This window comes from Mycolicibacterium sp. MU0053, assembly GCF_963378095.1.
GTDB classification, from domain to species: Bacteria; Actinomycetota; Actinomycetes; order Mycobacteriales; family Mycobacteriaceae; genus Mycobacterium; species Mycobacterium burgundiense.
In genome coordinates, this window is the sequence record NZ_OY726397.1 from 3700555 (window position 1) to 3756710 (window position 56156).

The 56156-nt window shown below is 70.0% G+C and carries 55 protein-coding genes (2 of these 55 only partly in view); 24 read left to right on the forward strand and 31 right to left on the reverse strand.

All coding sequences use genetic code 11. The annotated features are described in order from the left end of the window. Window positions 1-384 carry the beginning of a potassium channel family protein gene (locus tag RCP80_RS17480; RefSeq protein ID WP_308478875.1) on the reverse strand. The gene continues 699 nt to the left of window position 1, outside the view, so the window shows 384 of its 1083 coding nt (coding positions 1-384); its start codon is at window positions 382-384; its stop codon lies off the left edge, out of view. Between the two features lie 63 nt (window positions 385-447). On the opposite strand from RCP80_RS17480, the gene RCP80_RS17485 reads away from it, so the two are divergent. Next, window positions 448-825: a DoxX family protein gene (locus RCP80_RS17485; protein WP_308478876.1), complete on the forward strand. Its 378-nt coding sequence runs from the start codon at window positions 448-450 to the stop codon at window positions 823-825. Here the strand turns inward: RCP80_RS17485 and RCP80_RS17490 are convergent. After that, window positions 803-4153 carry an ATP-dependent helicase gene (locus RCP80_RS17490; protein ID WP_373693541.1) on the reverse strand — a complete coding sequence of 1117 codons (3351 nt, stop codon included), beginning with the start codon at window positions 4151-4153 and terminating at the stop codon, window positions 803-805. The two genes, RCP80_RS17485 and RCP80_RS17490, sit on opposite strands and share 23 nt — an antisense overlap. Beyond that, window positions 4090-7251 carry an ATP-dependent helicase gene (locus RCP80_RS17495; RefSeq protein ID WP_308478878.1) on the reverse strand — a complete coding sequence of 1054 codons (3162 nt, stop codon included), beginning with the start codon at window positions 7249-7251 and terminating at the stop codon, window positions 4090-4092. The genes RCP80_RS17490 and RCP80_RS17495 overlap by 64 nt, the downstream gene beginning before the upstream one ends. A gap of 66 nt (window positions 7252-7317) precedes the next feature. On the opposite strand from RCP80_RS17495, the gene RCP80_RS17500 reads away from it, so the two are divergent. Together RCP80_RS17500 and RCP80_RS17505 are read left to right on the forward strand one after the other, a co-directional pair. Next, complete coding sequence (locus RCP80_RS17500) at window positions 7318-8091, forward strand: alpha/beta fold hydrolase (protein ID WP_308478879.1); 774 nt, start codon at window positions 7318-7320, stop codon at window positions 8089-8091. Between the two features lie 2 nt (window positions 8092-8093). Then, window positions 8094-8399, forward strand: coding sequence for an MGMT family protein (locus RCP80_RS17505; protein WP_308478880.1), 306 nt, complete (start codon window positions 8094-8096; stop codon window positions 8397-8399). On the opposite strand, the gene RCP80_RS17510 is transcribed toward RCP80_RS17505, so the two are convergent. The 3 genes from RCP80_RS17510 to RCP80_RS17520 form a co-directional block, all read right to left on the reverse strand. Next, complete coding sequence (locus RCP80_RS17510) at window positions 8396-9250, reverse strand: TIGR02569 family protein (protein WP_308478881.1); 855 nt, start codon at window positions 9248-9250, stop codon at window positions 8396-8398. The two genes, RCP80_RS17505 and RCP80_RS17510, sit on opposite strands and share 4 nt — an antisense overlap. 68 nt (window positions 9251-9318) lie before the next feature. Next, window positions 9319-10494 carry an adenylyltransferase/sulfurtransferase MoeZ gene (moeZ, locus tag RCP80_RS17515; RefSeq protein WP_373693369.1) on the reverse strand — a complete coding sequence of 392 codons (1176 nt, stop codon included), beginning with the start codon at window positions 10492-10494 and terminating at the stop codon, window positions 9319-9321. Between the two features lie 95 nt (window positions 10495-10589). Beyond that, a complete protein-coding gene (locus tag RCP80_RS17520; protein WP_308478882.1) occupies window positions 10590-11642 on the reverse strand; it encodes a DUF3152 domain-containing protein in 1053 nt (350 codons plus the stop codon). Between the two features lie 195 nt (window positions 11643-11837). Here RCP80_RS17520 and RCP80_RS17525 point away from each other — a divergent pair, with 195 nt between their 5' ends. Beyond that, entirely contained in the window at window positions 11838-12521 is a 684-nt protein-coding gene (locus RCP80_RS17525; RefSeq protein WP_308478883.1) for an HTH-type transcriptional activator FasR, read from the forward strand. Here RCP80_RS17525 and RCP80_RS17530 read toward each other — a convergent pair. Beyond that, window positions 12518-12784 (reverse strand): DUF3107 domain-containing protein, encoded by a 267-nt coding sequence (locus RCP80_RS17530; RefSeq protein WP_308478884.1) that lies wholly within the window; start codon window positions 12782-12784, stop codon window positions 12518-12520. The two genes, RCP80_RS17525 and RCP80_RS17530, sit on opposite strands and share 4 nt — an antisense overlap. 256 nt (window positions 12785-13040) lie before the next feature. Between RCP80_RS17530 and RCP80_RS17535 the strand changes: the two genes are divergently transcribed. Next, window positions 13041-13856 (forward strand): hypothetical protein, encoded by an 816-nt coding sequence (locus RCP80_RS17535; RefSeq protein ID WP_308478885.1) that lies wholly within the window; start codon window positions 13041-13043, stop codon window positions 13854-13856. A 62-nt stretch (window positions 13857-13918) separates the two neighbouring features. Here the strand turns inward: RCP80_RS17535 and RCP80_RS17540 are convergent, their stop codons facing one another. Continuing rightward, window positions 13919-14611, reverse strand: coding sequence for a ferritin-like fold-containing protein (locus RCP80_RS17540; RefSeq protein ID WP_308478886.1), 693 nt, complete (start codon window positions 14609-14611; stop codon window positions 13919-13921). A gap of 289 nt (window positions 14612-14900) precedes the next feature. On the opposite strand from RCP80_RS17540, the gene RCP80_RS17545 reads away from it, so the two are divergent. Further along, window positions 14901-16475, forward strand: a complete 1575-nt coding sequence (locus tag RCP80_RS17545) for a DEAD/DEAH box helicase (protein ID WP_308478887.1) — start codon at window positions 14901-14903, stop codon at window positions 16473-16475. Window positions 16476-16487: 12 nt separating this feature from the next. After that, on the forward strand, window positions 16488-17738 hold the full coding sequence (locus RCP80_RS17550) for an Rv3212 family protein (RefSeq protein ID WP_308478888.1): 1251 nt from the start codon (window positions 16488-16490) through the stop codon (window positions 17736-17738). Here RCP80_RS17550 and RCP80_RS17555 read toward each other — a convergent pair. Continuing rightward, complete coding sequence (locus tag RCP80_RS17555) at window positions 17735-18550, reverse strand: ParA family protein (RefSeq protein WP_308478890.1); 816 nt, start codon at window positions 18548-18550, stop codon at window positions 17735-17737. The two genes, RCP80_RS17550 and RCP80_RS17555, sit on opposite strands and share 4 nt — an antisense overlap. A gap of 74 nt (window positions 18551-18624) precedes the next feature. Here RCP80_RS17555 and RCP80_RS17560 point away from each other — a divergent pair, with 74 nt between their 5' ends. Genes RCP80_RS17560 through RCP80_RS17570 form a run of 3 tightly spaced genes read left to right on the forward strand, consistent with a single transcriptional unit; the run spans window position 18625 to window position 20815 of the window. Further along, window positions 18625-19233 carry an acid phosphatase gene (locus RCP80_RS17560; RefSeq protein ID WP_308478891.1) on the forward strand — a complete coding sequence of 203 codons (609 nt, stop codon included), beginning with the start codon at window positions 18625-18627 and terminating at the stop codon, window positions 19231-19233. Continuing rightward, window positions 19230-20339, forward strand: coding sequence for an isochorismate synthase (locus tag RCP80_RS17565; protein WP_308478892.1), 1110 nt, complete (start codon window positions 19230-19232; stop codon window positions 20337-20339). Before RCP80_RS17560 ends, RCP80_RS17565 begins: the two co-directional genes overlap by 4 nt. Further along, window positions 20336-20815: a GNAT family N-acetyltransferase gene (locus tag RCP80_RS17570; RefSeq protein ID WP_308478893.1), complete on the forward strand. Its 480-nt coding sequence runs from the start codon at window positions 20336-20338 to the stop codon at window positions 20813-20815. Before RCP80_RS17565 ends, RCP80_RS17570 begins: the two co-directional genes overlap by 4 nt. Window positions 20816-20825: 10 nt before the next feature. Here the strand turns inward: RCP80_RS17570 and RCP80_RS17575 are convergent, their stop codons facing one another. From RCP80_RS17575 to RCP80_RS17600, 6 genes are read right to left on the reverse strand one after another with little or no spacing between them, the layout of a single operon-like run. Beyond that, complete coding sequence (locus RCP80_RS17575; RefSeq protein ID WP_308478894.1) at window positions 20826-21212, reverse strand: hypothetical protein; 387 nt, start codon at window positions 21210-21212, stop codon at window positions 20826-20828. Beyond that, entirely contained in the window at window positions 21209-21652 is a 444-nt protein-coding gene (gene aroQ, locus RCP80_RS17580) for a type II 3-dehydroquinate dehydratase (RefSeq protein ID WP_308478895.1), read from the reverse strand. Before aroQ ends, RCP80_RS17575 begins: the two co-directional genes overlap by 4 nt. A gap of 24 nt (window positions 21653-21676) precedes the next feature. Continuing rightward, window positions 21677-21961, reverse strand: coding sequence for a muconolactone Delta-isomerase (catC, locus tag RCP80_RS17585; RefSeq protein WP_308478896.1), 285 nt, complete (start codon window positions 21959-21961; stop codon window positions 21677-21679). Window position 21962: 1 nt separating this feature from the next. After that, entirely contained in the window at window positions 21963-22829 is an 867-nt protein-coding gene (gene catA / locus RCP80_RS17590) for a catechol 1,2-dioxygenase (protein WP_308478897.1), read from the reverse strand. Window positions 22830-22866: 37 nt separating this feature from the next. Further along, a complete protein-coding gene (locus tag RCP80_RS17595; protein WP_308478898.1) occupies window positions 22867-23970 on the reverse strand; it encodes a mandelate racemase/muconate lactonizing enzyme family protein in 1104 nt (367 codons plus the stop codon). Further along, a complete protein-coding gene (locus tag RCP80_RS17600) occupies window positions 23967-24857 on the reverse strand; it encodes a LysR substrate-binding domain-containing protein (RefSeq protein ID WP_308478899.1) in 891 nt (296 codons plus the stop codon). Before RCP80_RS17600 ends, RCP80_RS17595 begins: the two co-directional genes overlap by 4 nt. Window positions 24858-25087: 230 nt before the next feature. Here RCP80_RS17600 and benA point away from each other — a divergent pair, with 230 nt between their 5' ends. Genes benA through RCP80_RS17625 form a run of 5 tightly spaced genes read left to right on the forward strand, consistent with a single transcriptional unit; the run spans window position 25088 to window position 32925 of the window. Then, a complete protein-coding gene (benA, locus tag RCP80_RS17605; protein WP_308478900.1) occupies window positions 25088-26518 on the forward strand; it encodes a benzoate 1,2-dioxygenase large subunit in 1431 nt (476 codons plus the stop codon). A 3-nt stretch (window positions 26519-26521) separates the two neighbouring features. Further along, entirely contained in the window at window positions 26522-27049 is a 528-nt protein-coding gene (gene benB / locus RCP80_RS17610) for a benzoate 1,2-dioxygenase small subunit (RefSeq protein ID WP_308478901.1), read from the forward strand. Between the two features lie 11 nt (window positions 27050-27060). Then, window positions 27061-29751, forward strand: coding sequence for a benzoate 1,2-dioxygenase electron transfer component BenC (benC, locus tag RCP80_RS17615; RefSeq protein ID WP_308478902.1), 2691 nt, complete (start codon window positions 27061-27063; stop codon window positions 29749-29751). A 17-nt stretch (window positions 29752-29768) separates the two neighbouring features. Beyond that, a complete protein-coding gene (locus tag RCP80_RS17620; protein ID WP_308478903.1) occupies window positions 29769-32411 on the forward strand; it encodes a helix-turn-helix transcriptional regulator in 2643 nt (880 codons plus the stop codon). Continuing rightward, on the forward strand, window positions 32404-32925 hold the full coding sequence (locus tag RCP80_RS17625; RefSeq protein ID WP_308478904.1) for a M15 family metallopeptidase: 522 nt from the start codon (window positions 32404-32406) through the stop codon (window positions 32923-32925). Before RCP80_RS17620 ends, RCP80_RS17625 begins: the two co-directional genes overlap by 8 nt. On the opposite strand, the gene RCP80_RS17630 is transcribed toward RCP80_RS17625, so the two are convergent. The 4 genes from RCP80_RS17630 to RCP80_RS17645 are packed head-to-tail and all read right to left on the reverse strand — an operon-like array spanning window position 32905 to window position 36321. Next, a complete protein-coding gene (locus RCP80_RS17630; protein ID WP_308478905.1) occupies window positions 32905-33561 on the reverse strand; it encodes a 3-oxoacid CoA-transferase subunit B in 657 nt (218 codons plus the stop codon). The genes RCP80_RS17625 and RCP80_RS17630 overlap by 21 nt on opposite strands. Next, complete coding sequence (locus RCP80_RS17635; protein ID WP_308478906.1) at window positions 33558-34337, reverse strand: CoA transferase subunit A; 780 nt, start codon at window positions 34335-34337, stop codon at window positions 33558-33560. The genes RCP80_RS17630 and RCP80_RS17635 overlap by 4 nt, the downstream gene beginning before the upstream one ends. Beyond that, entirely contained in the window at window positions 34334-35104 is a 771-nt protein-coding gene (gene pcaD, locus RCP80_RS17640; protein ID WP_308478907.1) for a 3-oxoadipate enol-lactonase, read from the reverse strand. The genes RCP80_RS17635 and pcaD overlap by 4 nt, the downstream gene beginning before the upstream one ends. 5 nt (window positions 35105-35109) lie before the next feature. Then, entirely contained in the window at window positions 35110-36321 is a 1212-nt protein-coding gene (locus RCP80_RS17645; protein WP_308478908.1) for an acetyl-CoA C-acetyltransferase, read from the reverse strand. Between the two features lie 77 nt (window positions 36322-36398). On the opposite strand from RCP80_RS17645, the gene RCP80_RS17650 reads away from it, so the two are divergent. From RCP80_RS17650 to whiB1, 3 genes are all read left to right on the forward strand, one after another. Next, on the forward strand, window positions 36399-37280 hold the full coding sequence (locus RCP80_RS17650; protein ID WP_308478909.1) for a LysR substrate-binding domain-containing protein: 882 nt from the start codon (window positions 36399-36401) through the stop codon (window positions 37278-37280). A gap of 138 nt (window positions 37281-37418) precedes the next feature. Then, the gene (locus tag RCP80_RS17655; protein ID WP_308478910.1) at window positions 37419-38402 is read left to right on the forward strand and encodes a diacylglycerol/lipid kinase family protein; all 984 of its coding nucleotides are present in this window, start codon (window positions 37419-37421) and stop codon (window positions 38400-38402) included. A 232-nt stretch (window positions 38403-38634) separates the two neighbouring features. Then, window positions 38635-38889: a transcriptional regulator WhiB1 gene (whiB1, locus tag RCP80_RS17660; protein WP_068245183.1), complete on the forward strand. Its 255-nt coding sequence runs from the start codon at window positions 38635-38637 to the stop codon at window positions 38887-38889. Between the two features lie 60 nt (window positions 38890-38949). Here the strand turns inward: whiB1 and RCP80_RS17665 are convergent, their stop codons facing one another. Then, complete coding sequence (locus tag RCP80_RS17665) at window positions 38950-40446, reverse strand: two-component system sensor histidine kinase PdtaS (protein ID WP_308478911.1); 1497 nt, start codon at window positions 40444-40446, stop codon at window positions 38950-38952. 5 nt (window positions 40447-40451) lie between these two features. Continuing rightward, entirely contained in the window at window positions 40452-40667 is a 216-nt protein-coding gene (locus RCP80_RS17670) for a biotin/lipoyl-binding carrier protein (protein ID WP_308482904.1), read from the reverse strand. Window positions 40668-40882: 215 nt separating this feature from the next. Here RCP80_RS17670 and RCP80_RS26010 point away from each other — a divergent pair, with 215 nt between their 5' ends. Further along, on the forward strand, window positions 40883-40957 hold the full coding sequence (locus tag RCP80_RS26010) for a 50S ribosomal protein bL37 (RefSeq protein WP_373693542.1): 75 nt from the start codon (window positions 40883-40885) through the stop codon (window positions 40955-40957). Window positions 40958-41022: 65 nt separating this feature from the next. On the opposite strand, the gene rsrA is transcribed toward RCP80_RS26010, so the two are convergent. Then, window positions 41023-41322, reverse strand: coding sequence for a mycothiol system anti-sigma-R factor (rsrA, locus tag RCP80_RS17675; RefSeq protein WP_308478912.1), 300 nt, complete (start codon window positions 41320-41322; stop codon window positions 41023-41025). Then, window positions 41319-41960 carry a sigma-70 family RNA polymerase sigma factor gene (locus tag RCP80_RS17680; RefSeq protein WP_308478913.1) on the reverse strand — a complete coding sequence of 214 codons (642 nt, stop codon included), beginning with the start codon at window positions 41958-41960 and terminating at the stop codon, window positions 41319-41321. The genes rsrA and RCP80_RS17680 overlap by 4 nt, the downstream gene beginning before the upstream one ends. Window positions 41961-42221: 261 nt before the next feature. Here RCP80_RS17680 and RCP80_RS17685 point away from each other — a divergent pair, with 261 nt between their 5' ends. After that, a complete protein-coding gene (locus tag RCP80_RS17685; protein WP_308478914.1) occupies window positions 42222-42713 on the forward strand; it encodes an aminoacyl-tRNA deacylase in 492 nt (163 codons plus the stop codon). 9 nt (window positions 42714-42722) lie between these two features. Further along, window positions 42723-43586, forward strand: coding sequence for an SDR family oxidoreductase (locus RCP80_RS17690; RefSeq protein WP_308478915.1), 864 nt, complete (start codon window positions 42723-42725; stop codon window positions 43584-43586). A 19-nt stretch (window positions 43587-43605) separates the two neighbouring features. Here RCP80_RS17690 and RCP80_RS17695 read toward each other — a convergent pair whose 3' ends face one another. Then, window positions 43606-45114 carry a DUF7782 domain-containing protein gene (locus RCP80_RS17695; protein WP_308478916.1) on the reverse strand — a complete coding sequence of 503 codons (1509 nt, stop codon included), beginning with the start codon at window positions 45112-45114 and terminating at the stop codon, window positions 43606-43608. Beyond that, window positions 45111-45881: an SOS response-associated peptidase gene (locus RCP80_RS17700; RefSeq protein WP_308478918.1), complete on the reverse strand. Its 771-nt coding sequence runs from the start codon at window positions 45879-45881 to the stop codon at window positions 45111-45113. Before RCP80_RS17700 ends, RCP80_RS17695 begins: the two co-directional genes overlap by 4 nt. A gap of 47 nt (window positions 45882-45928) precedes the next feature. Between RCP80_RS17700 and aroA the strand changes: the two genes are divergently transcribed. Together aroA and rsgA are read left to right on the forward strand one after the other, a co-directional pair. After that, complete coding sequence (gene aroA / locus RCP80_RS17705) at window positions 45929-47215, forward strand: 3-phosphoshikimate 1-carboxyvinyltransferase (protein WP_308482905.1); 1287 nt, start codon at window positions 45929-45931, stop codon at window positions 47213-47215. 8 nt (window positions 47216-47223) lie between these two features. Further along, window positions 47224-48219: a ribosome small subunit-dependent GTPase A gene (rsgA, locus tag RCP80_RS17710; RefSeq protein ID WP_308478919.1), complete on the forward strand. Its 996-nt coding sequence runs from the start codon at window positions 47224-47226 to the stop codon at window positions 48217-48219. 3 nt (window positions 48220-48222) lie between these two features. Here rsgA and RCP80_RS17715 read toward each other — a convergent pair whose 3' ends face one another. The 5 genes from RCP80_RS17715 to RCP80_RS17735 form a co-directional block, all read right to left on the reverse strand. Continuing rightward, window positions 48223-49506: a fatty acid desaturase family protein gene (locus RCP80_RS17715; protein WP_308478920.1), complete on the reverse strand. Its 1284-nt coding sequence runs from the start codon at window positions 49504-49506 to the stop codon at window positions 48223-48225. A gap of 69 nt (window positions 49507-49575) precedes the next feature. After that, complete coding sequence (locus RCP80_RS17720) at window positions 49576-50712, reverse strand: ferredoxin reductase (protein WP_308478921.1); 1137 nt, start codon at window positions 50710-50712, stop codon at window positions 49576-49578. A gap of 119 nt (window positions 50713-50831) precedes the next feature. Continuing rightward, window positions 50832-51350: a DUF6912 family protein gene (locus tag RCP80_RS17725; RefSeq protein ID WP_308478922.1), complete on the reverse strand. Its 519-nt coding sequence runs from the start codon at window positions 51348-51350 to the stop codon at window positions 50832-50834. 16 nt (window positions 51351-51366) lie between these two features. Further along, window positions 51367-52194, reverse strand: coding sequence for a polyphosphate kinase 2 (gene ppk2 / locus RCP80_RS17730; protein ID WP_308478923.1), 828 nt, complete (start codon window positions 52192-52194; stop codon window positions 51367-51369). A gap of 40 nt (window positions 52195-52234) precedes the next feature. Beyond that, the gene (locus RCP80_RS17735) at window positions 52235-53647 is read right to left on the reverse strand and encodes a WS/DGAT/MGAT family O-acyltransferase (RefSeq protein ID WP_308478924.1); all 1413 of its coding nucleotides are present in this window, start codon (window positions 53645-53647) and stop codon (window positions 52235-52237) included. 180 nt (window positions 53648-53827) lie between these two features. Between RCP80_RS17735 and RCP80_RS17740 the strand changes: the two genes are divergently transcribed. Further along, window positions 53828-54319, forward strand: coding sequence for an Rv3235 family protein (locus tag RCP80_RS17740; RefSeq protein ID WP_308478925.1), 492 nt, complete (start codon window positions 53828-53830; stop codon window positions 54317-54319). A gap of 4 nt (window positions 54320-54323) precedes the next feature. On the opposite strand, the gene secA is transcribed toward RCP80_RS17740, so the two are convergent. Further along, window positions 54324-56156, reverse strand: partial view of a preprotein translocase subunit SecA gene (gene secA / locus RCP80_RS17745; RefSeq protein ID WP_308478926.1) — the 3' portion only. 1011 nt of this gene lie beyond the right edge of the window; 1833 of the gene's 2844 nt are visible here — the last part of the coding sequence; the start codon falls outside the window, past its right edge; its stop codon occupies window positions 54324-54326.

A 56156-nucleotide genomic window follows, 5' to 3' on the forward strand; every position in this document is an offset into this window, starting at 1 on the left:
CTCGACGGTGGTGCCGATGAGCACGATCAGGAAGGCCACCCGCAGGGGCGTGACCACCAGGACGTTGATCAGCCGCGCCGACGGCGTGTAGGGCGTGATGTCGCCGTATCCGGTGGTCGACAGCGACACCGTCGCGTAATAGAGGCAGTCCAGGAACGACAGGTCGTCGCCCTGCACATCGCGGTAGCCGCCGCGGTCGATGTAGACGATGAGCACGGCGGCGAACAGCGCCCCCAGCGCGTAGAAGACGCGGCGGGCGATCTTGCGGCCCGGGCTGACGAATCGTTCCGGGATGTGCAGGTAGTCGACGAGCGCGGCGTCGGGCTTGGCGGTCAGCGCTTCGTCGAGGCGGCCCAGCCGCCTGCGCAGTCTGCTTTTAGCCACGGTGTCCGGTCATCGACGCGGTTGCCGTCGTCGGCCCTGCGAGTCGCACGCCATCATGTAACCATGACCCCGACTGATCCCGCGCAACGCTCGGCCTACCGGATGGCCGCCCTGCTGGGCGGAATCGGTGTTCTGCACTTCGTGGCTCCCAAACCGTTCGACTCGATCATCCCTGCCGAGCTGCCCGGCAGCCCCCGCGCCTACACCTACGCCTCGGGAGTCGCGGAACTGGTGACCGCGGGCATGCTGGCGGCACCGGCCACCCGGCGCCTCGGCGCGACCGCGGCGGTGGCGCTGTTCATCGGCGTCTTCCCCGGCAACCTGAACATGGTCCGGTTGTGGTGGGCCAAGGGTTGGCCGATGCGCCTGGGCGCGCTGGCCCGGCTCCCGCTGCAGGTCCCGATGATCACCGAGGCGCTCAAGATCCGTCGGCTGTCCTAGCCGACTCCTCGAGCACCAGCAGTTCGGCGAGTTCCTCGGCGCTCGGCAGCTGCGCCGGTTCGACCGTCCGTCCGCCGCGCACGTAGTGGAACGCTCCCCGCACCGCGGCCGCCGGGCAGCCCCGCAGGCCGGCCCAGGCGATGCGGTAGACGGCCAGCTGGATCGCGGCGGCGCGTTCGGCCGCCGTGTCGGCCGGCGGCTCACCGGTTTTCCAGTCCACCACGGTGAAGCCGCCGTCGTCGTCGGCGAAGACCGCGTCGATGCGGCCCCGGATCACCCGGCCGCCGATCATCATCTCGAACGGCACTTCGATGTCCACCGGGGTGCGCGCGGCCCAGCGCGAAGCCATGAACGAGGCCTGCAGATCCGACAGCGCCTCGGCGTCGGCGCTGCGCTGGTTTCCGTCGACGGCCCCGGGCAGGTCGTCGAGGTCGAAAAGCCGGTCCGCGCCGTAGAACCGCTGCACCCAGTCGTGAAACGCCGTGCCCAGCAGGGCCTGCGGGTCGGGCCGCACCGGTGTGCGGCGCGCCAACCGCGCCGCCGTCCCGGCCGGGTCCTTGCCGAGTTCGACCAGCGCGCTGACCGACAGTTGCGCGGGCAGCGCCGCCGGCGCCGCGGCGGGCGGGGCGAGGCGTTCGGCCAGCAGCGCGTCGACGTCGGCCGCCCAGCCGAACGGATCGGCGTCGGCGTCGGCGTCGGCGCGCATCGCCGCGGCGACCAGTGCCGCCCCACGCTGCAGGCGCTGGTGGGTGCCGGGCGCGGGCGCCGCGGGCCAGGACGCTTCGATCACGTCGTCCCGCAGGGGGTTCTGCTCACCCGGGGCGGGCTCGTCGGCCCATTGTTCCACCACACCGCAGGGCCGGCCGTCGGCCGCGGCGGCCTCGATGATGTCCCGGAGTTCGACCAGGAAATCCGACGGACCGCGCGGCTTGGTTTCGGTGGCGCCCCAGTGATGCCCCGACAACAGCAGGGTGTCCTCCGAACGGGTGATGGCGACGTAGAGCAGCCGGCGTTCCTCGTCGATGCGTCGCTGCTCGAGTTGGGCGCGGTGGGCGTTGATGGTGTCCGACAACTGCTTTCGATCGGTCACCGTCGAGGTGTCCAGCAGCGGCACCCCGTGCGCCCCCAGATCGGCGCGGTCGCCGCGCAGCAGCGGCGGCAGATCCGCCGCATCGGTGAGCCACGTCCGGGTGTTGGCCGTGGACGGAAACACCCGGGCGGATAGGTGCGGGACCGCCACGATCTGCCATTCCAGCCCCTTGGCCGCGTGCACGGTGAGGATCTGCACGCGGTCCTGCGCGACGCTGACCTCGGCCGGCGCCAGGCCGTTCTCCACCGTCTCGGCGACCTCCAGGTATCCGAGTAGGCCGTGGATATCGTTGTTGCCCAGCATGGTTCGAGCCGCATAACTGTCCACCACGTCGGCGAAGGCATCGAGTTGTTCCGCGCCGGTCGACCCGTCGCGCGGCGCGGCGCGCGCGGTCGCCTCGGTGTCGGCGCCCAGGACTCGGCGCACCTCGGCCACCAGGTCCGGCACCGGGCGGTCGAGTTGGCCGCGCAGCATCGTCAGCTCCTCGGCCAGCGCGCAGATGCGGGTGTAGCCCGCCGTCGAATACGCCGCCGCCGGACCCGGATCGCAGATGGCGTCCGCCAGGCAGGCGGTGTCCGCATCCGGGGACAACTGCGCGACGATCTGCTCGGGGTCGGAGCTCATCGCCGCGCCCTCGTCGAGTTCGCGGGCCCGTCGCCACAACGCCGTGAGGTCCCCGGCGCCGAGGCGCCACCGCGGCCCGGTCAGCACCCGCATGGCCGCCGCACCGGCCGTGGGGTCGGCGATCAGCCGCAGCATCGCGACCACGTCGGCCACCTCGTCGATGGCCAGCAACCCCGCCAGGCCCACCACTTCCACCGGCAGTCCGCGCGCCCGCAACGCCTCGGCCATCGGCGCGGCGTCGGCGTTGCGGCGCACCAGCACCGCGGCCGTCGGCGGCTGATCCGAGGTCTCGGCGGCCGCCCGGAAGTATTCGACCATCGCGTCGGCGACCCAGTCACGTTCCAGTGCCACGTCGGTGAGCAGCGCGCATTTCACGGTGCCCGATTCGGCTCCCGGTCGCGCCCGCAGTTCGCGCACCGCGACCGAGCGCCGTCGCGCCTCCGCCGAGACCGCATTGGCCACCTGCAGCGTGCTCGGCGGATTCCGCCAGCTGGTGCGCAATTCCAGGGTCGGGGCCGGCGTGCCGTCCGCGCGCGGGAAGTCGGTGGTGAACAGCGGCAGGTTGGTGGCCGAGGCGCCGCGCCAGCCGTAGATGGACTGAATGGGGTCGCCGACCGCGGTCAACGCCAGCCCGTCGTCTGCGCCACCGCCGAACAGCGCCGACAGCGCGATGCGCTGGGTGTGGCCGGTGTCCTGATACTCGTCGAGCAGCACCACCCGAAACTGTTGGCGCAGTTGCTCCCCCACCGTGGGGCACTCGGTCGCCAACCGGGCCGCGGCCGCCATCTGCATGCCGAAGTCCATCGCCTTCTCGACCCGCAGCCGCTCGTGCAAGGCGTCGATGAGCGGGACGAACTCGCTGCGTTCGGTCTGGGTCGCCAGCATGCGGAGCAGCCACTGGTTGGGGCCCCGATCGCGTTGGTTCGGACCGGCCGGCAACGTGTGCACGAGCCGTTCCAGCTCGAGGTGGGTATCGCGCAGCTGCTCGGTGCTGACCAGGTGTTCGGCCAACTGATTGGACAGCCGCAGCACCATGCGGGTGACGTCGGCCGGGTTCTTCTCGGTGATCAGTTCGTCCGGGTAGCGGTTGACCACATCGAATGCCAGCTGCCACAACTCGGTTTCGCTGAGCAACCGGGTGTCCGGCTCGACCGGCAGCAGCAGGCCGTGCTCCCGCAGCAGCGTCCCGGCGAACGCATGGTAGGTGCTGACCGTGACGGCGGCCGGCTCGCCCGCCGCGGCACCGGTCTCCGCCGGCGCCAGGCCGACCCCGGCCAGCCGCGCCAGCCGGGAACGGACCCGGCGCAGCAGCTGGCCGGCGGCCTTGCGGGTGAATGTCAGGCCGAGCACTTGTCCGGGGGTCGCGAAACCGTTGGCCACCAACCACACCACCCGGGCCGCCATCGTCTCGGTCTTGCCGGCGCCGGCGCCGGCCACGACCACCAGCGGTCCCGGCGGCGCGGCGATGACCGCGGCCTGCTCGTCGGTCGGTGGATGCAGGCCCAGCGCCGCCGACAGGTCGGCGGGGCTGTACTTCGGTGCCGGTTGGGTCACGAACCCTCCTGGGGTCGGTGGTGGGCCGGGCAGCTGGGACGCACCGGGCAGTGCGTGCAGCCGCTGTTGACGCGGGCGCGGAACTCGGGGCCGGCGGTTTCGGCGGCGGCCCGGTGCATCTCCGCGCGCCATTCTTGCCGGAACTCCCGCGTCATTGGATCCTGGTCGCGCTGGGTGGCCCCGGATGCACCCGGTTTGCCGAGGTAGACGAGCTTGCCGCCGCCCGGCTCGGAGCCCTGCGGAAGCAGACCCTGGGCGACCGCGAGCTGATAGGCCGCCAACTGCGCGTGTCGCTGCGCGTCCTCCTTGCTGACCGGACTCTTGCCGGTCTTGAGGTCCACGATCACCAGGCGGTCCTCGGCGTCGCGCTCGAGCCGGTCGATGCGCCCGCGCACCCGCACGGCCGGCAGCGTCGGATCCGGCGCCGGCAGCACCCCGTCGACCTCGACCTCGGTGCCCACCTCGGTCAACTCCGGTCGCGATTCCTCCCGCCAGCGCGCGAAGGTCTCGACCATCGCGCGGTGGCGCTGCAGCTCATTGTGGGCGTACCACCGCGATTCGAACGGCAACCCGTCCCAGACCTGCTCGAGGCGAGTCAGCATCGCGGCCTCGTCCGCGCCGGGCTGCGCGATCAACGCGTGCACCACCGTGCCGAGCGCCGACCGCAGTTCGCGGGCGTTCGAGCCGCCGTGGCGCTCCATCAGCCAGCGCAGCGGACAGTCCTGCACGAGCTGCAGCGTCGACGGGGACATCGAGACAGTGGGGGCGTCCGCACCGGGCCCGGGGTGCTGCCACAGCGGTGCGGTGGTGCTGACCGGAATCATGGCCTGCCACTCGGCGGGATGCGCACCGGGCACCCCGGCGTTGGCGAGCCGGGCCAATTGTGCTGCCGCGCACGAACGTTCAGCATCGTCGACCACGCCGTCGGGCGCGCAGACCACCGCGCGCAGCCGGCCCACCACCGAGGACGCGGACAGTACCGGGGGGGCGACCACCGGCGGCAGCACCTGATCCGTGCCGTCGTCGCCGGTGGCCAGGCGTGCGATGTCGTAGAAGAACGGTGACGGCACCCGCAGACCGTCGTCGGAATCGGTGGCCGACCCGTCGACCGCGGTGACGGTCAGCCGCCGCCGTGCCCGGCCCACCGCGGTGATCAACAGCCGTCGTTCCTCGGCGATCAGCGGCGACCGGTCGCAGGCATCGGCCCCGATGCCGGCCAGCACATCGAGCAGGCGCTGGGTATCGAGCACCCCGCCGCGCGGAACCGTGTTGGGCCACAACCCTTCCTGTAGTCCCGCGATGACCACGGTGTCCCAGTCCCGGTCCAGCGCCTGGTGCGGACTCAGGATCGGCACCGCCTCGACGGGCGTCGCGGGCTCGACGGCCGGGGTGGGCAGCTGCAGTGCCCAGACGTGTTCGGCCAGGCCCGACACCGTGGCGCCGGCGGTGCGGGACACGTACTGGTCGGCGACGTCGAACAACGCGAGCACCGCGTCGAGGTCCGCGTGGGCGCGACGGGCGCTCTCCCCGCCCCGCTCGGCCGCGTGGCCCAGTCGGCGTTGCAGGCCGCTGCGCTGCCAGGCCTGCCAGAGCACCGAACGCGGATCGGCCTGGGCGGCCACGCCGGCCGCCGCGGCGTCGAGTACGGCCTTCACCCGGCGCAGCGGCCGAGCGTGCGCGGGCGCCAATGCGTCCGGAACGCCGTCGCGCAGGGTCGCGATGAGCAGGTCACCGAAGTCCACCGCGGTCACCGATTGGCGTCGCAATGCGCGTCGCAACTGCCGCAGCGACACCGGGTCCACCCGGCCGATGGGTCCGGTCAACAGCCCGCGGGCCTGCTCGGCGGTCAATCCGTCGACCGTGGCCGCCAGCACCGTGAGCAGCGCCCGGACCGTGGCGTTGGCCGCCAGCGGCGGATGCGCGGCAGGGTCGGCCACCGGTACCCCGGCCGCGCGCAGGATGCGCGGCAGGGCCGTGCCGATGCCCGACACCGACCGCACGATGACGGCCATCTGTGACCAGGGCACGCCGTCGATGAGGTGGGTGCGGCGCAGGGTGTCGGCGATCAGCGTCGCCTCGGCGTGCTCCGAGGCCGCCAGGGTCGCCGTCACGACCCCGGAATCGGTACGGGCGCTGCGGACTTCGCGGGCCGGGCCGGCGCCGGGCAGCAGCCCGGCCAGCCCCGTCAGCACGGCGCTGACGGGGGCGGTGCACCGGTGCGAGTCCACCAACGTCACGGCGGGCCAGGCGTCCTCGAGCAGCAACGCGGGGTCGGCGCCCCGGAAGCCGAAGGCCGCCTGATTCGGGTCGCCGGCAACGACGGCGAGGTCGGCCCCGGCGGCCAGCATCCGGACCAGTCGCGCGGTCTGCGGGTCGAGGTGCTGGGCGTCGTCGACCAGCAGCACCCGCACCCGGGCACGTTCGGCGGCCAACAACTCCGGGTCGACGCCGAAGGCCTCCAGCGCCGCTCCGACCAGTTCGGCCGCGCCCAACGCCGGGACGCTGGCCTGCGGCGCCGCGGTGCCCACCGCCGAACGCAGCAGCATCACGTGCTCGTACTGCTGGGCGAACCGCCCCGCCGCGGTCCACTCGGGGCGGCGCGCGGACCTGCCGAGCCGCTGCAACCGCAGCGGGTCGATGCCGCGTTCGGTGCAGCGCGCCAGCAGGTCACGCAGTTCGGTGGCGAAGCCCGCGGTGCCCAGCGCCGCGTGCAACTCCGGCGGCCAGTGCTCGGCGCCGTCCTCGAGATCACCGGCGAGCAGTTCCCGGATCACCCCGTCCTGCTCGGCGCCGGTGATCAACCGCGGCGGCGGATCCCCGACCCGCTGGGCCGCCGATCGCAGCACCGCGAACGCGTAGGCGTGCACCGAGCGCACCAGCGGTTGGCGTACCACGGCCGGGCCCGCCCCGGCGCCGCCGGCGGTCAGCAACGCCGCGGTCAGGGCGCTGCGGACGCGGCCACTGACCCGGCCCGAACCGGTAAGCAGCAGAACCGATTCCGGGTCGGCGCCGGCCGCGATCCGCGCGGTGGCCACCTCGATGAGCAGGCTGGAGGTGCCCGTCCCCGCACCACCCAGGACGCGAAAGGTGCCGCGCAGCGCCGGGTCGAGGAACTCGGAACGCGCAGAAGCCGCGGACGCGGTGTGCGGGGTAGCCATGCCGACATGACACCACCGGGGTATGACATTCCGGCCCGGCCGGGCCCACCTGGCACGATCGAGGGCGTGCCCGAACCCCTTCATGTGCATCGTTACGGACCGGCCGGCGCCCCGCAGGTGCTCGCCCTGCACGGCCTGACGGGCCACGGCCAACGCTGGCAACACCTGGCGCAGACCCACCTGCCCGATGTTGCGGTGGCCGCGCCGGATCTGCTCGGGCACGGCCGCTCGTCGTGGGCGGCGCCGTGGACCATCGACGCGAACGTGGCGGCGCTGGCGGCGCTGCTCGAGGGCCCGGTGGTGGTGGCCGCACATTCGTTCGGCGCCGCGATCGCCCTCAACCTGGCGGCCACCCGACCCGATCTGGTCTCGGCGCTGGTGCTGCTGGACCCGGCCGTCGGACTCGATGGGGACTGGATGCGCGACATCGCCGAGGCGATGTTCGCCGCACCCGATTACACCGACCGCGCCGAGGCCCGCAACGAGAAGAGCCACGGCTCGTGGGGCGATGTCGACGACGCCCAACTCGACGCCGAGCTGGACGAACATCTGATCACACTGCCCAACGGCCGGGTGGGATGGCGCCTCTGCATCCCGGCGATGCTGTCCTACTGGAGCGAGCTGGCCCGCGACATCGTGGTGCCGGCCGACCCGATGGCCGTCACCGTGGTGCGGGCCGGCCGCACCCGACCGCCGTACGTCAACGCCGAGTTCCTCGCCGCGTTGCGGGGCCGCCTCGGGGCAGCGTTGACGGTCACCGAATTCGATTGCAACCACATGATTCCGCACGCCCGGCCCGCCGAGACGGCCGCGCTCATCCGGGCCGCACTCCAGGGCTGAAGATGGCCGCCGTGACCGATGAACAAGTGGAGCGGGTCCGGGCGCTGGTGGCCTCGATCCCGGTCGGCCGGGTCGCCACCTACGGTGACATCGCAGCTGCGGCGGGACTTTCCAGCCCCCGCATCACCGGCTGGATCATGCGCACCGACGCCGCCGACCTACCGTGGCATCGGGTGATCGCCGCCTCGGGCCGACCGGCGCCGCAGCTGCGCACCCGCCAGCTGGAGTTGCTGCGCGCCGAGGGGGTGCTGGCCGTCGACGGTCGAGTGCCCCTGCGCGGCAAGGACTCCGCGCGCCACACGTTTTAGAGTGCCAGCCGCACCAAGGCCGCGGTGCGCGCCAAACCGGGGAAGGCCGCCGCCGTCGAACGCGGGTGCAAGGCGTGCACCGCGAGGCGGAACATCAACGCGCGCAACAACATCTGCGGCCACTCCGGCAGTGCATTCCAGCGTTCGATGAGGCCGTCGTCGGCGTCACCCCACGCCAACGCGTCGACGACGACGACACCGGCGGCCCACGACGGCGGCCGCCAGTACGGCGTGATGTCGGTGATGCCGGGCGCCGCCGTACCGGCGAACAGCACCGTCCCGTAAAGATCGCCGTGCACCAGCTGATTGGGGCTCTTGGTGGGTTTGCGCAACTCGGCGAGCTGGTTGAGCAGATCCACGGAGCGTTGGCCGTCGGCCGAGCCGGGTGCCACCCGAGCCTCCGACGGCAGCGAATGCAGCGGGCGTTCCTCCCAGGCGGCGCGGTCGGCCGCGATGAACACGTCGACGTCGGCCCACGGCGCGATCGGCGGCTGGGTGAGGAATCGGGGCCGCTCCAGCTTCGCGGTGGCCTCGTGCAGCCGCACCGCGGCGGAGACCACCTCGTCGTGGCGCGGTTCCGGGGTGCCCGCCACGAAGGTGTCGGCCCGCCAGCCCGAGACGACATAGCGGCCGTCGGTGGAGCGGACCGGCCGCGCCAGGCGCACCCCGTCGACGAACAACGTCTCGCGCACCTTGGCCGACCAGGCCGCCCGGGCGTGGTCGGCGACCATCGACAACACCACCTCGCCGCTGCGCCAGCCGCCCTCCCAGCCTGCCCCGAGCGGCGTGGGTTCGACCCCGCTCAGACCAAACGCCGTCAAGACATGCTGGGGCGGTCGATCGGCGGTCACACCGCCACCCTATAGGCGGATGGCCCGCACAACGGACGCTGACCAGCTGTGTCGCGGAATTCGACGGTTCAGTACATCGCCATGTCGGGTTCGTACTGTTCGGCCCAGGCGGCGATGCCGCCCTGCAGATGCACCGCGTCGGTGAAGCCGGCCTTTCGCACCGTCGCCAACGCCTCGGCCGAGCGCACCCCGGTCTTGCAGTACAGCACCGCGAACCGGTCGTGCGGCAAGTTGGCAAGCCCGGCACCGGATTCCAGCGTCGACTTCGGGATCAGCCGCGCGCCGGCGATGTGGTTGATCTCCCATTCAACGGGCTCCCGCACATCGACGAGCACCAGGTTCTTCCCGGCGTCAAGCAGCTCGCGCAGTTCCCGCGGCGTGATCGTCGAGTCCCGGGTGGCGTCGGCGGCCGGCTGCGGGGCGATGCCGCAGAACACGTCGTAGTCGATCAGCTCGGTGATCTTGGGCGTGGCCGGATCCTTGCGGATCGTGATGGTGCGGTAGCTCATCTCCAGCGCGTTGTACATCAGCAGCCGGCCCAGCAGCGACTCCCCCATCCCGGTGATCAGCTTGATGGCCTCGGTGCCCATCACCGCGCCGACCGAGGCGCACAGGATGCCCAGCACGCCGCCCTCGGCGCAGGACGGGACCAGGCCCGGCGGCGGCGGTTCGGGGTACAGGTCGCGATAGTTCAGGCCCAGCCCGTTCGGGGCGTCCTCCCAGAACACCGAGATCTGGCCCTCGAAGCGGAAGATGGATCCCCAGACATAGGGTTTGCCGGCCAGCGCGGCGGCGTCGTTGACCAGGTAGCGGGTCGCGAAGTTGTCGGTGCCGTCCAGGATCAGGTCGTACTGGGAGAACAGTTCGACGGCGTTGTCGGGCGACAGCCGGATCTCATGCAGGACCACCTGGACCAGCGGGTTGATCTCCAGGATGGAGTCGCGGGCGCTCTCGGCCTTGGGGCGGCCGATGTCCTTGACGCCGTGGATGATCTGCCGTTGCAGGTTGGACTCGTCGACCACGTCGAAGTCGACGATCCCGAGCGTGCCGACCCCGGCCGCGGCCAGGTACAGCAGCGTCGGCGAGCCCAGCCCGCCGCCGCCGATGACCAGCACTCGGGCGTTCTTGAGCCGCTTCTGCCCCTCGACGCCGAGGTCGGGAAGGATCAGGTGCCGGCTGTAGCGCGCGATCTCCTCGCGGGTCAGCTCGGCGGCCGGTGCCACCAACGGGGGCAGTGTGGACACGAGCGATCTCCTCTGACGGGGACGACCTTCGATTATCGCAAATCACGCCCGATTCGCACCAAGGTCCAACCCGGTAGGCGACCCGCCGGGCGGTTTCAGGCGATCGGATACGGCCAGGGGTTGAACCGGCAGGTCTTGTCGTCCGGCTGGATGGACTCCGGGTCGAACTTGGCGGCATCGGCGTTGGAGGTGGAGAACGTCTGCTGCATCATGACCGGCGCCAGGGCACCGTTTTCCTCGCACGCCGAGTGCTGGTGATAGCCGATCGCGTGACCGACCTCATGGTTGAGCAGATACTGCCGATACGAGCCGATGTCGCCCTGGAACGGCACGGCGCCGCGGACCCAGCGGGCCTCGTTGATGAACACCCGCGGCTCGGGCGGTCCGCCGCCGGCGGGCCGATAGGCCGGGTTATAGCAGGACGCCTCGAGCTGGATCTCGTATCCGCAGCCCTCCCGGATGGTCATCGGCGAGGTCAGCGACACCCGGAAGTCGGGCTGCTCCGGGCCGGCCGCGTCGACGCGGACGAACCCGAACTGCGGGTTGTGAATCCAGCTCTTGGGGTTGCCCAAGGTCTGGTCCACCATCCGCGCGAACGCGTCGTCGCCGCCGAAAGTCGTTGCGTCGACGCCGTCCTCGATCTCCACGGTGTAGCGGAACACCTTCGCGGTGCCCTGCCCCAGCTGCGGCGTCGTGCCGGGCACCACCCGCCAGGTCCGCGCACCGGCCTGGGTGAACGGCCCGCCCTCCGGCAGAATGCCGGTCGGCAGGTTGGCGTCGAACTGGGTGAGGCCGCGTGGCGGCGCACCGACGATGGCCGTGCCGCCGGCGCCGATGGTCGGCGGGCCCTCCACGGTGTCGTGCTCGCTGGCAGTCGGTGCGGGCGTGGTGGTTCCGGTGATCGTCTGATAGATCACCAGCACGGTGATGACCGCCAGGATCGGCAGCGCGTAGGCGCGCCAGCCGTAGGTCGAGACAAAGCGGCCCAACCAGGACTGTTTGGGCCAGTGCTGGTGTTCGTCGCGGTTGGACCGGGGCCTGCCCGAGTCGCCGGCCAGGGGGTCGCGCTGTGCGCGCAGCGGCTCGCGCCACTCGTTGCGCAGCACGGGCACACGACTCCCCCCGCGACGCCCCGGGTCGTAGGTCACCGACCCAGGATGGCACAGTCGGATGCTCAGAAGCTCCCGGCGCGCCCTGCGCGGGCCGACGAGTGCCTATCAGCGGTTTGGCGATCGAACAGTAGTAGTGTCGGGTCGACGAGCCACCACTCGCCGCCCGCGGGTGCCAACGTGTACCCGACGCCGACACGGCTCGGCGTCAAGATTTCGAAACAGAGGGACCTGATGAGCGATCTCGCCAACACGGCCGAGCGGCGAGGCGCCAAAGCGGGCGATGCAAACCGAACTTCCGGCACGCCCAACCCCAACCGTCGAGGTAACCGACTGCCCCGGGACGAACGCCGTTTCCAACTGTTGGCCGCGGCCAGCGAGGTGTTCGTCGAGCGCGGCTACCACGCCGCGGGCATGGACGAGATCGCCGACCGGGCCGGCGTCAGCAAGCCGGTGCTCTATCAACACTTCGCCAGCAAGCTCGAGTTGTACCTGGCGGTGCTGGCCCGCCACGTGGAGAACCTGGTGTCCGGAGTGCGGCAGGCGCTGCGCACCACGACCGACAACCGGCAACGCGTCCGGGCGGCGGTGCATGCGTTCTTCGACTTCATCGAGCACGACGGCCAGGGCTACCGGTTGATCTTCGAAAACGACTACACCAACGAGGCGCAGGTCAACGCGCAGGTGAAGGTCGCGACCGAGGCCTGCACCGACGCGGTGTTCGACCTCATCAGCCACGACTCCGGGCTGGACCCACACCGCGCCCGGATGATCGCGGTCGGGCTGGTCAGCATCAGTGTCGACTCGGCCCGCTACTGGCTGGACAACGACCGCCCCATCTCGAAGGACGACGCCGTGGAGGGCACCGTCCAGTTCATCTGGGGCGGCCTGTCACATGTGCCGCTGACGCGTACCTAGTCGGTTTTCGGTGGCGTGATCGGACCGGACCCGACGCCGAATCCCACCCGTCGGCCGTCGGCCGGACCCAACTCCACGTAGGCCACGCGGGCGCTCTGGACCAGGAACTTGCGGCCCTTGTCGTCGGTCAGGCTCAGCACGCCCGAACCCTTGCCGCTGTCGGCCAAGGCGTCGGTCACCAGCTTCTCCAGCTCCTCCGGTGCCTGCGAGCTGTTGAAGACGAGCTCACGCGGACTGTCCGTGACACCGATCTTGACCTCCACGCTGAACCTCTTCCTTGAAATCTCGGGCCGAAATGCTCTCCCGAAGGCTAGTGCACGCGGCACCACCGGCGCCGCGCCAGGCGTTCGCGGTCAGCGAAGCCCCCGCGCCGATTGTCCTGACCTGCCCCGATGAACATCGGCCGAGTTTCCGACACACCCTGCGCCGTGCGCCTGCGACCGGCCCCCGGACCGATACGATCCGTGAAGGATGTGACGGGAGTGATCAAAGTGATTTGGTGGTACGGAGGGTGACGCAATGAGCAGGCCCTACTGGAGCGGCGGACGTTCGCGCGGCGGTAACACCTACGCAGACGACGGCGACCACGCCCCCACAGACCACGGCACCGGGGAGCACAGCCCGGCCGGCGACTACGACCGCCCGTCCTACGAGAGCCCGTACGACTCCAGCGGGTACGACTCCAGCGGGTACGACAACGACGCCACCGAGCTGATCGACGTCGAGGACTACGACGGCTACGAGTACCGCGACACCCGCTGGCGCTGGATCGCCGGCGCGGCCGCGGCGGTGCTGTTCATCGTGGTCGTCGCGATCGCCACTGTGCTGGGCAACGACAGCGCCACGTCCACGTCGCCGACCGAGTCCAACGAAGTCAGCGCGCCCGCGCAGGACAGCGCCCCGGCGACCTCCCGCGCGCCGCGCACCGTGATCGCCACCCCAGCGCCGGGACCGGCGACCGACCTGGCGCCCGAGACCGTCGTCACCGTCACGCCGACCCCGTCGGCCGTGCATCCCGCGCCGGCCGCGCCGCCGCCACCGCCGCTGGCCGAGGCGCCCGCCGCGGATCGCACCATCACCTACACGGTGACCGGCGAGCGTCAGCTGTTCGACCTGGTGACCATCATCTACACCGATGAGCAGGGCTTTCCCCGCACCGAGATCAACGCGGCCCTGCCGTGGACGCGGACCGTCGCCCTCAATCCCGGCGTCCAGACCCAGTCGGTCACCGCCACCAGCGTCACCGGCCGGCTCAACTGTGTGATCACCGACGGAAACGGCGCCACCGTGATCGCGCAGAACAACAACACGCTGATCACGACCTGCACGAAGTAGCCGGATCGAGTTGTCGCCCGGCCTCTTCCTCGCGGAACTACACCGCTCGTCGAACCGGCCGCTCAGGCCAGGCCGAGATGCGCCATCCGCTCGGCGTGGGTGCGCTGCAACCGGTCGAAGAACTCGGTGAGCTGACCGAGGCCGTCGGTGCTGGAGACCACCAGGTCGACGAGTTCGTCGTGGTCGGCCAGCACATACTGGGCCTGGGTGATCGCCTCGCCGAGCAGCCGCCGCGACCACAGCGCCAGGCGGCTGCGGTGCACATCGCTGGCCGCGACCGCCTCGCGCACCTCGGCGACGGCAAACTGCGAGTGGCCCGTCTCGGCGAGTACACCGCGCACCACGTCGGCGACCTCGGCGGGCAGCACGTCGGTGATCTCGAGGTAGAAGTCGGCGGCCAGCGCATCCCCGACGTAGGTCTTGACCAACGCCTCCAGCCAGGTGCTCGGCGTCGTCAGGCTGTGGTAGTCCTCGAGCGTCGAGGCGTACTGCGACATCGCCGAGATAACGTCGACGCCTCTGCGCTCCAACGCATTTCGGAGTAGCTCGTAGTGCCCCATCTCGGCCGCCGCCATGGCCGCCATGTTGATGCGCCCGGCCAGATTGGGCGCCATCCGGGCCTCTTCGGTGAGCCGATAGAAGGCCGCCACCTCGCCGTAGGCGAGCAGGCCGAAAAGCTTGTCGACGCCCGGATGATCGGCGGTGATCCTCGATGCTCGCGCCTGCTCTCCGGCCGCGGGCTGCGTCGAACTCATGCGCTCACCTTATCCATCTGAGCCGCCGTCGCAGCGCGCCGGCACCGACGATGTCGGCGAGCAGCTACAATGGCGTGCGTTGGGTGCCTTCGGGCCGCCCCTCATGGAAATGTGCGTGCACGTGCACGGCCCGCCTTCACGCGCTGGGCCCGGCGAATTCGGTGTCGCGAGATACCGGGGTTTGTTTCTCTACGACTCGTGCGCGCGGACGACGCGACGAGAACCAGAGATCGAGTGAAACCTCGGCATGTGACTCGCAGACAACACCGAAAGGTCCTACCCCTCCCTCATGACTCATCCTGATACCCACGTGGACGTTGATTCCGATCTCGAATCCGCCACCGAAGCACCCGCCGAAGCACCTGAAGCACCCGAAACCCTGACGTTCGCCGAGCTCGGTGTCCGCGACGAGATCGTGCGCGCACTCGCCGAAGAGGGCATCGAACGCCCCTTCGCCATCCAGGAACTGACCCTGCCGCTGGCCCTGGCCGGTGACGACCTCATCGGGCAGGCCCGCACCGGCATGGGTAAGACCTATGCCTTCGGCGTGCCCCTGCTCAACAGCATCACCACCGATACCACGCGGCCACTGACCGGCGCGCCGCGCGCGCTCATCGTGGTCCCGACCCGCGAGCTGTGTCTGCAGGTCTTCGGCGACCTCGCCGGCGCCGCCAAGTATTTGTCCGCCGACGGCACCCGGCCGCTCTCGGTGGTCTCGATCTACGGCGGTCGACCCTACGAGCCACAGATCGAATCGCTGCGCGCCGGCGCCGACGTGGTCGTCGGGACGCCGGGCCGGCTGCTGGACCTCGCGCAGCAGGGTCACCTGCAGCTCGGTGGACTCTCGGTGCTGGTCCTCGACGAGGCCGACGAGATGCTCGACCTGGGGTTCCTGCCCGACATCGAGCGCATCCTGCGGCTCACCCCGGACAGCCGTCAGGCCATGCTGTTCTCGGCCACCATGCCGGATCCGATCATCACGCTGGCACGCACGTTCATGAACCAGCCGACCCACATCCGGGCCGAGTCCCCGCAGTCGTCGCAGACGCACGACAGCACCGAGCAGTTCGTCTACCGCGCGCACGCGCTCGACAAGGTCGAGATGGTGGCCCGCATCCTGCAGGCCGAGGGCCGCGGCGCGACCATGATCTTCACCCGCACCAAGCGCACCGCGCAGAAGGTGGCCGACGAACTCGCCGAACGCGGGTTCCGGGTCGGCGCTGTGCACGGCGACCTCGGCCAGATCGCCCGCGAGAAGGCGCTCAAGGGCTTCCGCGGCGGGGACGTCGACGTGCTGGTCGCCACCGATGTCGCCGCCCGCGGTATCGACATCGACAACATCACCCACGTCATCAACTATCAGATCCCGGACGACGAGCAGGCCTATGTGCACCGCATCGGGCGCACCGGGCGCGCCGGCAAGACCGGCATCGCCGTCACGCTGGTCGACTGGGATGAGCTGCCCCGCTGGACGATGATCGACAAGGCGTTGGGCTTGGACTCTCCGGATCCCGCCGAGACGTACTCGAGTTCCCCGCACCTGCACGAGGAACTGGGCATCCCGGCCGGCACCACCGGCACCTTGCGCTCGGCCGAGAAGCGCACCAGCAGCCGCCCGCCTCGCGCCGAACGTCAGAGCGACTCGGCCACCGCGGAAAAGCCGCGCCGCAATCGGCAGCGCCGACGCACCCGCGGCGGCCAGTCCGACGCCGGCCCTGCTGCGGGGGCCACTGCCGGCGAGTCGGGCCCGGAGGGGTCCGACACCGTCACGGCCGACGGCGACGACGCCACCCGCGCGCCCCGGCGTCGCCGGCGCCGCGGACCGCGCAAGGCCGGCGCCGAATCGGCCGTCAACGCCGGCTGACGCTCGCGATCCATGGTCAAACCGGAGCGCCGGACGCGCGCCGACATCGTGGCCGCGGTCGCGATTGCCGCGGTCATCGCGGTGGCCGCGGGGGCCATCTGGTGGACCAGCGACGCGCGTGCCACGCTGAGCCGGCCCGCGGCCGTCGCCGCCAAGAGCGTCCCGCCCGCCGATGCGGTCCCGCGCACGCTTCGGCAGTTGTGGAGCGCGCCCAGTCCGGCCACCACGTTGCCCGTGGTCGCGGGCGGCACCGTGGTGACCGGGGCGGGCAGCAGCGTCGAAGGCCGCGACCCGATCACCGGTGAGCCCCGCTGGACGTATGCGCGCGATCGGCCGCTGTGCGGCCTGACCTGGGTGTACCAGTACGCCGTGGCGGTGTATCCGGATCGGCGCGGCTGCGGTCAGGTCAGCACCGTCGACGCCGCGACGGGCAAACGCGGCCCGGCCCGCACCGGCTACGCCGACGACCGGGTCCAGCTGTCCTCCGACGGCACCGTGGTGCTCTCGACCGGCGCCAGCCGGCTGGAGCTGTGGCGCTCCGACATGGTCCGGATGATCGGCTTCGGCGAGGTCGACGCGCGGATCAAGCCCAACCAGATCGGGGTGGGCCAGGGCTGCCGGATCTTGTCGGCGGCCGCCAGCGCGATGGCGGTCTCGCTGCTGCAGGCCTGCACCGGCGAGGCCGATGTTCGGCTGACCCTGCTGCAACCGGGCGACGAGGACGACGAGCCGGCCCAGCGCGATGTCCCCCAGCCTGGGGTGACACCCGATTCGACGGCCCGGGTGCTGGTGGTGTCGGACACCACCACCGCGGTGTATCTGCCCACCCCGGCGCCGCGCGTCGCCGTGGTCGACCAGAACGGCAACGAGGTGTCCAGCACCCCGGTGCCCGCACCGCCGTCGGCCGCAGATCCCGCGAACACCGTGACTCGGGCCGGCAAGCTGTACACCTGGTGGACCGGGACCGCGGTGATGGTGTTCAACGCCGAGCAGCTGACCCACAAGTTCACGGTCGAACCCGGCGATCCGACCGATCCCGCGGTGCCGCTGGGACCCGCGACCATGATGGCCGACAAGTTGTTGGTTCCCGTCACCGGCGGGATCGGGGTCTACGACTCCGGAACCGGCGAGCGCGAACGCGTCATCGCCCTCGATCGGCCGGCGATGGACTCCGGCGTCGGAGTCATCGTGCCCAACGTGGTGGGCGCCACCGTGGTGGAACAGCGCGGCCGGCACGTGGTCGCACTGGGCGGGGACGCCTAGAGTTCCGGCGTGAACGTCGCGGGCTTCTTGCCGGTCTTCCAGTGCTTGAGCAACGCTCCGGCCAGTTCCCGATAGGCGACCGCACCCTTGTTCTTGCGTCCGGCGATCACCGAGGCACCCGAGGCGGTGGCTTCGGCGAAGCGGACCGTGCGCGGGATCGGAGGCGCGAGCAGCGGCAACCCGTAGCGGTCGACGACATCGAAGAGCACATCGCGGCTGTGCGTGGTGCGCGCGTCGTACAGCGTCGGCAGAGCACCGAGCAGCTTCAGATCCGGGTTCGTGATCTGCTGCACGTCGGTGACCGTGCGCAGGAACTGCCCCACGCCGCGGTGCGCCAACGTCTCGCACTGCAACGGGACGATGACCTCGTCCGCCGCGGTCAGCCCGTTGAGGGTGAGCACCCCCAGCGACGGCGGACAATCGATGATCACCACATCGAAGGGGTCGGGGCCGTCGGCCAGCTTGGTCAGCGCCCGCTTCAGCGCGTATTCGCGCCCGGCCCGCATCAACAGCATGGCCTCCGCGCCGGCCAGGTCGATATTGGCGGGCAGCAGCGTCATCCCCTCGGCGGTCTGCACCAACGCGGCGCCCGGTTCGACGTCGCCGAGCAACACCTCGTGCACCGAGACGAGCAGCTTGTCGGGGTCCTGCCCCAGCGAGAAGGTCAGACAGCCCTGCGGATCCAGGTCCACGAGCAGAACCCGTTTACCCGCCTCCGCCATCGCGGCCCCCAGCGATGCCACCGTCGTCGTCTTGGCCACCCCACCCTTCTGGTTGGCCACTGCCAGTACCTGAGTCCCCACAGCGTCCATCCTGTCATGGCGGGGCGGGCGGCACCGGGACCACGCCGGGGCCGGTCCGCGCTCGTCGGGCAGAATCGAAACCCGTGAGTGTCGGTGAGCATCGGCTGGTTCTGCTGCGGCATGGCGAGACCGAGTGGTCGAAGTCGGGGCAGCACACCAGCACGACCGACCTCGACCTGACCGAACGGGGTCGCGAGCAAGCCCGGTTGGCCGCGCTCGCGATCGCCCACCTGGACCTGCGCGATGCGCTGGTGTTCAGCAGCCCCCGCCGCCGCGCCCTGGCCACTGCCGAACTCGCGGGGGTGGCCGTCGACGACGTGCTCCCGGGCCTGGCCGAATGGGACTACGGCAGTTACGAGGGCCTGACCACCCGGGAGATCCGCAAGCAGGCGCCGGGGTGGCTGTTGTGGACGCATGGCTGTCCCGGCGGCGAATCGGTGGCACAGGTCAGCGCCCGCGCCGACGCCGCGATCGGCCTGGCGCTCGACCAGCTGTCCGCCCACGACGTGGTGTTCGTCGGCCACGGCCACTTCTCCCGGTCGGTCGTGACCCGCTGGGTCGAACAGCCGTTGCACGAGGGGGCGCGGTACGGGTTCGGCCCGGCGTCGCTGGCGGTGTGCGGTTTCGATTACGGTCTGCGGCAGCTGAAATCGCTGGGCCTGACCGCGCACCGGGAATCCGAGGCGCTGTGACGGTCGCAGCCGGTGGCCCGTCATTCGTGTTGAGCGGACCCACCGGCACCGTGGCGGCCCACGGCATCGGTACCGCCTTCGCCGACATCGACGAGGCCCGCGCCGCGCTGCAGCGCGGTCAGGTGCCGATCGTGGTGGGCGCGTTGCCGTTTGACACCACCGGCGCGGCCGCCCTGCACGCGCCGAAGCAGCTGTCGCGAGAGCCGCTGCTCCCACCCCGGCAGGCCGATCCGCCGCCGCCGCGACTGCTCGAGGCCAGCCCGCAGCCCGATCCCGGCACCCACCGGGACCGGGTGGCCGCCGCGGTGGCCCGGCTGCGTGCCGACGGATCGAGTCTGCACAAAGTGGTGCTGGCCCGCGCCCTGCGGTTGCACGCCGACGCGCCCTGGGATCCGTCGGTGGTGTTGCGCCGGCTGCTGGCCGCCGACCCCGGCGCCTACGGGTATCTGGTGGATCTGTCGCCGGCCGGCCCGCGGTATGCGGGCGTGACACTGGTGGGTGCCTCCCCCGAGTTGCTGGTGGCCCGCGCCGGCGAGGTGGTGCGGTGTCGGCCGTTCGCCGGTTCGGCGCCGCGCTCGGCCGACCCGGCGGTCGACCGCGCCAACGGGGCGGCGCTGGTGGCGTCGGCCAAGGACCGCCACGAGCATCAGCTGGTGATCGACGTGATGCGCACGGCGCTGGAGCCGCTGTGCGTGGAGCTGCAGATCGCCGACGAACCCGAGTTGCACCACACCGACGCGCTCTGGCACCTGAACACCCCGATCACCGCCCGGCTGCGCGAAAGTAGCACCACGGCAATGGATCTCGCGCTTGCTTTGCAGCCGACGCCGGCGGTGGGCGGGGTACCCACCGCGGCGGCGACGGCACTGATCGGCGAGATCGAAGGCGACCGCGGGTTCTATGCGGGCGCGGCCGGCTGGTGCGACGCGCGCGGGGACGGCCGCTGGGTGGTCTCGATCCGGTGCGCGCAACTGTCGGCGGACCGGCGCAGCGCGTTGGCGCACTCCGGCGGCGGCATCGTGGCCGAATCCAATCCCGACGACGAGGTCGCCGAGACCACCACGAAGTTCAAGACCATCCTCGCCGGACTGGGAGTCACGCTATGACGCAACGCATTCGCCGGGCCGAGCCGGCCGACGTGGTCGCGATCACCGAAATGATCTACGAGCTGGCGGCCTTCGAGGAGGCCAGCGCGGACTGCACCGTGACCGAGGCCCAGTTGCACACCGCGTTGTTCGGTCCCGAGCCCATCGCTCATGCCCACGTCGTCGAGATCGACGGCGCGCCCGCGGCCACCGCGGTGTGGTTCGTGAACTTCTCCACCTGGGACGGTGTCGGCGGAATCCACCTGGAGGATCTGTTCGTCCGGCCCGCCTACCGGCGCCGCGGGCTGGCGCGCGCGCTGCTGTCCACGCTGGCCGGGGTGTGCGTCGAACGCGGCTACACCCGGTTGTCCTGGGCGGTGCTGAACTGGAACGTCGACGCCATCGCCCTCTACGACGCCATCGGCGGCCAACCCCAGACGGATTGGACCGGTTACCGCGTGTCCGGCGACGCGTTGCGGCGGCTGGCGCAGCCCTGAGCCGGCCGGCTCAGCCGCGCGCCCGCGCCGCCCACTCCAGCGCCGACGGGCTGAACAGCAGCCCGAGCACCGCCAGGGACACCAACGCGACCAGGACGCCGTAGACCACCTGATGGGAACTGAACACATACCAGGCCACCGGCAACAGCAGCAGATTGACGAACACCGCGATCCCCCGGCCCCAGCGCCGGTCGTCGACCAGCGCCCAGCCGCCGGCCAACACGCCGAGCCCCATGATCGTGAACCAGCCCGCGGTGCCGTAGGCGTTGAATCCGTCGGTGTGCTTGTCGGTGCCGCCGCCGGCCAGGATCACCAGCACCACCGCGGTGAGCAACGCCGCGGCGCCCTCCGCGAGCACGATGAAGCCCGCGTAGCGCACGGCCGGGGGCTGTGTCACGACACGATCCGGTCGGCCAGGTACCGCACCGCGAAGGCGTAGCCGAGCGGACCCGCCCCGGCGATGACGACGTCGGCGACCGCCGACACATACGAGTGGTGCCGGAACGCCTCGCGGCGTGCCACATTGCTCAGATGCACTTCGGCGACCGGCAGCGCGACCGCGGACAGCGCGTCGGCGATCGCCACCGACGTGTGCGAGTAGGCCGCCGGATTGATGATGATGCCGGCGCAGTCGACGCGGGCCGCGTGGATTGCGTCGATCAGCGCGCCCTCGGCGTTGCTCTGCAGCGCGCGCAGGTCGAAGCCGAACTCGGCGGCCAACTCGCGGGTGCTCTCCTCGACCTGAGCCAAGGTCGTCGACCCGTAGATCTCCGGTTCGCGGGTCCCCAGCAGGTTCAGGTTCGGCCCGTTGAGCAGCAACAGACGGCGTTCGGTCATGCGCCTACGGTACCGCGACGGGTATCAGCCGGCGTTGATGTCCGAGGGGTGCACCGCCAGCGGGGTGACGTGGATGTTCATGTAGGGGAACAGCGGCAGACCGGAAAGAATTTGGTGCAACTCGTCATTGGACTCGACATCGAAGATCGAGTAGTTGGCGTACTCGCCCACCACGCGCCAGATGTGCGGCCACTTTCCGGACCGCTGCAGGTCCTGCGAGTAGCGCTTCTCCCGGGTCACCAGGTCGGTGCGTCGCTGCGGATCGAGGTCGACGGGGATGTGCACGTCCATCCGCACCAGAAACCGCATCTCAGGCCTGCACCGGATCGAGCACGAAGCGGTACGTCATCTCGTCGTGCCCGTCGGGATGTGTCTGCGGGTCCAGCAGGAGTTCGGGCTTGACGGCGCTGGCGATGTCGTCCTCGTTGTGCGGGTCGCCGGGGAAATACAGCTGCGCGGTGAGCGATTCGTGGCCGGGAGCCGAGACCTTGACGTGGAGATGTGCCGGGCGCCAGGCGTGCCAGCCGGCCGCGGCGATCAGCTTGCCGCAGGAGCCGTCGGTGGGGATCTGATAGGGCGCGGGCCGGATCGTGGTGATCTGGAAGTTGCCGTCGGATCCGGTGGAGAACGTGCCGCGCAGGTTCCACTCGGGCAACCCGGGGGCGAACTGGGAGTAGAAGCCGTCGCTATCGGCATGCCACAGTTCCACCTTGCCCGCCAACGGCTTTCCGTCGGTGGAGGTGATCCGGCCATGCCAGACCAGCGGCGTGCCGGCCTCGTTCTCGCGCATCGGGACCGAGCCGACGGCGCCGCGCTCCGGCGAATTCGGCACGTAGTACGGGCCTTCGATGCTGCCCTTGTTGCCGTGCCGGTGCTCGGTGGACACCTGCTCGACGACATGCTCGACCCAGACGTCGAGGAACAGCGGCCATTCGCCGTCTTCGCCGACGTTGATGAGCCACGCCTTGAGGGCGTTGTACTCGGCGTAGGTCACCTTGTGCTTGCGGATCGTCGCGTGCACGGCGTCGAGGACCTCGCGGGCGAGCATGTCGACCCGCTCGGGTGGGGTGTCCTTGACCGCTTCGAACGGGGACTTGTCGGCGTGGAAGCGTTCGGTGGCCGAGGCGCCGGAGGCGGCGGCCGAGGCCTGCTCTGCTGGGGATTGCATGGTGGTCATTTCCTTATCTCCTTTGGGCGAGCACGGTTGGTGTCGTCTAGTTGTCGGTGCGATACCGGGTGAGTTTCTCGGGGTCCAGGTCGACGCCGAGGCCGACGCCGAACGGGACGCGCAGCACGCCGTCGCTGATCTGCAGCGGTTCGGCCAACAGGTCGTCGGCCATGTCGAGGTAGTTCGACAACTCGCCGGCCCGCCGCGAGGTCAAGGCGTGGGCGGCCCCGAAGGTGACCGCGCACGCGGTGCCGAGCTGGCCGTCGATCTGGTTGCCCATCACCACCTCCAGTCCGAGCCCCTCGGCCAGGTGATGCACCCGCGTCGATCCGGTGAACCCGGTGCGGGCGGTCTTGATGCTGATGGCCGTCGCCGACCCGCCCAGGATCTCGCGGGTGACATCGGCCGGCGTCGGCACCGATTCGTCTGCGATGAACGGGATGTCGAGCTTCTCGACGAGCCAGCGCCGGCCCAGCACGTCGTCGGCCGGGCACAGTTCCTCGGCGAAGAGCAAATCCAGGTCGGCCATTTCCTGCATGGCCCGCAGCGATTCGGCGGCCGTCCAGCCCCGGTTGCCGTCGACATAGAGTTCGACGGAGTCACCGAAGCGTTCCCGCAGGGCGCGCACCACCGCGGTGTCCAGCTGCACCGGCCGTCGGCCGACCTTGACCTTGAACGTCGAAATACCGTGCCGGTCAATCATTTTCTCGGCCTCGGCCACCATGGTGGCGGGGTCGTCGAAGCCCAGCATGTGGCTGACCCGCATGCGGTCGGTGAAACCACCGAGCAGATCCGTCACCGGCAGGCCCAGGGTGCGGCCCAGCGCATCCCAGATGGCCATGTCTATCGCGGCCTTGGCGGTCGGGTTACCGATGGTGCGCGCCAACCGCGCGTGCACGACCTCGCGTTCGGTCAGGCGCAGCCCGACGATCTGGGGGGTGAACACCTCGGAGATGACGGCGAGGATGCCGGCCTGGGTCTCGCCGTAGGTGAACGGCCGCGGCGGCGCCTCGGCGATGCCGACGATGCCGTCGTCGGTGTGCACCCGCACCAGCACGTGCTCGGCGGTGTGCACCTCTCCGGAGGCGAACTTCAGCGGTTTGGTGTACGGGATGGCGAACGGAATCGCTTCGACCGCGGTGATTTTCATGGTGTCTCCTTGACGAGCGCGGCCGACAGCACGTTGACGACGCTGTCCACCAGTGGGTTCTCGGTGCCGCGTCGCCAGGCCAGCGCCAGGTCGATGGTTCCGCCGTCGGCCAGGTCGCGGAACACCACGCCGTCCAGCGGCAGCGCGCGCACGGATTCGGGAACGATGGCCACCCCGAGATCGGCGGCCACCAGGGCCAACAGCACCGCGGTGCTGTTGACGACGTGCTCGCGGTGCGGGACGAAGCCCGCGCGCCGGCAGCTGCGCAGTACCGCTTCGTTGACCGCAGATTCGCGGCTGGCATACGCCACGAACGGTTCGTTGCGCAGATCCGTCACCGACACCACGGGTTCGACCGCGAGCCGATGATCCACGGAGACCGCGAGCACCAGGGTCTCGACGTCGATGGTGCGCAACTCGATGTCGTCGCCGACGGCCGGCGGCCGCAGCACGCCGAGGTCCAGCCCGCCGGTGCGCAGGAGTTCGCACTGCGCCGGGGTCAGCAGGTCGGCCTGGATCTCCAGGGCGGCCCCGGGCAGTTCGCGCTTGACGATCCGCGCCATCCGGGGCAGGTGGGAGAACGCCGCGGTGCCGGTCAGCCCCAGCCGGACCAGGCCGCTGCGGCCCGCCGCGATCCGGCGCACCCCGCGCTCGGCGTCGTCGACGCGGGCCAGGATGCGGGCCGCCTCCCCGCGCAGAAACTCGCCCGCGGCGGTCAGGGCGACCTGCCGGGTGGTGCGGTTGAACAGCGTCACGTCCAGTTCGGACTCGAGTTGGCGGATCGCGTAGGACAACGCCGGCTGCGCGACGTGCAGTTGCTCGGCGGCCTGCCCGAAGTGGCAGGTTTCGGCCACTGCTGCGAAGTAGCGAAGGTGCCTGAGCTCCATGATCGTCGGTGGTCCGTTCCGGGAGGGTTTGCGGGTTGTGACAGGTGACACATTCGACGGTAGATCGTTGATCGATAGAGAACAAGGACTTATCCAGGCCATATTGATAATCAATGCTTATCAATAGTTACCCAGGCCAGGACTAGTACTATGCCTAGTGTGACGGCCGCCACTGGCTGCGACAGTCAAAGTCAAACCACACTTCTCCAGCCCTTTACCCGGAGGCCACGATGACGACTTCTTTGACGCCCACCCCGTTGCCGGCGTCGAGGCCGGCAACCCCGGTCGACCGGCCCCACCTGGCGCGCGTCCTCGCCGACGCCGTGATCGAAGATCCCGACGCCGGCCTGTACCGGGCCAACCGCCGGATCTTCACCGACGAGGAGATCTTCGAACTGGAGATGGCGCACATCTTCGAGGGCAACTGGGTCTATCTGGCGCACGAGAGCCAGCTGCCCAACCCCGGCGACTACTTCACCACCACCATGGGCCGCCAGCCCGTGGTCATCACCCGGGACAAGGACGGCGAACTGCACCTGCTGATCAACGCCTGCGCGCACCGCGGCGCGATGATCTGCCGGCGCAAGACCGACAACCGCACCACCTTGACCTGTCCCTTCCACGGGTGGACCTTCCGCAACGACGGCACCCTGCTGAAGGTCAAGGACCCCGAGGGCGCCGGCTACCCCGACTCGTTCAACAACGGCGGCTCGCACAACATGACCAAGGTGGCCCGGTTCGAGTCCTACCGTGGCTTCCTGTTCGGCAGCCTCAACGCCGATGTGCTGCCGCTGACCGAGCACCTCGGCGACGCCACCACCGTCATCGACATGTTGGTGGACCAGTCCCCGGAGGGCCTGGAGGTGCTGCGCGGCTCGTCCACCTACACCTTCGACGGCAACTGGAAGGTGCAGGCCGAAAACGGCGCCGACGGCTACCACGTGACGGCCACCCACTGGAACTACGCCGCCACCACCAGCCGCCGCAGCACCGGTGAATCCATCAACGAGACCAAGGCCCTCGACGCGGGCGGCTGGGGCAAAACCGGCGGCGGCTACTGGTCGTTCCCGCACGGACACCTGTGCCTGTGGACCTGGGCGGCCAACCCCGAGGACCGGCCGCTGTGGGACCAGCTCGACGACCTCAAGGCCCGGTTCGGGGAGGCCAAGGGCGACTTCATGGTGAAGGGTTCGCGCAACCTGTGCCTGTACCCGAATCTGTATGTCATGGACCAGTTCTCGACGCAGATCCGGCACTTCCGGCCCATCGCCCCGGACAAGACCGAGGTCACCATCTACTGCATCGCCCCCAAGGGCGAAAGCACCGAGGCTCGGGCGCTGCGCATCCGCCAGTACGAGGACTTCTTCAATGCCTCCGGCATGGCCACCCCGGACGACCTCGAGGAGTTTCGGTCCTGCCAGCTGACCTTCCGGGCGCAGGCCGCCCCGTGGAACGACATGAGTCGCGGTGCGCAGCACTGGCTTTCGGGCCCCGACGACCTGGCCGAGTCGTTGGGCATGGCGGGCGTGATCTCGGCCGGCGTGCGCAACGAGGACGAGGGACTGTTCCCCGTGCAACACGGCTACTGGCGTCAGGTCATGCAAGACGCCCTGCACCACGAGGAAACCCAGGCCGCGGCCACCACGGGAACGGAGCACTGAGCCATGAGCACCACCGAACAGAGCGCGGCCGCCGGCACCAAGCTGATCACCCAGAACGCCATCGAGCAGTTCCTCTACCGCGAGGCGCGGTACCTCGATGACCGCGAGTTCGAGAAGTGGCTGGATTGCTACGCCGACGACGTCGTCTACTGGATGCCGTCGTGGGCCGACGACGACCGCCTGGTGGAGGATCCGCAGCGCGACATCTCACTGATCTACTACTCGAACAAGGGCGGTCTGGAGGACCGGGTGTTCCGGATCCGCACCGAGCGCTCCTCGGCGACCTCGCTGCCGGAACCGCGCACCAGCCACAACATCTCCAACGTCGAGGTCATCGAGCGCCGCGGCGATCTGGTCGATGTCCGATTCAACTGGCACACCATGTATTTCCGTTACAAGACCGTCGACCCCTACTACGGGACCTCGTTCTACACCATCGACTTCTCCGCTGAGCAGCCGCTGATCCGCCGCAAGACGGTCGTGCTGAAGAACGACTACATCCACCACGTGGTCGACATCTACCACATTTAGGGGCTGGCTTCATGACCGCTGTGCAGGCACCGCCGGTGTCGCAGAATCACTCCGTCGCACTGACATTCGAGGACGGCGTGACCCGGTTCATCACCTGCCGGGAGGACCAGACCGTCGCCGACGCGTCCTATCGGCAGCGGATCAACATCCCGCTGGACTGCCGCGACGGCGCCTGCGGGACCTGCAAGGCGCTGTGCGAATCGGGCCGCTACGACGGCGGCAGCTACATCGAGGATGCGCTGTCCGAGGACGAGGCGGCCGCCGGCTATGTACTGCCGTGCAGCATGAAGCCGCAGTCGGACCTGGTGCTGCAGATCGCCACCACCTCCGACATCGCCAAGACCCAGGCGGCGACCTACTCCGGCAGCATCGTGGAGTTGACCCGGCTCTCGGCCAGCACGGTCCGGTTTAGCGTGGAGATCCCGAATCGCTCCGAACTGGCGTTCCTGCCCGGCCAGTACGTCAACGTCGAGGTCCCCGGCAGCGGTGAGACCCGGTCCTATTCGTTTGCCAACGCACCGGATGAGCCGCGGTTGACGTTCCTGGTGAAGCTCACTCCCGGCGGACTGATGTCGACCTATCTGGCCGAGCGGGCCGCGGTCGGCGACGCCATCACGTTCACCGGTCCGCACGGCTCGTTCTTCCTGCGCGAGGCCGATCGGCCGGTGCTGATGCTGGCCGGCGGCACCGGGCTGGCACCGATTCTGGCCATGCTGCGCAAGATGCGCGGTGACGACAGCCGCCGCAAGGTGCACCTGATCTACGGCGTCTCCTCCGACGAGGACGTGGTCGAGGTCGATCAGCTCGACGAGATCGCCTCGCAGCTCACCGGTTTCAGCTGGGACTACTGCGTGTCGGATCCGGGCACGAAGGCCCCGAACCGGGGCCGGGTGCCCGCGCTGATCCAACCGGGCCACCTCTACAGCGGCGACGTCGCGGTCTACCTGTGTGGCCCGCCGCCCATGGTGGAGGCCGTCCGCACGCACCTCGCCGACACCGGCGTCGAACCCACCGGGTTCTACTACGAGAAGTTCGCCCTCGCGCACACCGCTGCGGCCGAGCCCGCGGCGGCACCGCCGGCCGTGCAGGCCGCCGAGCCCGCGACCGTCACCGAAGACCTGCGACCCGCGGCCGCCGACGGGGTGGTGCGCGCCATCGCCGGTCAGGTGATGCTGACCCCCGCCGCGCTGGATCCGGTGCCGTCCGGCGCGCCGGCCGCCGAACCCGGCGACGCGATCCGCCGCCTCGCCGGCCAGCTGCTGGCACCCGGATCGGGCGGCCCCACGGCCGCGCTCGACGAGGACGACGGCGCCCTGCTGCCGACGGCCGCGCGCACGCTGGCCGGCCAAGCGGTGTTCCCCGTCCCGGCGGTCGCCGCGCCGGTGGCCGCGCCCGCAGTGGCCGAGGACGGCTACCAGATCGGCGAGGAGCACCCCGAGGTCCACGAATCCGACGCCCTGTTCGAGGCGCGCCAGGCCCTTGAACTCGGGGCGCTGGAGTTGACCCTGGGACGGCTTTCGACCCAGCAACTGACCGGCTACCGGCTGCTGGCCGAGTCGACCATGCCCTATGTGGTCGAGGACCGCTTCGTCGATGCCGCGCAGTACACCGAGACCAACGCGGCGTTCCACGACTATCTGTTCACCCTGACCGGCAACGACCACCTGCTGCAGGCCTATCAGGCGCTCGGCGTCAAGGGCCGGATGAGCGAGGTGCTGCGGCACGCCACCTGGTGCCACCCGTTGTGCGCCCAAGACCATCTGGACATCGTCGCGGCCTTCGAGCGCGGCGACCGGGACGCCGCCCGCGAGCTGATCATCGCCCATGCGGGGCGGTCCAAGCAGACCATGCGCCGGGCGATGGCCGACATCGAAGAGAACCGCGCTGCAAAGCAACCGCGGTTCGTCACGCCCGGCCGGTTCACCGGCAAGGTGGTGGTGGTCACCGGCGCCGCCCAAGGCATCGGGGAACAGACCGCGCGCCGGATCGGCGCCGAGGGCGGCACCCTGGTGCTGGCCGATCGCAGCGAACTGGTCAAGGAGCTGGCGAGCGAGCTGGATGCCCCGGCCGGGGGCGAGCGGTCCCGCGCGCTGGCGGTCACCGCCGACCTCGAACAGTTTGCCGGCGCCGATTCGGTGGTGCAGCAGGCTCTTTCGGAATTCGGCCGGATCGACGTGCTGATCAACAACGTGGGCGGCGCCATCAACTTCAAACCGTTCACCGAATTCAGCGACGCCGAGATCCGCGCCGAACTCGACCGTTCGCTGCTGACGACGCTCTACGCGTGCCGGGCCGCGCTGCCGTCGATGGTGCGCCAAGGCCATGGCGTGATCGTCAACGTCTCGTCGGCGGCGACCCGCGGCATCCACCGGATTCCGTACTCGGCAGCCAAGGGCGGCATCAACGCGATCACCGCCTCGCTGGCCCTCGAGTACGCCGAGGCCGGGATCCGCGTCGTGGCGACCGCGCCCGGTGGCACCGAGGCGCCGCCGCGCCGGATCTCGCGCGGCACCCCGGCGCCCCGCAACGACACCGAGCAGGCCTGGTTCCAGGCCCACATCGACCAAACGTTGGACTCGTCGCTGCTCAAGCGCTACGGGACGCTGGACGAACAGGCCGCGGCCATCTGCTTCCTGGCCTCGGACGAGGCGTCCTACATCACCGGCTCGGTGCTGCCGGTCGCCGGTGGCGACCTCGGGTAGCGCCTAGCATGTGGGGCGTGCCCGACCCCATCCGCTGCGTTGGCCGGGATCGTGAGCTGTCCGAGCTCGCTGACCTCGTCACCGCCGCCCAGCACGGTGCGCGCATGGTCGCCGTCACCGGCTGCGCCGGCATCGGCAAGACCACACTGCTGCGGCGGCTGGCCACCCTGTACAGCGCGCGCTGGGCCGCCGGGATGCCGTGGGAAGCCGATCTGCCCGGCGGGGTCTTGGCGCAGTTGCTGCAAACCGATGTGCCCGTCGACCCGGTCGAGGCGGCCGCGCAGCTGCTCGACCACCTGCGCGCCGGCGACATCCGGGTGCTGCTGATCGACGATGCGGAGCATGCCGATCCCCAATCGCTGCAAGCGATGTCGACCCTGGTGCGCCACCAACGCGAACAGCCGGTGCTCATCGTGTTGGCGACCACCGCGCCGGAGCGGCTACCGGCCGACGTGGGCCCCGAGGTGATCCGGTTGAGCGGCCTGCCGTCGGCGGCGGTCGCCGAACTGCTGCGGCACCGCGGCGCCAGCGTGCACCCGGCGATGGCCGAGGCCCTGAGTCGGCACACCGGCGGGAACCCGCGCGACGTGCTGGCGCTGATCGACGAGCTGCCGGCCGCGGTGTGGTCCCGTCCCGAGGCGGCGCTGCCGGCGCCCGGTTACGTCGTCGATCGGGTGCGGGAGACGCTGGCGCACTGCGGGGCCGACGGCCGGAAACTCGTGACCGCGCTGGCCATTCTCGGCGCCGAGGCGACGCTGGCCGACGCGGCCGAGTTGGCCGAGCTCACCGATCCGCTGCCGGCCATCGATGCCGCCGCCGGCGCGGGTCTGCTGTCGCTGGAGTCCCGCTTCGAGCCGAGGCTGGTCGATGACCTCACCGCGGCCGCGGTCGTGCAACTGATCGGCGTGCAGGCGGCCGCCGACGCCCATCGGCGCGCCGCCGAGATCGTGCCGGATCCGATCGCGAGCCTGCGGCACCGGGTCGCGGCCACCCCGATGCCCGATGCCACCCTGGCCGACGAGGTCACCGCGCTGGCCCACCGGCGCAGTGCCGTCGGGGCGTGGGCTCAGGCCGCCACCCTGTTCCGGGACGCGGCCCGGCTGACCCCGGCGCCGTTGGAGCGCGAGACCCGGATGACCCTGGCGGTGGACGCCCTGGTCGCCGCCGGTGACTGCGGGGCGGCGGCCGCACTGGTGCCCGCGATCGAGAGCATGCGCGAAACCCCGTTGCGCAACGCCGTTCTGGGTTACCTCGCGATACTGCGCGGGCGCGCGGCCGAGGCCGGGGTTCGCCTGGACCGGGCCTGGGAGATCGTCAACGCCGAACGGGAACCGGAGACCGCGGCCCTGATCGCGCAGCGTTATGTGCTGCATGCGTTGATGCGCGGCCGCGGCAGCGAACTGGTCGGGTGGGCCGACAAGGCGCTGCAACTGGCCGAACTCGACTCCCCCGCCGGCATCGAGGCGGCCGCGGTGCGCGGCCTCGGCATGCTGGCCGCCGGCCATCCCAAGAGCGCCGCCATCGCCTATGACGATCTGGCCGGCCGGGTGCGCCACGGCGCCCAGTCGCAACGCTTCACGATGGGCCGCGGCTGGGTGCAACTGCTCAGCGACGATATCGACGGCGCCCGCGGCAACCTCGAAAGCGCAGTCTCTACTGCGGCTTTGGGCGGCTCCCGACGAATCACGCTGTGGGCGTTGGGCTGGTTGGCGCGGGTACACTTCGTCACCGGCGAGTGGGACACGGCGCTGGCCGTCATCGAGTCCGGCCGCGCGCTGGCGGCTTCGAGCGGGATCGTCATCGTCACACCGATGCTGGAATGGACCGCGACACAGATCCACGCCCTGCGCGGGGACTGGACGGCCGCCGCGGCCACCGCCCGGGCCGCCGATGTGGTCACCCAGGACTACGAGATGATGCGCATCCCGGCACTGCTGGCGCGGGCGCAGATCGCCGAGGCCGAGGCCGACTACGCGCGGGTGCGCCGCACCCTGGAACCGTTGCTGCGGTTGGCGCCGGGCACGGCCCTCAACGAGCCCGGTTACTGGCCCTGGCCCGACGTGCTCGCCAACGCGTTGGTGATCGACGGGCGGCTGCAGGAGGCCGAGGCCTTCCTGGGACCCCATGAGCAGCGGGCCCGGGCGCGCAATCACCGGTCGGCAACGGCGCGGCTCGGTTATGCGCGGGGCCGGCTGCTCGGTGCGCGCGGCGACCTGCCCGCGGCCCGGTCCGCGTTCGAGGAATCGCTGGCCCTGCTCGACGGCCTGCCGCTGCGCTACGACCTGGCGCGGGTGAACTTCGCCTACGGCCAGACGCTGCGACGGGCCGGCAAACGCCGCGACGCCGACGCGGTGATCGGCACCGCCCGCGAGCTGTACCTGTCGCTGGGTGCCCATACTTACGTCGCGCGCTGCGAGCGAGAGCTCAAGGCCGGCGGACTCAACCAGCTGCGCGGTGCCCGGCACAGCGTGGACCTGACCCCGCAGGAGGAGGCGGTGACCACATTGGTGGCGCAGGGAATGTCCAATCGGGAGGTGGCTGCCGAGCTGTTCGTGTCGCCCAAGACCGTGCAGTACCACCTCACCCGGGTCTACGCGAAGCTCGGCATCCGGTCGCGCACCGAGTTGGCGGCCCGCGGCCCCTGGGGTGTCGATGCGTAGGGCCGGCGCGGGCCTGACCCTGGCCGCGGCCGCCGCGCTGGCCGGCGCGCTGCTGGCACCGCTGCCGGCGGTCCCGCCGCGGGTCGCCCTCGCCGACAACGCCACGCCACTGGTGAGCCCCTTCGACGTGTGGGATCCGGCGGTCGGCCGGCTCGAGCCCGCGCTGCTGCGCGCCGTGCAGGACGCCGCCAACGCCGCTGCCGCACAGGGCATCACAATGACGGTCAACTCCGGGTGGCGCTCGCCGCAGTTCCAGCAGCGCCTGCTCGACGATGCGGTATCGACCTACGGCAGCTACGCCGCGGCCCGGCAATTCGTGCAGACCCCGGAGCAGTCCAAACACGTGGTCGGTGCGGCCGTCGACATCGGCGGCCCCGACGCCGCGCAGTGGCTCGGCACCCACGGCGCGCGGTTCGGCCTGTGCCAGATCTATGCCAACGAAACCTGGCACTTCGAACTGGCGGCCGACGCCGACGGGGTCTGTCCGCCGCTGCTACCCGACGCGGCCGGCTAGCTTTCGCGCGTCGGTGACCGGAGCGGCGGTCTTGGCGACCATGTCGTCGTAGTCCACCCCCGGGGCCAGTTCGACCACCTCGAAACCTTCGCCGGTGACGTCGAAGACCCCGAGGTCGGTGATGACGCGGCTGACCACGGCCTTCCCGGTCAGCGGCAGATCACAGGCCGTAACGAGCTTGGCCGCACCAGTTTTCGCGACGTGGTCCATCAAGACGATGACTCGCCCGGCGCCGTTGACCAGGTCCATCGCACCACCCATGCCCTTGACCATGGATCCGGGCACCATCCAGTTGGCCAGGTCGCCGTTGCCGGCCACCTGCATGCCGCCGAGCACCGCCACGTCCACGTGCGCGCCGCGGATCATCGCGAAACTGGTCGCCGAATCGAAGAACGACGCGCCGGGCAGCACCGACACCGTCTGCTTGCCGGCGTTGACCAGGTCGGGGTCCACCTCGTCCTCGTAGGGGAACGGGCCGACGCCGAGGATGCCGTTCTCGGCGTGCAGTTGCACGTCGGAGCCCTCGGGCAGGTAATCGGGGATCAGCGTGGGCAGCCCGATGCCGAGGTTGACGTAGTCGCCGTCGCGAAGTTCCCGTGCTGCGCGGGCGGCCATCTCTTTACGGGTCCAACTCATTGGTGCGCCTCCTGCCGTACTCGGGTGGTCAGCTGCTCGATTTCCTTGCGCGCAGCCTGCTCTGGGGTCAGCTCGTGGACGCGCTGCACGAAGATGCCGGGCAGATGCACCTCGTCGGGGTGCAGTTCGCCGACCTCCACCACGCGCTCGGCCTCGACGATGGTCACCCGGCCGGCCATCGCGGCCGGCGGATTGAAATTGCGTGCCGCGGCATGGAATACACAGTTGCCGGCCTTGTCGGCGACGGCGGCACGCACCAGCGCGTAGTCGGTGACGATCGCGGTCTCCAGCAGCATCTCGCGGCCACCGAAGCTGCGGACCTCCTTCGGCGGGGACGACAGCGCGATGCTGCCGTCGGTGTGGTAGCGCCAGGGCAATCCGCCATCGGCGACCAGCGTGCCGACGCCGGTGGGGGTGAAGAAGGCGCCGACGCCGCTCCCCCCGGCCCGCAGCCGCTCGGCCAGGGTGCCCTGCGGGGTCAACTCGACGGTCAACTCGCCGGCCAGGTACTGCCGGGCGAATTCCTTGTTCTCACCCACGTAGGAGGCGATCACCCGGGTGATCCGGCGCGCCTCGAGCAGCAGGCCGAGGCCGCCGCCGTCGACGCCGCAGTTGTTGCTCACGATCGTCAGGTCCTCGGCGCCCTGCTCCAGCAGCGCCTCGATGAGGAACCACGGGATGCCGGCCAGGCCGAATCCGCCGACGGCCAGGCTGGCGCCGCTGGGGATGTCGGCGACGGCCGCGGCGGCCGAGTCGACCACTTTGTTCAGCGTCATGACTGCTCCAGGTGTTCGATGAGGGCGGGCGTGATGATGGCGGGTTGTTCGGCGTTGGCCAGATGCGCCGAGCGCGGCACCACCAGCACCTTCGCCCCCGCAATGGTGTCGGCGATATCGCGCAGCATTGCCGGCGGCGTGGCCGCATCGTCGGCCCCGGCGATCGCCAGGGTGGGCGCCAGAATCGACGGCAGGTCGTCGCGCAGATCGAGTCTCGCGATCACCTCGCAGCAGGCCGCGTAGCCCTCGGCCGGGGTGTTGGCCACCATGTGCTCGGCCTCGATGCGGACGTCGGGATGGACGGCCAGATAGTCGGGGGTGAACCAGCGCGACACCACCGACGCGGCGACGGCACCGGCGCCGCCCGCGCGCACCGTCTTGGCCCGCTCGGTCCAGGCGCTGGCCGGCGGCAGCTGGGCACTGGTGCACAGCACCGCCATCCGGTCGACGCGCTCGGGATTGCGGGCGGCCAACCGCAGCGCGGTCATGCCGCCCAGCGACAGTCCCACGACGTGGGCGCGCGCGATGTCGAGGCGATCCAGCAGGGCCACGACGTCGTCGACCAGTTCATCGATCGAGTAGGGCCCGTCGGGGACGGGCGAGCCGCCGTGCCCGCGGGTGTCATACCGCACCACCCGGAAGCGGCTCTCCAACTCGGGCAGCTGGGCGTCCCACATCCGGTGGGTCGAACCCAACGAGTTGGACAGCACCACCGCCGGGGCCTCGGGCCGGCCGCTGACCACGGCATGGACTTCGCACGAACTCATCGCTGCTACCTCACTGTCTCAAAGACCGCGGCCAAGCCCTGGCCGCCGCCAATACACATGGTTTCCAATACATATCGGGCCGATCGCCGCCGCGCCTCATACGCGGCGGTGGCCAGGATGCGCGCACCGGTGGCACCGATCGGGTGGCCCAGCGAGATGCCGGAACCGCACGGATTGAGCCGGTCGTCGGCCGCGTCGAGTTTCCATTCCGCCAGCACCGCCAGCACCTGCGCGGCGAAGGCCTCGTTGAGTTCGATCAGGTCGATGTCGTCGAGACTCAGTTGCGCGCGGTCCAGTGCCGCGGCGGTCGCGCCGACCGGGCCGATCCCCATGGTTTCCGGTGCGCATCCGGTGACCGCCCACGACCGCAGCGCCAGCAGCGGCGTCAACCCCAGCCGCTCGGCCTCGGCCGCGGTGGTGACCACGCACATCGCGGCGCCGTCGTTCTGACCCGAGGCGTTGGCCGCGGTGACGGTGGCGTCGGGATCGATCTTGGCGCGGATGGGCCGCATCTCGGCCAGCCGCTCGACGCTGATGTCGGCGCGGGGATGCTCGTCGCGGTCGACGACGGTGTCGGGTTTGCCCCCCGGGCCCGGGACCGTGACCGGCACCAGTTCCTCGGCGAACCGGCCGGCGTCGTGCGCGGCCACCGCGCGGCGATGCGAACGCACCGCCAGTTCATCCTGGTCGGCCCGGGTCAGGCCGTACTCACACCGCAGGTTCTCGGCGGTCTCGATCATGCCGCCGGCAATGGGATGGCTCGCGCCGCCTGCGGTTTCGCGGGCCCGGTCCAACCGATCCGCCAGCGCGATGCCGCCCTGCCGCACCCCGGTACGCAGACCCAGCGCGTAGTGCTCGACGTTCGACATCGATTCGGCGCCGCCGGCGATCACCACGCGGGCCGCGCCGGTGGCGACCTGCCCGGCCGCGTACAGCACCGCCTGCAGGCCCGAGCCGCAGCGGCGGTCGATCTGCAGGCCCGGCACCGAGGTGCCCAGGCCGGCGTCCAGGGCCGCAATCCGGCCAATCGCGGGCGCCTCGCCGTTGGCGTAGCCGTTGCCCAGGATCACGTCGTCGACATCGCCGTCGCCCAAACCCGTGCGCTGCACCAGGGCGCGCAGCGTGACGGTCGCCAGGTCGGCGGCCGTCAGCGGGGCCAATGCACCGCCCATCCGGCCGACCGGGGTTCGGATTGGGCTGCAGATCACCACGTCCATGCCCTCGACGGTAGGCCGGTTCGGCAATATTCTGAAGTACTTAGATTCAGTGTATTAATAGGTTTAAAGTCATAGTCATGGAACTCCGCCATCTCCGGTACTTCCGCGCGGTCGCCGAGGAACTGCACTTCGGGCGCGCCGCGCAGCGCCTGCACATCGCCCAGCCCCCGCTGTCTCAGCAGATCCGGGCGCTCGAGAACGAACTCGGCGTCGCGCTGCTGGTGCGCACCACCCGCACAGTCGAACTCACGCCGGCCGGTGCCGCCTACCTACGCCGGGTCGTGCGCATCCTCGATGCCGTCGACGACGCCGGCGAACTCGCGCGCCGCATCGCCGGCGGCACCGAGGGCCAACTGGCCATCGGCTGCGTGGGCTCGGCCACCTATTCGCTGCTCCCCCGGCTGGTCCGGGCCCTGGGCGAGGCCCTGCCCGGCGTGGAGGTCAGCGTGCGCGGCGAGATGCTGGCCCCGGCGCAGCTGGCGGCCCTGGCCGGCGGCGAGATCGACCTGGCGCTGCTGCGGCCGCCCGTGCAGCATCCCGGGGTGGTGACCGAGGTGGTGCGTCGGGACCGGCTCCTGGTCGCGCTGCCGGCGGGTCACCGGCTGGCCGACCGCACCGAGTTGCAGGTCGCGGATCTGCGCGATGAGGAGTTCGTGGCCCACGCCGGACACGGCCGCTCGGTGATGGGCAGCGTGCTGACCGCGATCTGCGCCGACGCGGGGTTCGTCCCGCGGGTGCGGCACGAGGTGATGGAGACCTCGACGCTGGTGACGCTCGTGGCCGCCGGTCTCGGCGCCGCCGTGGTGCCCGATCCGACGGCGGCCCTCGACATCGCGGGGGTGCGGTATCTCCCGCTGAGTCCGGCCAGCCTCGGCGTCGACCTGGTGGCCGCGCGGCTGACCGCCGAGCCGTCGGCGCTCATCGACCGGGTGCTGGCGGTGTTGCGCTCGATCGCCTGAGCCCGCGACCGCCGCCCATTTCCCGCGAAGGTGCGCGTCCCCGCGTGACACGCCGCGAAAATCCCGTGGTTTGCGCCCGCTCGCGCCGGACGGCAGCTGAGCACGTTGGGGCGCCGGCGCCCCGTAGGCTGATTGCTCGTGCGTGCCGTGCTCATCGTGAACCCCAATGCCACCTCGACCACGGCGGCGGGCCGCGACCTGTTGGCCCATGCCCTCGAGAGCCGGGTGCGGCTGACCGTCGAACACACCAACCATCCCGGGCACGCCACCGAGATCGCCGCCGCGGCCGCGGCCGACGGCGTCGACGTGGTGATCGTGCACGGCGGCGACGGCACGGTGAACGAGGTGGTCAACGGCCTGCTCGGCGAGCCCGGCCGGCGCAGCCTGACGCCGGCGCCCGCGGTCGCGGTGGTACCCGGCGGGTCGGCCAACGTCTTCGCCCGCTCACTGGGCATCTCGCCGGATCCCATCGAGGCCACCAACCTGCTCGTCGACCTCCTCGGCTCCCGGGGCCCGAAACGGGACTGGCGACGCATCGGGCTGATGGACTGCGGGGAGCGGTGGGCGGTGTTCACCGCGGGCATCGGGGTCGACGGCGAAGTGGTGGCCGCGGTGGAGTCGCATCGCAATCGCGGCCGCAAACACAAGGGCGTCACGGCATCCCGCTATATCCGGGTCGCGGTGCCCGCGGTGCTGCGCAGCGCCCGTCGCGAGCCCCGGCTCACGCTGCAGCTGCCGGACCGGGATCCCGTCACGGGGGTGCATTTCGTGTTCGTGTCGAATTCGAGTCCGTGGACCTATGCCAACACCCGGCCGATCTGGACCAACCCGGACACCCGCTTCGAGACCGGCCTCGGCGTGTTCGCCACCACGAGCATGAGCATCTGGCGCAATCTCGGCCTGGTGCGGCAGATGGTGGCCAAGCGACCAAAGCTGTCCGCGAAGCATCTGATTCGCTGCGATGACGTCGATTGGGTGCAGGTGACCAGCGACACGCCCGTCGCCACGCAAATTGACGGAGATTACATCGGTGAGCGGGAATCCCTGACCTTCAGATCGGTCCCCGACGCGCTGGACGTCGTCGCTCCGCTCCCAAATAACGCTCCTACCTGCAATAACTGAGGTTAGGTCGAAATTTTCGGGCGCATCTGGGTTTGAGTGTAGTACAACGGGGTAACCGGTTCGTCGACTGCCCCCGGTAGTGACATTGACCACGTGTTAACTGAGTTCTATTGACATCTGTTCAGCCTCTGGAACTATCAGATGCAACAGTGCAGAAACATTCGGTGCACGTGTTAACCCGGAGACTATTAATCGGCGCGTATTGCTGCGCGTCACAGTGAGGAGTTTTGCCATGGATTGGCGGCACAAGGCGGTCTGTCGTGACGAGGATCCGGAACTGTTCTTCCCAGTGGGGAACAGCGGGCCGGCCCTCGCCCAGATTGCCGACGCGAAACTCGTCTGCAACCGCTGCCCGGTGACCACCGAGTGCCTGAGCTGGGCGTTGGAGTCCGGCCAGGACGCCGGCGTGTGGGGCGGGATGAGCGAGGACGAGCGCCGCGCGCTCAAGCGTCGCAACGCCCGGACCCGGACTCGCACCGGCGTCTGACCGAAGCATTCCAACTCTGGCCCCGGCAACCGCCGGGGCCAGAGTTGTCTCTGCAGCCGGTTACTGCGGCAACCGCGGCCGCCGCCCGATCGGGACCCGTAACACCACGTCGGTGCCGCCGCCCGGCACATCGTGCATGTCCAATGAACCGTCGAGCTCGGCCGAGATCAGGGTCCGGACAATCTGCAGGCCGAGCCGGTCGGATTGCTCCAGGCTGAACTCCGGCGGAAGGCCGCGGCCGTCGTCGTGCACCACCACATCGAGCCAGCGCGCCGAGCGCTGCGAGGAGATCGTCACCGAACCACGCGGAGCGCTGGTGTCGAAGGCGTGCTCGAGCGCGTTCTGCACGAGCTCGGTGATCACCATGATCAACGCAGTGGCACGGTCGGCGTCGAGCACCCCGAGCGCGCCCACCCGGGTGATCTTGATCGGGGCGTCGACGGAAGCCACGTCGTTCATGATCGGCAGGATCCGGTCGATCACCTCGTCGAGGTTCACCTCCTCGTCCACCGACATCGACAGCGCGTCGTGCACCAGCGCGATCGAGGTGACCCGACGGACCGATTCCATCAGCGCCTCACGGCTTTCCGCGCTGCTGCTGCGCCGGGCCTGCAGCCGCAACAACGCCGCGACCGTCTGCAGGTTGTTCTTCACCCGGTGATGAATCTCGCGGATGGTCGCGTCCTTGCTCAGCAACGCCCGGTCGCGGCGCTTGATCTCGGTCACGTCGCGGATCAGGACCGCGGCACCGGCCGCGGCACCGTGCACCACCAGCGGGATGGTGCGCAGCAGCACCGCCGCACCCCCGGCGTCGACCTCCATCCGCATGCTCGACCCGCCGGCCAGCGAGGCGCGAATATGTTCGGCGACCTCCTGAGCCTCGAACGGATCCGAGATCAGCGGGCGGGTGATGGTGACCAGATTGCGGCCGGCCAGCTCGGCGGCCAACCCCATCCGGTGGTACGCCGACAACGCGTTGGGGCTGGCGAACACCACGGCACCGTCGCCGTCGAGCCGGATGAACCCGTCGCCCACCCGCGGGCTCGACCATGACGCGGCCAGATCGCCGACGTTCGGGAACGTGCCCTCGGAGAGCATGTGCACCAGATCGCCCGCGCAGTCGAGGTACGCGCTCTCGAGCGGACTGGACTGGCGCAGCGCGGCCAGGGCCGTCTGATGCGTCAGCACGGCCACCACGGTGTCGTGGTGTCGGACCGGGACCGCTTCCACGTTGAGCCCACTGCGATGGGTCAGCGTGGGATTGGGGTCGTCGGCGCTGCCGATCGCCCCGGAGGAGAATGCGGCGGCCACGAGCGGCAGCTGCGCCGACGACGCCGTGGTGCCGACGGCATCGGAGAGCAGGACCGTGGCCGCGGTGTTCGGCCGGCACTGCGCGACGCACACCAGTTCACCGTCGTCGCGGCGCACCCACATCAAGTAGTCGGCGAAGGACAGATCCGCCAGTAGTTGCCACTCGCTGACCACGGCGTGCAGGTGGTCGACCGCATCGCCCGGCAGAACGGTGTGCTCGGCGAGCAGCTCACCGAGGGTCGACATGGTGCCTAGCTGATGACGGCGATGAGGTGGCCCGCCTGGATGACATCGCCGACGGCGACGTTCACCTTCGTGACGGTGCCCGCGGCCTCGGCCAGCACCGGGATCTCCATCTTCATCGACTCCAGCAGCACCACGGTGTCGCCTTCACCGATCTGGTCACCCTCGTGAACCACAACTTCGAGCACGCTAGCCACGATTTCCGCGCGAACATCTTCGGCCATCTTCACCCCACTCATCATTCCCACGGACGCGGCGTCCACCGGCGCTACTGACGCTCTATCGAACCACAACCGGCCGCGCGGCCGCCCAACGCCTGGCCGGGGTGGACTGGGCATCCCCGGGCCCATGAGACAATGGGGGCAATGCTCGTCGGGCCCCGCCCGCTTGGGCAGCCGCAGCGTCGAGCCCTCGACGAGACCAGCACCGGAGGTATGTCATGGCCAAACGTGGCCGTAAGAAGAAGGACCGCAAGCACAGCAAGGCGAACCACGGCAAGCGTCCCAACTCCTGACGCTCGCCTGAAAAGGCAAAAAGAGACCGCCCGGATCCGTCGGAACCGGGCGGTCTTTTCGTGTCTCAGCCGCGTTCGATGGTGGTGCGGCTGATCTCGATCTGCAGCCGCTGCCGCAGCCCCTCCGGGGCCTTCTCGCCGCTGCACTTGGTGGCGATCAGCCGCTTGATGCGCTCCTCGACGCCATAGTGCCGCAGGCAGGCCGGGCAGTCGTCGAGGTGCTGCTGCAGCCGCTCCCGGGAATCGGCGGTGCACTCACCGTCGAGCAGCGTCCACACCTCGGCGATGACCGCGGCGCAGCCGGGATGCTCGTGGTCCACCGGACCCAGCGGCGGCTGCCAGCGATCTTCTTCGTTCGAGCTCATGACGAGACCTCCTCGGGCGCGGCGATCTGGGTGCCGCGGATGTAGCCGCGATCCTTGGCCACTTCGGTCAACAGGTCGCGCAACTGGCGACGCCCCCGATGCAGCCGGGACATCACGGTCCCGATCGGTGTATCCATGATCTCGGCGATCTCCTTGTAGGGGAAACCTTCGACGTCGGCATAATAAACCGCCATCCGGAAATCCTCCGGCAGCTGCTGCAGCGCTTCCTTGATCTCGGTGTCGGGCAGGGCTTCCAAAGCCTCCACCTCAGCCGATCGCAAACCGACCGACGAATGCTCGGCGTTGGCCGCCAACTGCCAGTCGGTGATCTCCTCGGTGGGGTACTCCGCCGGCCGGCGCTGCTTCTTGCGGTAGCTGTTGATGTAGGTGTTGGTCAGGATGCGGTACAACCACGCCTTGAGGTTGGTGCCCTCCCGGAAGGACCGGAATCCCGAATAGGCCTTGATCATGGTTTCCTGCAGCAGATCCTCGGCGTCGGCCGGGTTGCGGGTCATCCGCAGCGCACCGCCGTAGAGCTGATCCACCAGCGGAATGGCGTCGCGTTCGAAGCGGGCGGTCAGTTCCGCGTCGGTTTCCTCCGGATTCGCCGTGGCGGTCTTACCGTCGATGTCGGTCATGGTGGTTGACAAAGTCCCTTCCGTCATCGAACGCCCGAACACCGCGGCGAGATCCGCCGAAGCCGGGGGCTCCAGGCATAACGTTGACACCAAACTCCCCTATCCGCCCATCCTAGGGCCGCACACTGACAACCGCTCCGCACCGCGGGACTGCAAGTTCAAACGGTATTCGCCCGGCAGTAATTCCGCAGGGCGGCCCGCGCGGCAAAAACCCGCGGGCCGACGAGCGCGTCACCGGGTCGATCTGGCTAACCTGACGCGGTGGGCAGAGCGGCGACACCGGCGATCGAGGCCCTGATCGCCGCCGGGATCGAGCACGAGGTGCTCGCCTACCGGCACGACCCGCGCAACCGCTCGTTCGGCGTCGAGGCCGCCGCCGAACTCGGCCGCGACCACGGCTTCGTCGCCGGGCAGATCTTCAAGACCCTGGTCCTGACGCTTCCTACGGGACTGGCGGTGGCGGTCCTACCGGTCCCGGCGACGCTGTCGTTGAAGGCCGCCGCGGCCGCCCTGGGGGCGCGTAAGGCCGCGCTGGCGCCGCCCGCCGAGGCCCACCGCAGCACCGGCTATGTGCTGGGCGGTATCTCCCCGCTGGGCCAGCGGACCAAGCTGCCCACCGCGATCGATTCCTCGGCGTTGAACTGGGACCGCATTCTGTGCAGCGCCGGTAAGCGCGGCCTCGATGTCGCCCTGGCCCCGCGGGACCTCATCGATCTCAGCGATGCGGTCCTCGCCGAGATCGCGGCTGGCTAAAGTCGGGGCATGGCTGCAGATCGCCCCCTCGCGGGCACCACGATGTTCATCTCCGGGGCCAGTCGGGGCATCGGCCTGGCCATCGCCAAGAAGGTCGCCGCCGACGGCGCCAACATCGCGCTGGTGGCCAAGACCGCCGAACCCCATCCCAAGCTGCCGGGCACGATCTACACCGCGGCCAAGGAGATCGAGGAGGCCGGCGGCCAGGCCCTGCCGATTCTCGGCGACATCCGCGACGGCGATCTGGTGGCCGAGTCGGTGGCCAAGGCCGTCGAACAATTCGGCGGCATCGACATCTGCGTCAACAACGCCTCGGCGATCAATCTCGGCTCCATCGAGGAGGTGCCCCTCAAGCGTTTCGATCTGATGAACGGCATCCAGGTGCGGGGCACCTACGCGGTGTCCCAGGCCTGCATCCCGCACATGAAGGGCCGGGCCAATCCGCACATTCTGACCTTGTCGCCGCCGATCCGGCTGGAATCGGAGTGGCTGCGTCCCACGCCGTACATGATGGCCAAGTTCGGGATGACGTTGTGCGCGTTGGGAATTGCCGAAGAGTTGCGGGACGCGGGCATCGCCTCGAATACGCTGTGGCCGCGCACCATGGTGGCCACCGCGGCGGTGCAGAACCTGCTCGGCGGGGAAGAATCGATGAAGCGTTCCCGCCGGCCCGAGGTGTACTCGGACGCGGCCTATGCCGTGTTGACCCGGCCGGCCCGCGAATACACCGGACAGACGCTGCTGTGTGAGGACGTGCTGCTGGAATCCGGCGTCACTGACCTGTCGGTGTACAACAGCACCCCCGGTCCGGTCGAGCTGGGCGTGGACCTGTGGGTCGACTCCCCCAACCCGCCGGGGTACACCGGGCCGTGACGGCCGGGCTCCGCGCGGCTCACTGCGCCTGGTAGAGGATCCCCCGGCCGATGGCCTCCCGGACCACCGGCAGCGCGGCGTGCGCCAGCGCCTCGGCGTCCACTCGGTGGTGGCTGGCGAGCAGTTGCAGCAGCGTGCCCAGTGGCACCTCGCCGCGGCAACCGGCCAGCAACGCCCGGGACACCTCGTCGACCCCCAACACCGCCGCCGGGCCGCCCGGGCGCTGCACCGCCGCCGAAATCTGTTGCCAGCCTTCGGGTCCGGGCAGGTAGTGCTCCTCGAGGAACACCGGCGCCGTCGAGAGGCGGGCCGCCAGCAACGCGCTGTCGTCGGTGTCGCGCAGGTAGGCGCGGCGCGCGAAGAACGCCTCGACCTCGGGCCCGGTCAGCGCCTCGTCGGCCCCGACGATCTCCTCCAGGATGTGTTCTGGCGGCCCGGTCTCCCCGACGGCCGGGGCGCGCAACGCGATGATGCCCATCCCGACGGCGGTGATGTCGTTGTCGGCGAACCAGTCCAGCCATTGCCCGCCGCGCCGTGCGCTCTGCTCCGCACTCTCACCGGCGTCGGACAGCCACAGCGACACATAACTGACCGGGTCGGCGAGTTCGCGCTGCACCACCCAGGCGTGCAAACCGGTGCCCGCCAGCCACTCGGTGACCCGCTGCCGCCAGTCGTGCCCCGAACGCACGATCCAGTTCGCCATGATCTGCGCGGTCCCGCCGGGGTTCAGATGGTCGCCCACCTGCTCGATCAGCCGCCGACACAGCGCATCCCCGACCATGCCGGAATCCCGATAGAGGTAGTCCGCGGCGCCGGCGCCCACCACGAACGGCGGATTGGACACAATCAGATCGAATCGCTCCCCCGCGACCGGCTCGAACAGGCTGCCGCACCGTAACTCCCAGCTCAGCCCGTTGATCCGGGCGGTGGCCGCGGCCAACGCCAGAGCGCGCTCGTTGGTGTCGGTGGCCACGATCTCGGTGCAGTGCGCCGCCAGGTGGACGGCCTGGATGCCGCAGCCGGTGCCGAGATCGAGTGCCCGGCCGGCCGGGGCGCGACTCACCGCGCGGGCCAACGAGACCGAGGCGCCCCCGATCCCGAGCACGTGATCGCGCCGCACCGGGGTGCCGCGCAGCGCCGCGTCCTGATCCGAGACCACCAGGTAGTCGCGGGCACCGTCGCTGTGCGGGCGGATGTCCAGGGCCGCGCGCGCGGCCCCCGGCCCGGCCGGTTCCAGCACCCCGTTGGCCAGCAGGTCCGCCGGCGCCACACTGGGAAACGCCACCTCGATCTGGTCGAGCGGTTCGTCCACGCCGAGCAGGAACAGCCGCACCAGCACCGCCAGGCGTTGCCGATCGGGCCCGGCGCTGCGGGTGGCCCGCAGCGCCGGCCACCACACCCCGCGTCCGAGGGCGGCCTCGGCGTCCGCGCCCAGCAGTTCGGCCACGCCGTCGGTGCGGTAGTCGGCCGCGCGCAGGTCGGCGCCGACGGCCTCGGTCACCCCCGGGTCGAACAGGGGGTGGTTCAAAACAGCTCGGCTTGTTCGGCCTGCGGGTCCGCCGGGGCGATGAGTTCGGGGCCGTTGTTGCGGACGTTGTTGACCAGGGTCGACACCTGCCGGACGACGATCCGGTCCAGATCGCCGTGGCCGCGCAGCAGACCCTCGTCGATCGGGGCGTCCGGATCCATCCAGCGGTCCCAGTCCGGGCGGCTGATGGTCAGCGGCATCCGGTCGTGGATTTCGGCCAGCGGCCCCACGGCGTCGGTGGTGATGATCGTCGCGCTCAACAGCGGCGGGACGCTGCGGTCCGCGCCCTTGGGCCGCCAGGTGGACCACAACCCCGCCATGAACAGCGGCTCGCCGTCCTCGGCGTGCAGGTAGAACGGTGTTTTGTGCCCCTTGGCGTCCCGGTTGGGGGTCCACTCATACCAGCCGTCCATCGGGACCAGGCAGCGCTTGTTCTTCGCCGAGTTCCGGAACGCCGGCGATTCGGTGACCGTCTCGGCGCGCGCGTTGATCAGCAGCGGCCCCTTGCCCTCGAGCTTGCCGTCGGGCCCGGTCTTCGCCCACGGCGGAATCAGACCCCACCGCATGGACCGCAGCCGTCGCGTCGCCTCGTCCTCGGGTTCGGCGTGGCGCTTCACGACGGTGCTGATCGCGGTGGTGGGCGCGACGTTGTAGTTGGCCGCCGACGCACCGGCGGCGCCCTGCGCCGCCGCGGTCGTCTCGTCGAGCGCCTGGATCTTCTGCGCCAGCAGCGCAGGGTCGGTGGTGACCGCAAACCGTCCACACATGGCCTACATGGTTCCAGACGGCATCGACAAGGCAGGATGGATCCGTGTTGCAACACCCTTGGCCGGCCCCGCATGCGGCCACCCCTGTCCACGCCACCGTGATCGTCCCCGGTTCGAAGTCGCTGACCAACCGGACGTTGATGCTCTCGGCGCTGGCCGCCGCGCAGGGGTCGGGCTCCTCGACCATCAGCGGCGCGCTGCGCAGCCGCGACACCGACCTGATGATCGGGGCGCTGCGCACCCTCGGACTCGACGTCACCGGCGACCACTCCGAGTTGACGATCTCCGGTGGGGTGGCCCCACCGGCCGGCGCCCGGGTGGACTGCGGCCTGGCCGGCACGGTGCTGCGGTTCGTGCCGGCGCTGGCCGCCCTGGGATCGGTGCCGGTCGAGTTCGACGGCGATGAGCAGGCCCGGACCCGGCCGATCGCGCCGCTGCTCGAAGCGCTGCGCACCCTCGGGGTGGACATCGACGGCGACGCGATGCCGTTCCGGGTGACCGGCACGGGTGCGGTGCGCGGCGGCACGGTGGGCATCGACGCCTCGGCGTCCTCGCAGTTCGTGTCCGGACTGCTGCTGTGCGGCCCCTCGTTCGCCGACGGTGTCACGATCGAGCACACCGGGACCACCATGCCGTCGGCCCCGCACGTGGCGATGACGGTGCAGATGCTGCGGCAGGCCGGCGTCCGGGTCGACGATGCGACGGCGAACCGCTGGCGGGTGGAGCCGGGGGCGGTCGCGGCCCGGCACTGGGTCGTCGAGCCGGATCTGTCGAACGCGGTGCCGTTCCTGGCGGCCGCCGTGGCCACCGGCGGTGCGGTGCGCATCATCGGCTGGCCGTCGCCGAGCCTGCAGGCCTCCGACACCATCCTGCGGGTACTGGCGGCGACGAATGCCACTGTGTCACGCACGGATTCGCATCTGGAGGTGCAAGGGCCGGTCTCCTACGGCGGCTTCGACGTCGACCTCAACGAGGTGGGCGAGTTGACGCCCGCGGTGGCGGCGCTGGCCGCCCTGGCGGTCGAGGGGTCGGTGTCACGGCTGCGCGGGATCGCACACCTGCGCGGCCACGAAACCGACCGCCTGGCCGCGCTGAGTGCGGAGATCAACGGCCTCGGCGGCGACTGCGTGGAGACCGAGGACGGTCTGTCGATCACCGCGACGCCGCTGCACGGCGGCACCTGGCGGGCCTACGCCGATCACCGGATGGCCATGGCCGGTGCGATCGTGGGGTTGCGGGTGGCCGGCGTCGAGATCGACGACATCGCCACCACCGACAAGACCCTGCCGGAGTTCCCCGACCTGTGGGCCGACATGCTGGCGGGCCAGGAGTAAGGGCCGCGATGGCGGGACGCGTTCGCAGCTACGACGAATCCGATGTCCGGATCCGTCCGGGTAAGGGCTCGCGACCGCGTACCAAGATCCGCCCCGATCACGCCGACGCGGAATCGGCCATGGTCGTCACCGTCGACCGCGGCCGCTGGGGCGTCGTGCTCGACGGCGACCCCGACCGTCCGGTCACCACCATGCGGGCCCGCGAATTGGGCCGGACCCCGATTGTGGTGGGCGACGACGTCGACGTGGTGGGTGACCTGTCCGGCCGCCCGGACACGCTGGCGCGGATCGTGCGCCGCCGCGAGCGCCGAACGGTGTTGCGGCGCACCGCCGATGACACCGACCCCACCGAGCGGGTGGTGGTGGCCAACGCCGATCAGCTGCTGATCGTGGTCGCCCTGGCGGATCCGCCGCCGCGAACCGGGTTCGTTCAGCGGACGCTGATCGCCGCCTATGCCGGCGGGCTGACTCCGATTCTGTGTCTGACCAAATCCGATCTGGCACCGCCCGAACCGTTTGCGGCGCAGTTCGCCGGGCTGGACCTGACCGTGCTCACCGCCGGCCGCGACGATCCGTTGGATGCCGTGGAGCCGATCCTGACCGGCAAGCTCACGGTACTGCTCGGCCATTCCGGTGTGGGCAAGTCGACGCTGGTGAATCGCGTTGTGCCGGATGCCGATCGCGCGATCGGCGCGGTGTCCGGCGTGGGCAAGGGCAGGCACACCTCGACCCAGTCGGTGGCACTGCCGCTGGCCGGTGGCGGCTGGGTGATCGACACTCCGGGGATTCGGTCGTTCGGGCTGGCCCACATCGAGACCACCGACGTGTTGATGGCCTTCTCCGATTTGGCCGCCGCCATCGGCGACTGCCCGCGCGGCTGCGGACACCTGGGTCCGCCGGCCGACCCCGAATGCGCCCTGGACCAACTCGCCGGACCGGCCGCGGACCGGGTGGCGGCCGCGCGCAGCCTGCTACGCGTGCTGCGCGACGGCGCCGAGGCCTGACCCTCAGGCGGCCCGGTCGATCCGATCCGCGTCAAACCGATTGTCACGACGCTGTTTCCGCGCCGCGCGCACGCGCCCAATGGCGGTCTTGAGGCCGCGCTTGCGACCGCTGCTCGGATCGGTGGCCGCGAACTCCGGCCCCAACTCGGCGAACATCCATTCGCTCCGGGTCTCCGGCGCGTCATGGGCGGTGTCGCGCAGGAACTTGTCCGGCAACGACAGCTTGGCGATGGTCCGCCACGTCTTGCCGTACTGACCCAGGAAAGACCCCGTGGTGTAGGGCAGGTCGTACTTCTCGCACAGCTCACGCACCCGCACCGAGATCTCGTGATACCGGTTGCTCGGCAGGTCCGGGAACAGGTGGTGCTCGATCTGGTGGCACAGGTTGCCGCTCATGAAGCGCAGCAACGGGCCGCCCTCGAAGTTGGCGCTGCCCAGCATCTGCCGCAGGTACCAGTGGCCGCGCGATTCCCCGACCATGTCGGTCTTGGTGAACTTTTCGGCGCCGTCCGGGAAGTGGCCGCAGAAGATCACCGCGTTGGCCCAGATGTTGCGGATGATGTTGGCCACCGCGTTGGCCTTGGCCGTCGACTTGAAGGTCGCGCCCGGCGACAGTGCGGTCAGCGCCGGATACGCGACGTAGTCCTTGACCAGCTGATGCCCGGTCTTGACGCCGAACTCCCGGAGCCGCACGAAGGTGGCGGCGCGGTCGTCGCGACCCTTGAAGATCTTGCCGAGTTCCAGGTGCTGCAGGCCCACGCCCCACTCGAACAGCAGCGCCAGCATGGTGTTGTACACCAGGTTGAACAGGTTGCTCGGCGTCCACCGCTGATCGCGGGTGACGCGGATCAGGCCGAAGCCCACATCGTCGTCCATGCCCAGGATGTTGGTGTACTTGTGGTGCATGAAGTTGTGGGTGAAGCGCCAGTGCTTGGACGCCCCGGTCATGTCCCACTCCCAGCTCGTGGAGTGGATCTCGGGATCGTTCATCCAATCCCACTGACCGTGCATGACGTTGTGGCCGATCTCCATGTTCTCGATGATCTTGGCCGCGCCCAGCGTCGCGGTCCCCGCCCACCAGAACGAGCGCTTGGAGCTGCCGGCCAGCAGCAGGCGGCCGGCCACTTCGAGTCCACGCTGGATGGCGATGGTGCGACGGATGTACCGCGCGTCTCGCTCGCCCCGGGAATCCTCGATGTCCTGACGGATGGCGTCGAGTTCGACGCCCAAGCTCTCGATGTCGGCCTCGGTCAGATGCGTAAACGCCGGGATGTCAGTGATTGCCATCGTCGACCTCCTCTCGTTGTACCTACGCTACCGTAACCTACGACTCCGTAGGTTACCAGCCAGTAAAGCCTAAATATCCAACACGCAATCGCCGGCGGCCGCGGAGACACAGGTCTGCACGCGGGTGCCCGGCTCGTGCTCGACGCCGGTGCGCAGATCCCGCACATGTCCGTCGACCAGGCCGACCACGCAGGACTGACAGATACCCATCCGACAGCCGAAGGGCATCTGCACGCCCACCTGCTCCCCCGCGTCCATCAGCGAGGTGGCGGCGTCGGCTACCACGGTCTTGCCACTGCGTTCGAAGGTGACGGTGCCGCCGATCCCGTGCGCCGGGGCCCGTGCCACCGCAAACCGCTCCAGGTGCAGGCTGTCGTCGAGTCCGATGCCGGACCACAGCCGTTCGGCGTCGGCGAGCATCGCCTCGGGCCCGCACGCCCAGGCCTGCCGATCCCGCCAGTCGGGGACCTCGTCGTCGAGCCGCGCCAAATCCAGCCGGCCCTCGGTGCGCGTGGCCCGCAACCGCAGCCGGTAGCCGGGGTGGGTCTCGGCCAGCTCCGCCAGTTCGGCCGCGAACATCACGTCCGCAGCGGTCGGCGCCGAGTGCACATGCACGACGTCGGAGATCTGGCCGCGACGCACCAGCGTGCGCAGCATCGACATCACCGGGGTGATCCCCGAGCCCGCGGTTAGGAACAACACCTTCGCCGGGGCCGGGTCGGGCATCACGAAATTGCCCTGGGGCGCGGCCAACCGCACGATGGTGCCGGGTGCGACGCCGCCGACGAGGTGACTGGACAGGAAGCCCTCCGGCATCGCCTTGACCGTGATCGTGATGGTGTTCGAGGCGGCGACCGGCGTCGAGGTCAGCGAGTACGACCGCCAGCGCCACCGGCCGTCGATCAGCACGCCGATGCCGATGTACTGACCGGGCTGATAGTCGAAGGTGAAGCCCCAGCCGGGCTTGATGACCAGCGTGGCCGAATCCTCGGTCTCGCGGCGGACATCGACGATGCGGCCGCGCAACTCGCGGGCCGACCACAGCGGATTGGCCAGGTGCGCGTAGTCGTCGGGCAGCAGCGGCGTGGTGATGCGGCCGATCAGGGTGCGCAGCGCGTGCCAGCCCGGATGCTTGTCGGCGCCGACGACGGTGGGCCGGACGGTGTCGACGACCTTGGCGCTGATCTTGATGGAATTCTTGGCCATGACGGCTCCTGCCTGGGTGGCGGTTTTGAACAATCCCGAAACCCCGGGAGATAACCTACGGTACCGTAACTTACGGTGCCGTATCCAGTGCCGAGCCCGCAAGCCCGCCTCCGCGCGAGCTACAGCAGCTCAAGCAGAAACGGCAGTTCCTGGGTCGCGTACCAGGCCAGATCGTGATCCAGCGCATCGCCGACGGTCAGCTCGGCGTCCTCGTCACCCATATCCGCCTCGTCGATGACCGCGATCGCCGCGCGGACCGCGGGCTCGGCCTCGGCGATGTCGACGTAGGCGGCGGCCACCGCGTCCGTCCGGCACGGGCCACCCACCCGCACCACGGCGTCGTCGAGATCCGGGCGCATGGTCACCGGCTCGATGTCGGCCACGATCACGGCTCGGCGCAGCGGCAGGGCATCGTCGGTCGCCCCGGTCCCGCCGTCCTGGTCGGTGGCGAGCAGCCGCAGCGACGCCCGTGCCGCCTCCCCGAGCGCCACCTCGGCGAGTTCGTCGTCGTCGCCTTCGGCGTAGGCCTCCCGCAGTCTCGGGGTCACCGCGAAGGCGGTACCGCTGACGGGAAACAGCTCGCCGTCGGCGACCAGTTGGCGCAGCATGGCCAGTGTCGCCGGGATGTAGACCCGCATCTCCGCAGACTAGCCGCTAATCGGCCAACAGGGCGGCGACGTGATCGGGGACATAGGTGGCCAACTCCCGCGGCAACCGCTGGTAGTCGTGGGCCTGCACGGGCCGTTCGGGCAGGCGCACCTTGGGCCGGTCCACGGCGTGGTAGTCGATCGTGGACAGCAGGTGGCTCATCATGTTCAGGCGGGCGTGCTTCTTGATATCGGATTCGACGACATACCAGGGACTTACCGGCGTGTCGGTGTGGGCCATCATCTCGTCCTTGGCCCGCGAATAGTCCTGCCAGCGGTACACCGAGTCCAGGTCCATCGGCGACAGCTTCCATTGCCGCACCGGGTCTTTCAGCCGCTTGCGGAATCGGCGCAGCTGCTCCACGTCGGAAACCGAAAACCAGTACTTGCGCAACAGAATCCCGTCGTCGATGAGCATCTGCTCGAAAATGGGGGCCTGATGCAGGAACAGCGAATGCTCGTGCGGGCTACAGAATCCCATCACCTTCTCCACCCCCGCCCGGTTGTACCAGGACCGGTCGAACAGCACGATCTCGCCCCGGGTCGGCAGCTCCGCGACATAGCGCTGGAAGTACCACTGCCCGCGTTCGCGTTCGGTCGGGACCGGCAGCGCCGCAATGCGCGCCACCCGCGGACTGAGGTATTCGGTGATCCGCTTGATGGTCCCGCCCTTGCCGGCGGCGTCGCGACCCTCGAACACCACCACCAGCCGGGTGCCGGAGTGCTTGACCCATTCCTGCAGCTTCACGAATTCGGTTTGCAGACGGAACAATTCGGTCGTGTAGAGCTCGTCGGGAATCTTGGTGCCCGTGCCCTTGCCCTTGCGCTTGCCCACCGCCGCATCCTACTGCGGCACGGCCCTGGCGGGAGCCCAACTACTGGGCGGCTTCGAGCAATTCCTCCAACGATTCGCGCAGCAGTGTGGGTAGCACGTCGACGTCGCTCATGGCCTCCCGGTCGGCATTGATGCCGAAATACACCTTGCCGCAATAGGACGTGACACCAATGGCCAGCACCTGGTTGTGCAGCAGCGGTGGCACCGCATAGGTCTCGAGCAGCTTGGCGCCGGCGACATACATCTGGGTTTGGGCGCCCGGCACATTCGTGATCAACAGGTTGAACAGCCGCGCCGCGAAATTGGTGGCCACCCGAATACCCATCGCATGCAGCGTGGGCGGCGCGAAGCCCGACAGGGTCACGATGGTGCGGGCATCCACCAGGCTGGTCGCGGTGGGATGCGATTCGGTGGCATGGGCGATCTGGGACAGCCGGACCACCGCGTTGCCCTCCCCGACCGGCAGATCCACCAGGAACGGGGCGACCTCGCTGATGGCCTGACCGGGCCCGGCCGCCCCGTCCTCGTCGAGGTCCGGGTAGACCGACATGGGTGCCATGGCGCGCACGGTCGTGCTGGGAGTGACCGGTTCGCCCCGGGACAGCAGCCAGTTGCGCAGCGCGCCGGCCACGACGGCCAGCAGCACATCGTTGACGTCGCAGTCATAGCGCACCCGCAACCGCCGGTAGTCCTCGAGGCTGCCGCTGGCCACGGTGAAGCGCCGGTTGCGCGAAACCCTCGTGTTCAGTGGGCTGCTCGGAGCGGTGCCGCGCGCGACCGTGCGTGCGGCATCGGCAACGCGGCGCCCGATGTCGGCCAGCTGACCGGAGTTGGTGACGACGCCCGTGACGGCCGACTGCACCGCCGCCAGCTGCTCGCGCGGCCCGGAGAACCAGTCCCCGACCGCGCCGAGCACCAATCCGGCCGTCCCCGGCTCCCGCGCCGGAATCCAGAGGTCCTCGCCGAAGCTCGGTGGCTGCTGGGTGCGATCGGCGATCACATGCCCGATCTCCAGGGCGCCCATGCCGTTCACCAGTGCCTGATGGCTTTTGGTGTAGATCGCGATGCGGTTCTTGGCCAGCCCCTCGACCAGGTACATCTCCCAGAGCGGGCGGCTCTTGTCCAGCGGGCGCGAACCGAGCCGGGCGATCAGGTCGTGCAGCTGGGCGTCGCTGCCCGGCGACGGCAGCGCCGAACGACGAATGTGGTAGGTGATGTCGAAGTCGGTGTCGTCGATCCACACCGGTCGCGCCAGGCCCAGCGTGATCTCCCGGACCTTCTGCCGGTAGCGGGGCACCTGGGGTAGCCGCTGCTCGACGGTGTCGAGCAGCGACTCATAGCTCAACCCGGAGCGCGGTTTCTGCAGAATCGACAGCGATCCGACGTACATCGGTGTCGAGGTGTTCTCCAGCTGATAGAACGACGCGTCTGAGGCCGACAGCCTGGTCACCATCCCGGTGTCGTCCCCCTTGCATGTCGACTACTGCCGACATCCACGTTAACCGGAGGACGGGGGGTTCTGCACAACGGGTGCACACGCGGAGCCCCCGACTGTGCCAGGATCACCAGCAGTAGTTCCTGCCACTCTCCAGCAGGCCGGCCGATTCGTCGCATGCACTGGAGGGTCCGAACTTTGACCGTTGCGAGCAGCCCCGCACCGAGCGCCATCGTGGTACCGGTCGTCGACTATGAACCGGCCATCGGTACCGGGCCGGCGCCGCCGGCGCCACCGCGCCCACCGACACCGCGCCTGCGGGCGGTGCCCGCCGGTGCTGCCGCCGGGCCCTCGGAACACCTCGCCGCCGCCGCGGCCTTCGCCGATGCCGCGCTGCGCACCGTGCTCGAGGTCATCGACCGACGGCGGCCACCGACCCAGCTGCGTCCGCTGATGCCGCCCGGGCTCGCCGACTCCGTGCTCGCGTTCACCCGGGGCGGGCGCGCCCGGGACGGCGCGGCGGTCCTGCGCCGGGCCCGGGTGCAGGCCTGTGACCGCGCCGAGCGCACCTTCGAGGTCGCGGCCACCTACTCCCGGCGCAACCGGTTGCACGCGATCGCGTGCCGGGTGGAATGGCGCCGCACCACCCACGGCCGCCGATGGCAGATCGTCGCGCTGCACATCGGCTGAACCGTCAGTTCTTGCGGGACGCCTTGGCGGCCTTGCGGGCGGCCTCGCGGCGTTCCCGGCGCGTGCCGCCCTCGCCGGCGGCAGCCGCGGCGGCCGAGCGCCGCCCGGCCGCGCCGGAGCGCTGCACCGCGGCCTCGCCGTCCTCCGCGGGACCGGTGTAGGTCAGCGGAGGCGTCGACTCGCCGTTGTCGATTCCTTTGGCGCGCAAGCCCACCGGGGCCGCATGCCGCGGTCCGGCCGGCTGGTCCTGGCCCGCCGCGGGAGCAGTCCGCTTGGCGGCCGCCTCCGCGAACTCGGCCAGACCCTGCGGGGTCTCCACCGGGGCCACGGCCGGCGCGGGGGCGGCCTCGACCTGCACGTTGAACAGGAAACCCACCGACTCTTCCTTGAGCGCGTCGAGCATCGCCCGGAACATGTCGTAGCCCTCGCGTTGGTACTCGACCAGGGGATCGCGTTGAGCCATCGCACGCAGACCGATGCCCTCCTTGAGATAGTCCATCTCGTAGAGGTGCTCGCGCCACTTGCGGTCGATCACGTTGAGCAACACATTGCGTTCGAGCTGACGCATCGCGCCCTCGCCCGCGAGCTCCTCCAACTCGGCCTCGCGGCGCGCGTAGGCCGCCTTGGCGTCGTCGAGCAGGGCCGTCAGCAGCTCCTCGCGGGTCAACTCGCCAGCCTCACCGACGGCGTCGAGGTCCAGCAGATCGCGGTGATCGATACCCACCGGGTACAGCGTCTTGAGCGCCTCCCAGAGCTTCTCCAGATCCCAGTCCTCGGCGTAGCCCTCGGCGGTGGCGCCCTCCACATAGGCGGTGACGACGTCGACCAGCATGTCGAGGGCCTGCTGCTGCAAATCCTCGCCCTCGAGGATCCGGCGGCGCTCGGCGTAGATGACCTTGCGCTGCAGGTTCATCACCTCGTCGTACTTGAGGACGTTCTTGCGGACCTCGAAGTTCTGCTGTTCGACCTGCGTCTGGGCGCTCTTGATGGCCCGGGTCACCATCTTGGCCTCGATCGGCACGTCGTCGGGCAGGTTGAGCCGGGTCAGCAGGGACTCCAGGGTCGCGCCGTTGAAGCGCCGCATCAACTCGTCGCCCAGCGACAGATAGAACCGGGACTCGCCCGGGTCACCCTGGCGGCCCGAGCGACCCCGCAGCTGGTTGTCGATGCGCCGGGATTCGTGCCGCTCGGTGCCCAGCACGTACAGCCCGCCAGCGGCTCGGACCTGGTCGGCCTCGTCGGCGGCCTCGGCCTTGATGGTCTCGAGCATGTCGTCCCAGGCCGCTTCGTACTCTTCGGGCGTCTCGATCGGGTCCAGGCCCTTTTCCCGCAGCCGCTTGTCGGCCAGGAAGTCGACGTTGCCGCCCAGCACGATGTCGGTGCCACGGCCGGCCATGTTGGTGGCCACGGTGACCGCACCGCGCCGGCCGGCCTCGGCGATGATGTTCGCCTCTTGCTCGTGGTACTTGGCGTTGAGCACGTTGTGCGGGATCCGGCGCTTGGTGAACTGGCGCGACAGGTACTCGGAGCGCTCGACGCTGGTGGTGCCGATCAGGACCGGCTGGCCCTTCTCGTAGCGCTCGGCGACATCGTCGACCACCGCGATGTACTTGGCTTCCTCGGTCTTGTAGATCAGGTCGGACTGGTCAGCGCGGACCATCTCCCGGTTGGTCGGGATCGGCACCACACCCAGCTTGTAGATCTCGTGCAGCTCGGCGGCCTCGGTCTGGGCCGTACCGGTCATGCCGGAGAGTTTGTCGTAGAGCCGGAAGTAGTTCTGCAGCGTGATGGTGGCCAGCGTCTGGTTCTCGGCCTTGATCTCGACGTGCTCCTTGGC

Excerpts from the sequence above, each read along its gene's own strand:
- aroQ (WP_308478895.1), bottom strand. The coding sequence starts at position 21,652 with ATGACCGAACGCCGTCTGTTGCTGCTCAACGGGCCGAACCTGAACCTG.
- RCP80_RS17645 (WP_308478908.1), bottom strand. The coding sequence starts at position 36,321 with ATGGACGTGGTGATCTGCAGCCCAATCCGAACCCCGGTCGGCCGGATG.
- RCP80_RS17700 (WP_308478918.1), bottom strand. The coding sequence starts at position 45,881 with ATGTGTGGACGGTTTGCGGTCACCACCGACCCTGCGCTGCTGGCGCAG.
- whiB1 (WP_068245183.1), top strand. The coding sequence starts at position 38,635 with ATGGATTGGCGGCACAAGGCGGTCTGTCGTGACGAGGATCCGGAACTG.
- RCP80_RS17525 (WP_308478883.1), top strand. The coding sequence starts at position 11,838 with ATGAGCGATCTCGCCAACACGGCCGAGCGGCGAGGCGCCAAAGCGGGC.
- RCP80_RS17725 (WP_308478922.1), bottom strand. The coding sequence starts at position 51,350 with ATGCGGGTCTACATCCCGGCGACACTGGCCATGCTGCGCCAACTGGTC.
- RCP80_RS17650 (WP_308478909.1), top strand. The coding sequence starts at position 36,399 with ATGGAACTCCGCCATCTCCGGTACTTCCGCGCGGTCGCCGAGGAACTG.
- rsgA (WP_308478919.1), top strand. The coding sequence starts at position 47,224 with ATGGCGGGACGCGTTCGCAGCTACGACGAATCCGATGTCCGGATCCGT.
- RCP80_RS17535 (WP_308478885.1), top strand. The coding sequence starts at position 13,041 with ATGAGCAGGCCCTACTGGAGCGGCGGACGTTCGCGCGGCGGTAACACC.
- RCP80_RS17630 (WP_308478905.1), bottom strand. The coding sequence starts at position 33,561 with ATGAGTTGGACCCGTAAAGAGATGGCCGCCCGCGCAGCACGGGAACTT.
- RCP80_RS17555 (WP_308478890.1), bottom strand. The coding sequence starts at position 18,550 with ATGGACGCTGTGGGGACTCAGGTACTGGCAGTGGCCAACCAGAAGGGT.
- RCP80_RS17735 (WP_308478924.1), bottom strand. The coding sequence starts at position 53,647 with ATGGTGACCAGGCTGTCGGCCTCAGACGCGTCGTTCTATCAGCTGGAG.
- RCP80_RS17595 (WP_308478898.1), bottom strand. The coding sequence starts at position 23,970 with ATGAAAATCACCGCGGTCGAAGCGATTCCGTTCGCCATCCCGTACACC.
- RCP80_RS17665 (WP_308478911.1), bottom strand. The coding sequence starts at position 40,446 with ATGTCGACCCTCGGTGAGCTGCTCGCCGAGCACACCGTTCTGCCGGGC.
- RCP80_RS17485 (WP_308478876.1), top strand. The coding sequence starts at position 448 with ATGACCCCGACTGATCCCGCGCAACGCTCGGCCTACCGGATGGCCGCC.
- benA (WP_308478900.1), top strand. The coding sequence starts at position 25,088 with ATGACGACTTCTTTGACGCCCACCCCGTTGCCGGCGTCGAGGCCGGCA.
- RCP80_RS17495 (WP_308478878.1), bottom strand. The coding sequence starts at position 7,251 with ATGGCTACCCCGCACACCGCGTCCGCGGCTTCTGCGCGTTCCGAGTTC.
- RCP80_RS17600 (WP_308478899.1), bottom strand. The coding sequence starts at position 24,857 with ATGGAGCTCAGGCACCTTCGCTACTTCGCAGCAGTGGCCGAAACCTGC.
- catC (WP_308478896.1), bottom strand. The coding sequence starts at position 21,961 with ATGCGGTTTCTGGTGCGGATGGACGTGCACATCCCCGTCGACCTCGAT.
- RCP80_RS17540 (WP_308478886.1), bottom strand. The coding sequence starts at position 14,611 with ATGAGTTCGACGCAGCCCGCGGCCGGAGAGCAGGCGCGAGCATCGAGG.
- pcaD (WP_308478907.1), bottom strand. The coding sequence starts at position 35,104 with ATGAGTTCGTGCGAAGTCCATGCCGTGGTCAGCGGCCGGCCCGAGGCC.
- RCP80_RS17690 (WP_308478915.1), top strand. The coding sequence starts at position 42,723 with ATGGCTGCAGATCGCCCCCTCGCGGGCACCACGATGTTCATCTCCGGG.
- RCP80_RS17545 (WP_308478887.1), top strand. The coding sequence starts at position 14,901 with ATGACTCATCCTGATACCCACGTGGACGTTGATTCCGATCTCGAATCC.
- catA (WP_308478897.1), bottom strand. The coding sequence starts at position 22,829 with ATGACCACCATGCAATCCCCAGCAGAGCAGGCCTCGGCCGCCGCCTCC.
- rsrA (WP_308478912.1), bottom strand. The coding sequence starts at position 41,322 with ATGAGCTCGAACGAAGAAGATCGCTGGCAGCCGCCGCTGGGTCCGGTG.
- benB (WP_308478901.1), top strand. The coding sequence starts at position 26,522 with ATGAGCACCACCGAACAGAGCGCGGCCGCCGGCACCAAGCTGATCACC.
- RCP80_RS17570 (WP_308478893.1), top strand. The coding sequence starts at position 20,336 with ATGACGCAACGCATTCGCCGGGCCGAGCCGGCCGACGTGGTCGCGATC.
- RCP80_RS17635 (WP_308478906.1), bottom strand. The coding sequence starts at position 34,337 with ATGACGCTGAACAAAGTGGTCGACTCGGCCGCCGCGGCCGTCGCCGAC.
- RCP80_RS17625 (WP_308478904.1), top strand. The coding sequence starts at position 32,404 with ATGCGTAGGGCCGGCGCGGGCCTGACCCTGGCCGCGGCCGCCGCGCTG.
- benC (WP_308478902.1), top strand. The coding sequence starts at position 27,061 with ATGACCGCTGTGCAGGCACCGCCGGTGTCGCAGAATCACTCCGTCGCA.
- RCP80_RS17670 (WP_308482904.1), bottom strand. The coding sequence starts at position 40,667 with ATGGCCGAAGATGTTCGCGCGGAAATCGTGGCTAGCGTGCTCGAAGTT.
- RCP80_RS17550 (WP_308478888.1), top strand. The coding sequence starts at position 16,488 with ATGGTCAAACCGGAGCGCCGGACGCGCGCCGACATCGTGGCCGCGGTC.
- RCP80_RS17715 (WP_308478920.1), bottom strand. The coding sequence starts at position 49,506 with ATGGCAATCACTGACATCCCGGCGTTTACGCATCTGACCGAGGCCGAC.
- RCP80_RS17680 (WP_308478913.1), bottom strand. The coding sequence starts at position 41,960 with ATGACCGACATCGACGGTAAGACCGCCACGGCGAATCCGGAGGAAACC.
- RCP80_RS17720 (WP_308478921.1), bottom strand. The coding sequence starts at position 50,712 with ATGGCCAAGAATTCCATCAAGATCAGCGCCAAGGTCGTCGACACCGTC.
- RCP80_RS17505 (WP_308478880.1), top strand. The coding sequence starts at position 8,094 with ATGGCCGCCGTGACCGATGAACAAGTGGAGCGGGTCCGGGCGCTGGTG.